The organism is Adhaeribacter terrigena (genome assembly GCF_016623615.1).
GTDB lineage: Bacteria > Bacteroidota > Bacteroidia > Cytophagales > Hymenobacteraceae > Adhaeribacter_A > Adhaeribacter_A terrigena.
Genome location: NZ_JAEHFX010000010.1, coordinates 1 through 57671 on the forward strand (window position 1 = coordinate 1; position 57671 = coordinate 57671).

Below are 57671 nucleotides of genomic sequence, written 5' to 3' on the forward strand. Positions count from 1 at the left end.
ATGATCTTTATAGTACAAACTTCCGAGTAAAAAAGCTGCAACCTCTAAAATCGGGTTGCAGCTTTTTTTTATACCGGTAAAACAATATTACCGGCATTGTGTTTAGAAACCGGTTACCGCTTTTTATGGCCAGTTCCCTACCGTTTTTATGAGTTACCACATTTTAGAACGCACGCAGTTATTACCGGTCACGCTGCCGGAAGCCTGGAAGTTTTTTTCAGCACCCGGTAACTTAAAGCATATTACTCCCGCTTACATGGGCTTCGAGGTCCTTTCCGATTCGGGTTCTGAAACCATGTACCCCGGCCAGATCATAAGTTATTATGTAAAACCCCTTTTTGGTTTTAAAATGTTCTGGATGACGGAGATTACGCACGTGAAAGAGCAGGAATATTTTATTGACGAGCAGCGCTTTGGTCCTTACCAGTTCTGGCACCACACCCACTTTTTCAGGGAAATTCCGGGCGGCGTGGAAATGCGGGATCTGGTACATTACCGCCTACCTTTCGGCCCCTTCGGAAAACTGGCGCATGCGTTACTTGTGAAAAACCAATTGCATGGAATATTCGATTTCAGGTACCAGGTTTTGGAAAAGCAATTTGGAAAGTTTCCGGAGCAGGTTTAGTGAAAAACTGGCGACCGAAAACATAAAATGAATAATACATTGGCCTTGTATGTTTACCACACCAACAGTATTTCTTTTAAATACATGATGGAAATTCAGCCATTAACTTTCTCTATAAAATCTACACCATTTTTTGTCTTTAAAGGTTATTTAGAGTTAAGAGCATGTTTAAATTTTAAACATGCTCTTAACTCTAATTCGTCAACAAAAAAGCCCTGAAATTTTCAGGGCTTTTTTTAAATCAAATTCTGGTCTGTTTAATTACCAAACCAGTAATTACAATACTCACCAATGATTCTTGCTTGGTGAAAAATACTTTATAATTTAACTTTTTCTCATCCTGAACGTTACCTTCGGTTCAGTCTTAATAAATACTTCAACTTGTCAAATAGAAATTGTCAAGTTGAAGTTTTTTTCATCTCTAAAATGGCACCTTAAATTCCAGATAGGTTAATTTTTACGAAACACCAAAAAAGTACTTGTCCGCAGAACACTGTGGCGGAAATTTCAATTAGGATAACTGTTTACATTCCTTTTAAGACTGTAAACCAAAGAAAACCTGCCAATCCTGCTCCTAGAATAACAAAAACCACGGTGAATTTCGATTTTATTTTATAGAGCACTAATAATGAAAGGGCAAAAACCAGGAAGGTAAACCAGTCGGTAATAGTAGTCCGGAAAAGTTGAATGGCCGTTACGGCTATTAAACCAATAACGCCGGCGGTAACTCCATCTAAAAAGCTATGCAATCCTTTATTGGAAATGGTCTTCTCCATAAAATTATGGCCCACCAGGGTAATGACAAATGCAGGGAGAAAAATCGCAAAAGTCATGATCACTGCCCCAGGCCAGCCCGCTCCAAAATAACCAACAAAGGTTGAAAAGATAATTAGCGGAGCCGGAAGTATGCCAGAAAGAGCTATACCATCCAAAAATTGCCGGTTGGTTAACCAGGCATTCTGCATTACCGCATCCTGCTGAATAAAAGGGATTACGGTATAAGCGCCGCCAAAGGTCAGCATGCCGGCTTTTAAACCCGTCCAGAATACAACTAAAGAAGATCGGTTCTGTGCCTGTGAAGTGGAGTTATCTATTGCTCCTCCATCCTGAAACTGCAGTACATTCAGATCGAATAAAATAAAGCAGGCTATCGCAAGTGCTACTCCGCAAAGGGCAGTTAGCAAGATATTACCTTTTACCCAGAAAGAATAAGCTATGCCGGCAAGCGGTAAAACGATAAAGAAACCTACGCCGCAAAAGTAAGCGATGAAAGCAGCAGCAGCAATTGTAAGCAGCCTAAGGTTAATAAGAGCGTGTTTTCCGATCCGGTGTACTGCTGCAAAGATAAGGGCGATCACGGCCGCCTGGAAGCCTATAAAAACAGCCTTCAGAACTGGTGATTCTATTCCAATGCTAACATAAAGCCAGGTGAGCAGCATCATAAAAATAAAGCCGGGTAACATAAAACCTAACCCGGCAAGAATTCCACCAAGCCTGCCGCCAGCCAACATGCCGAAATAAACGCATAGTTCATGCGCTTCAGGCCCTGGCAGCACCTGGTAAATGGCAAGCACCCGGTTGAATTTCTCCGGAGTTACCCATTTCTCTTCCTCCACCAACTCTTCCCTGATCATGGCAATTTGTGCCACCGGCCCACCCCAGGCCAGGAAGCCGAATTTTAAAAACCGAAGGAAAATCTGGAGTTGGGATTGCTTAATTGGTGTTGCAGGTAGCGTGGTTTCCATAGTTAGAATTCGTAGCTACGCACTACGGAATTCTAATATCTTAGATATCGTTAATTATAGAAGGGAAAACCTATTTAATAGTTGAAGATACTAATGCGGTAAAGCAGGTTGTTGGGGTTATATTTAACTTAGAAGGTGAATAGATGGATACATACGAACCATTACCTTGTTTAATAATTCCTGCAATAGTTTTAACCAGTCAATCATAGTTCAAGCAAATTTATTAGGCTGGTAATAGACCGGAACGATAATATTTAGAAATAAAGCTTCGTAAAAAAAGGCAAGCCTACTGCCACAAATAAAGGCTCCCCTATGCAGTATTCCCGTTACCAGGCGCCACCTGGTCCACCCTTACCAATTCGGCAAATGCTAACGATGGAATTAATGCGGATTCTTAAATTTTAATAGCAGGGTTAGTTTAAAACTATGGAAACCAGATATGGCTATTAAAAAATGTCAAAATCGCAATACCTGCCTTGTAGCGTAAATAGGCACCGTGCCTTCCCTAACCTCAGAAAATACCAAGAAAATGGGAATAAATTTCTCTAAGGTGCATAAAATACAATTTACGGTACATGAAAGCACGGTACATCAAAAATATAAACGCATAAAAAAACCCCTCTGAAAAATTCCAAAGGGGTTTTTTATGTGTTTTTAAAAAACACTGCGGTGATCCCGCTGGGATTCGAACCCAGGACCCATACATTAAAAGTGTATTGCTCTACCAGCTGAGCTACAGAATCGGTAAAAAAAAATTAAGAAATCTGGTAAAAAATCTTTCTGCTTTTATAGAAGCAGAAAGATTTGGTGGTGATCCCGCTGGGATTCGAACCCAGGACCCATACATTAAAAGTGTATTGCTCTACCAGCTGAGCTACAGAATCTTTTCTTAACTTTGAAATTCGAAAGGCGTCTCCCTGAATTGCGATGCAAAACTAATAGCTTAATCTTTAAATGCAAAACTATTTCTGCAATTTCTGCTTCTTTTTTTTCATAATTTTCTTCAGTTTGAGCCAACCTGTTTATTCTCAAAAATTTACACCGCAGCTACAAACCGCCGATTCGCTCTATAAAAAGAAGCATTACCTGCAATCGCTGAAGCTTTATCAGGAAATTCTGAAAAATGGCGAAGAATATTCGCCGCAGATGCTTTTGAAAATGGCATACATGGAGGAAGCTTTGCACCGCTATGAGCAATCTATGTATTACCTGAACCTGTATTATAACCGCCACCCCAGCCGCAGTATTTTGCGAAAGATGGAAGAAGTGGCGCAAACCAATGGCCTGATAGGTTACCAATACCGCGACATCGATTTTTTCCGGACCCAGTTCAGGAAATATTATATGAAACTGCTGGAGCTTATGCTGATCGTGGCGGTAGCAACGGTTACGATCATGTTGTTGAAGCGGCGGCAAGACTTTTTCCGAAAACCCGCTTTCCAGATCAGTTTTATAGTTTACCTGGCTTTTCTTTTTTACTACATCAATTTCCTAACCTTCCGCCGCGAAGGTATTACGCAAACGCGGCAGGCAGCCTTGATGGCCCAACCCTCGGCCGGAGGTAAATGGCTGGCTAATTTTGCCCCCGGCAACCGCCTGCACATTACCGGCGAAACCGATATCTGGTATAAAGTTAAATGGCAGGACCAAAGCGCCTTTATCCGAAAGAAGAATTTACTGGTCTTGCCCGATTAAGCTGCAGTTTTTGAGGTTAAAAGGATAGCGTTTTTTCTATTACAAAAAAACAGCAAGTGCATTTTTTTTAAATCTGAATCATTGACCGGGAAACCCTTTTCAGGCAGTTCATATAATAGTTAGCGAAAACTGCGTTTTGTTATTATTTTTACTTTTTCAAATGCCATGCCCAGCCGATGCCTAAAGTTTCCACCCTGTTGCTTAAACTTAGTTTCCTTGTTCTGACTTTTTCATTGCTAAACCATAGCGTTTTGGGGCAATGTCCGGTTCCTAACAGCTGCACGCCGGGTTCCGCCCCAGGTTCCTCCTTTCCGTTCGGCATGGGAATTTATAACGTAAGTGTTGGAAGTGGAGCAAATGGCTTTTCTAACCCTACCACGGGTGGCGCTTCGGCGGGTTATCAGGATTATTCCTGCACGCAAAAAGCTACGATACTGGAAGGAGTTTCTACCGCCATTTCTGTAACCACCAATCCAAATGCGAATGAAAACGTACGGGTCTGGCTGGACCTGGACAACAACGGGGTTTTCAACAATACTACAGAACTGATCTTTTCTTCGGTGAATGCGAAAGTGCATACCGGTTCGTTTATTATTCCGGCAAGTGCGGCGGTAGTAAAAAATACGGTGCTGCGTTTGCGGATTTCGGCCGATAATTTCTCTTCTGCGTTTCCTACGCCCTGTTCTACGCCAGCTTACAGCCAGGTAGAAGATTATGGCCTAACGATTGTTCCAAACACCAATAAACCGGCCGTTGCTTTTTCGGTGAACAATCAGGTTACCTGTTCGCCCACAGTGCAGTTTCAGAATCTAACCCAGAACGGCGCTACCTCTTACCTGTGGCATTTCGGCGATGGCACTACTTCTACGGCTGCCAACCCAAGCCATACCTATGTTGCAACTGGAACCTATACCGTGAAATTGAAAGCTTGTAATGCAAATGGCTGCGATTCTTTAACCCGAACTAATTATATTACTTATCACAATACTTCACCCACCATTACAAATTGCATTCCCGTAACTCAAAATTATTGCTGCGGGTATGGCATTACCAATATTAATTTTGGTAATGGATTAATGGTCAATAATTCTGCAGATGGATCGGTGGGATACGAAGATTTTACGTGTTCAAAAATTTTTACTGTATCATCGGGAAAAACATACCCGATAGCCTTTAACACTGGTAATATTCTGCAGGATGTCAAGTTATATATCGATTTAAATAATGACGGGGCATTTACCGGTCCGAACGAAACAATTCTACAACTTTTCGGCCAGGTTAATCCGGTTGCCAATATTAGTATTCCAACCACACCTTTTCTGAATGTTCCGTTACGAATGCGCATTATCTCCGACGTTCCGGGAAGTATGTTTAATAGTTGTAGCGGGATACAATTAGGCCAGGCCGAAGATTATACTATTAGAATTAGTGAACCTCCGTTTCCTGCATTTACTTTTAGTGCTCAAACACTTTGTGACGGGATTGTTTCATTTTCAGAAAGTTCTATAAGAAACCCAACCAGTAGGTTCTGGAATTTCGGCGATACAGCATCCGGCCCAGCAAATTATTCAACGCTTCAGCAACCAACGCATACTTTTAGCAATGCAGGAATTTATTATGTAACCTTAAAAAGCTGCAATAGCCAGGGCTGTGATTCTATTTCTTTACCGGTGAACGTCGGGAAAAATCTGTCTATTAACCTACCGCCAGTTTGTATTCCTTTTATTAATTTTAACAGATCCAGATTTGCAATTTCTAAAGTGCAGCTGGGAAACATAAATAATAATACCAGCGACTCCAGTCACACTTATTTTAATTATGCTTGTAACAATTTTACCAATTTAGTTTATGGCGGTAATCACCAGATCAGCATTTTAACGCATCCATCAGAATGGATTTTAGTGCAGGTCTGGATAGATATGGATAATGATGGAGACTTTCATACATTGGAGAGAGTGTTCATGTCCTACTCAACTTACAACCATTATAGCTCTTTTACATTGCCAATTGGCGCAAATCCTATTCGGAATACCTATTTGAGAATGAGGGTTAGATCTTCAGATGCAAGGCTAGTTACACCTCCGTTACCTTGTGATAATATTAATGTAGGCGAAACTGAAGATTACGCTGTGATGATTTTAGACCCAACCGGAATACCGGAAAACAATTTATCTAATTCCATAAAAATTTTCCCAAACCCCAACAACGGCACTTTTTCCCTCGAAACCCCTACCGTTTTTAAAGAACATTTCCAGCTGGAACTACATAACCATATCGGGCAGAAAGTAGCGGAGCTGGAATTAAAAAATGCAGAACCTAAAACGCAGATCGATCTGAGTTTCTTACCGAAAGGCATTTATCTGGTCCGGGTTTTCAATAAAGCAGAATCGGCGGTTAAGAAAATAGTAATTCACTAAACGCTTATAACGAAAAGGTCCCTCAAAATTGAAGGACCTTTTCATTATAAGCACTTTTTCAGTCCGAAAGCCTACCGTTATCTAATTCAAAACGCTATGCTTTTCACCTCCGAAACTCGAAGTTTTATTTAAACGGCGAGTCTTTTTCTTTTTTCATGTGGTTGTAAACCAGCTTATCGGCCAGGCTTGGGAACCAGCGGTTCAGGAAGATGGTGAATTTTCCCTGGAATGTTAACACCAGGTCGCGTTGGCGATGAATGGTGGCGCGCAAAATATGGTCGGCTACTTCTTCGGCCGTCATCATTTTTCCTTCGTCGCGCGGCGATTCGCCCTGCACCTGTCCGTTGGCAGCCAAAGCCGTATTGCGGATATTGGAAGCCGTAAAGCCCGGACAAGCCACCAGCACGTGTACATTTTTCGGCAGCAATTCGGTGCGCAACGCTTCCAGAAAACCCTGCATGGCAAACTTGGAAGCCGAATAACCCGTGCGGCCCGGTAAACCACGATAACCGGCAATGGAAGAAACGCCGATAATAGAGCCTTTGGCGGCAGTAAGATAAGGTAGCGCGTATTTGGTGGCGTAAACCGTTCCCCAGAAATTGATATCCATCACCTTCCGGATCACATCCAGCTCCAGGTCTTCGAATAAAGCCCGCATGGAAATACCGGCATTGTTTATCAGAATATCGAGGCGCTGAAACCGGGAAATGGTTTCGGAGATCATGCGTTGCACGTCCGTTTCGTTGCTTACATCGCCGGCTACGGCCAGGCACTCAATATTGTGGGCGGCCAGATCAGCGGCTACTTCGTCCAGGCGTAGCTGGTCGCGGCCGGTGATCACAACTTTGCTGCCGGCCTTCCCAAAAGCAAATGCGCAGGCTTTACCAATGCCGGAACTGCCGCCGGTAATAAGCACAACTTTATTTTTCATATATATCTGAACACGAAGACTGCAAAGGTAAGCAGTAGCAACGTTTTTTAAACTGCCGGCCATCATCTTTTAAATTTCCGGCCTCCGGGCTAAGGGTTTTGTGCCCGGAAGTTGTATTACACACTATAATTCAAATAAAAAAATGATTTTAACCGGCCCGTTTGTGGAAAAATATTTTTTGTTACCCAGGCAACGGTTGGCAAACTAAACGCGTCTTGTTTTTAGCGAAAATCTTGTTTTTTTCCGTGAATAAATTTTACCCCTCATTTTCTCCCATTACTTTTATAGGGCTGGAGCTATGCCCCAAATGGTAGCAAAAAAGGAAAAAAAAAGCTTGCAATACATTATTGAAGCTTTAAAACCCGGGTTCCGCAGCTTTTTCAACTTGGATCCGCTTAAAAACATTTTAATCCGTGTCATGGAAATCCGGCAATTTTTAACAATTTGCGCCCGGATCTAGCATGAGATAAACTTATTTTTACTTCCGCCGGCTGAAAAGCTTTTTTAGAAATAAAACAAACAAAGTATTACTGCTATACAATATGAAAAAATCTTTACTAACAAGGTTTTCGGTTTTACTGATCGTAGCGTTAAGCTTGTTTCAGACAACTGCTTTTGCTCAATGCCCGGTAGCCAATACCTGCTCGCCGGCCCCCGGCGCGGCCCCGACTTCCAACTGGATCTTCGGGATGGGTATTTTTAACGTGAACGTAAACAATGGTGCCATTAATAATACCACCCAGGGCGCAGCCCAGGGTTATCAGGATTATTCCTGCACCATTGGGGCTTCCCTTTTCACGAGCATGAGCTACCCGATCAATATTCAAACCAACCCCAATGTAAACGAGAACGTGAAGGTTTGGATAGATTACAATAACGACGGCAGTTTCCATGCAGTTAACGAACTGGCTTTCAGTTCGCTTAACGCTAAACAACATACCGGCACCTTTACCATTCCGGCCACGGCGGTTACCAATTCGGCGTTACGCATGCGAGTTTCCGCCGATAACTTTTCTTCGGCGATGCCTACCCCCTGCTCTACGCCGCAATATTCGCAGGTGGAAGACTACCGGATAACGGTATCGGCAAATACCAGTGCTCCGATTGCCGACTTTTCTACTTCCGCCACTACCATTTGCTCCCCTACAGCTTGCTTTACCGACCTTTCCCAAAATGGACCAACCTTCTGGCTGTGGAATTTCGGCGACCCGGCTTCCGGGGTAAATAATACATCTACTTTGCAGAACCCTTGCCATACTTTCTCGGCGCCGGGCACTTATACCATTTCTTTAACGGCCATCAATTCAGTAGGCGCCGATACCGAGATAAAAACCAATTACGTTACCTTTCACAACAACGTGCCGGTTGCAGCTGCCTGTACCCCAAACACCATTAATTATTGCTGTGGCTACGGTATTACCAACGTAAACTTCGGCAATGGTTTACTCACCAATACCTCCGCCAACGGCGCGGCCGGTTACCAGGATTTTACCTGTTCAAAATCGGTTTCGGTAATTGCCGGCAATATTTATCCGTTTGCCCTTACCAGTGGTTCTAACCCGCAGGATACCCGCATTTACATAGATCTGAACAACAATGGCAGCTTCGCAGATGCCAACGAAATGGTCGTGCAGGTGCTGAACCAGGTTAACCCAGCAGGCAACATAACCATTCCCGGTACTACTTTTATTAACACGCCTTTGCGCATGCGCATTGTTTCTGATGAAATAGGCAGCTCGTTTAACAGCTGCAGCGGAATTCAGAGCGGTCAGGCAGAAGATTACACCATCATCATTGCGCCAAATCCGAATCCGCCGGTAGCCCAGTTCACCTCTAATTATGCTACCGCCTGCGATACCATAGTGCAGTTTACCGATCTTTCCAGCAATGCGCCTACTTCATGGTTATGGAACTTCGGCGACCCGGCTTCCGGCGCCAACAATACTTCTACGCTCAAAAATCCGGTACATATTTACCACAACGCCGGAACTTATAACGTTACGTTAACGGCCACCAATTCCGTTGCCGGCAACAGTATTACCAAAACCAGTTACATTTCAGTAATTAAGCCATGCCTTATTTATTGTCCATCAGGCGGACACAACAACAATAACGTTTTTATTTCCAACGTATCGTTGAGCAACCTGAATAATGCTTCGGGTCAGGCAGCAGGAGGATATTCCAATTTCACCTCAATGGCGGCTACGCTTTTGCAGGGCAGCCCGGCTACCTTAAGCGTTACCCGCGGCGGCCAGGTATTAAGTTCAGCAGTAAGCGCCTGGATCGATTATAACCGGAACGGCACTTTTGAAGCGAGCGAGCAGGTTATGGCTGTTCCGAGAATGACCGGAGTGGCCACTGCCAGCGTTCTGGTACCGGCCACGGCGCCACTGGGTTCAACCCGCATGCGCGTGATGACTTCTACTGCCATAGCAACTCCTACCAACCCCTGTGCCAGCAACCAGTTCGGTATGGAAGTAGAAGATTATACCGTCATCATCCAGACAAACCAGCAACCGCCGATCCCTGATTTTACCGTAGCAAGCCAGATATCCTGCAGCGGAATCGTTGCTTTCAGCGACAATACCATTAACATTCCTTCTTCCTGGTCCTGGAATTTTGGCGACCCGACCTCCGGAGCAAATAACACTTCCACGTTGCAGAACCCTAGCCACACGTATGCCAGCACCGGCCAATACACGGTTACTTTAATTACCTGCAACAGCTTTGGCTGCGATACCATTGTTAAAACCAATTATATTAATTACGACCCTACCAATGCATTCTGTACCACGGTGGTGATGCCGGCAAACGGCACAGCCCCGAACGCCACCTTATGTGCCGGTACCGTTTACGATCCGGGCGGGCAGTTTGGCATGTATCCGAATATGGCCGACAGCAAGCTGACCATTGCCCCGGCCAACGCCGCTACGGTTTCACTCACGTTCTCTACCTTCGACCTGGAAAATAACTGGGACTTCCTTAAAATCTACGATGGTCCTTCCATCAATTCGCCACTTATTGGTTCGTATACGGGCCTTACGCTGCCGAATGGAGGAACCATTACTTCTACCAGTTCTGCTTTAACCCTGCACTTTACCAGCGATAATGGCGGCGTCCGGAATGGTTTTGCGGCAACCTGGAGCTGTACTCCGGTAACTTCCAAGCCGGCGGCCAACTTCAGGCCAGACCTTACCAATATTTGTACCGGCAGTGTTACTTTCCAGGACCTGTCCACCAACAGCCCTACTTCCTGGCAGTGGAACTTCGGGAACGGTACTACTTCCACCCAACAAAACCCTACCGCCACTTATGCAACAACTACTCCGGGTAACTACAATGTAACCCTGATCGCCTGCAACAGTTTCGGCTGCGATACCATTGTAAAAACCAATATGATAAATATTGCGGTACCATGCGTAACCTACTGTGCTTCCAACGGCCACAACAACAATACCCAGTGGATCAAAACCGTAAATACCGGCGGCATTAATAATACCACCGGCCCAGACGCAAACGGTTATGGTAACTATACTTATTTAACCGGAAACATGATGCTGGCCAGCAGTAATCCAATTACGGTAAGCGTAGGGAACGGAACTGGTTTAGTACCCTATATTGCGATCTGGATCGATTTTAACAAAGACGGGGTTTTTCAGACCACGGAAAGGGTTTACAATGCCCGTACGATAAACAATGGTCTGGGCAACGTTTCTACGACCGGTACCATTACAATTCCGGGCAGTGCCCAAACCGGTTTAACCCGCATGCGCGTGATCATGACCGGCGGCTCCAACCTCACCAACCCTTGCATCACGAACCTGAATCAGACCGATACGGAAGATTACATGATCAACATTACGCCGAACACGCTGCCAACAATTGCGGATTTTTCGGCTGACCTGAATAACATTTGTACCGGAACGGTTCAATTCAATGATATTTCCCTGAACGGAGCTACTTCGTGGCAATGGAATTTTGGAAATGGCAATACTTCTACGCTGCAAAACCCTTCAACAACGTATTCTACCACAACGCCAGGCAGTTATAACGTAACGCTTATTGCTTGTAAAAACGGCGTTTGCGATACGATAACCAAAGCCAATCTGGTAAATATTACAGTGCCTTGCTTAACGTACTGCGTATCTAACGGCCATTTCAATACCAACCAGTGGATCAGCAATGTTACCGTAGGCACAATCAATAATACCTCCGGAGCAGACCAACTGGGTTATGGGAATTATACTTACATGAACACAAGTATGATGGTAGGCAGCACGAATAATCCTTTTTCTGTTACGCTGGGTAGCATAAACGCCTTAAACCGTTATGTTACAGTCTGGATAGACACTAATAAAGATGGTAATTTCCAGAGCTCCGAAAGGGTGTATAATGCTTTTACAACCAATCTTTCCGGGGTAGTTTCTACTACCGGCAATATTACGGTGCCAGGCACGGCCCAAACGGGCTTTACCCGGATGCGCGTTGTAATGGGCCAGTTAGCGAATCTTCAAAATGCCTGCTTATTGAATCAGAATAATATGGAAGTTGAAGATTATACCATCAACATTACTCCGAATACGTTGCCAGTGGTTGCTGATTTCACCGCTGACCTGAATAACCTCTGTAACGGAACAGTTCAATTCAATGATATTTCCCTGAACGGGGCTACTTCCTGGCTGTGGAATTTTGGGAACGGAAATACTTCTACGCTGCAGAACCCGACCGCTACCTATTCTACCACTACCCCGGGCAGTTATACAGTAACCCTTACCGTCTGCAAGAATGGGGTTTGCAATACCGTTACCAAAACCAACCTGGTGAATATTACGGTGCCTTGCTTGAACTATTGCGCTTCCAACGGCCACAACAATACAAACCAGTGGATCGGGAACGTAACTTTCGGCTCGATCATTAATCCTTCCGGTCCGGATGCAAATGCATATGGAAATTATACCTACCTGTCTAACAACGTGATAAGCGGCACCTCTTCTAACTTAATTGCAATTACGTTAGGCAATAATACCGGGCCGTTTGGAAACGCCGATATCTGGATAGACTTTAACAAGGACGGTATTTTCCAGAGTACCGAAAAAGTACTGAGTACGCAGTTTAACGGCGTACCGCGGATTGCCACTGGTATAATCAATATTCCATCTAATACAAGCCTGGGAATTACCCGCATGCGCGTGATCTACAGCCAGACATTCAACCTCTTCGACCCTTGTGCCTCGAATATGTGGATCGGTGAAACGGAAGATTATGCGGTTAACATTCAGCCAAATACCATCCCACCGGTTTCGGATTTCAGTGCTGACCAAACCATTACCTGCAACGGCGTAGTTAATTTCACCGATCTTTCCCAGAACAACCCAACTTCGTGGCTCTGGAATTTTGGCGATGGCAATACTTCTACGTTGCAGAACCCAATCCACACCTATGCCACCCAGGGAACTTACAATGTAACCCTGACCACAAACAACGCCTATGGTATGCACCCGCATACCAAAACAGGATATATTACCTACAGTACAACTAATCCTTACTGTTTCAGTGTGAGCATGCCTACCAACGGCACTACGGTAACACGCACCACCTGCACCGGTACGATTTACGACGACGGCGGACCATCAAATGTATACTCCAATAATGCCAGCGGCACGGTGGTGATAGCCCCAACGGGCGCAACTACTGTCTCGCTCACGTTTTCATCGTTCCAGCTGGAATCCTGCTGCGATTATGTAACGGTTTATGACGGGCCAAATACCACCTCCCCGATTATCGGGATGTATAACGGTACGTTCTTGCCGAATAACGGTGCCCCTATCGTATCTACCGGGAATGCTTTAACGGTTCGGTTTACTACTGACAACAGTGTAACGTTCGACGGCTTCCAGGCTTCCTGGAACTGTGTGATCAATAACCAGCCACCTACCCCGGATTTCACTGTTGCGCCGCCGGTAACCTGCGATGGCCAGGTAAGCTTTACCGACATTTCCTCCAATAACCCAACTACGTGGTCATGGAATTTCGGTGATGGCAATACTTCTACGTTGCAGAACCCGACCCACACCTATGCGAACCCGGGCACTTACTCGGTGTCGTTAACTGCAGGCAATAACAACGGCTCGAATCTTATTACCAAAAACGGCTATATCCTATTCGATCCGAACCACATTGTTTGCCGCACCATAAACATGCCAACGAATTCTACCACCATTACTACCAGGTCATGCACCGGTGACTTGTTTGACGATGGCGGCCCGAATAATTCTTATTCAAATATGGCTGACGGCACCGTGGTTATTGCCCCAACCGGCGCTACGAGTGTTTCGCTTACCTTTACAGGCTTCCACCTCGAATCCTGCTGCGATTACGTGATGATCTACGACGGACCAAGTACAGCTTCGCCGTTGCTGGGCATGTACAATGGCACCATGCTACCGAATAATGGTTTACCGATTACTTCTTCCGGCGGCGCCCTTACCGTTAGGTTCATAACCGATGGCAGCGGCACGTTTCCGGGCTTTGCAGCCAACTGGACCTGCCGTAACAATGTTGGTATTCCGAATGAAGGATTTGCCCCGGCGGCTTTCGAAGTATACCCGAACCCCTCGGCCGGAATGGTTAACCTGCGCCTGAACAACAATACCCCGGAAGACTTTAACCTGGAAGTTACCAATGTGCTGGGTCAGGTTTTGATGCGCAAAGAAATGTCGCTTTCTGAAGACCAGGCGAAACCGCTCGATCTGCGCAGCCTGGCCAAAGGCGTTTACTTCATCAAAATCCAGAACAGTAAAACTTCCGGCGTAAGAAGAATAGTACTGGAATAATTCCTTCGATCAGCAGGCTGGCTCTGAACCGGTCTGCTGATCTTTTAAACTATAATAGCAAACCAAAACACATACTTTTTAGTCCGGAAACCCTAGCGTTTTCCGCGTGCATCTTATTAAAAAACGGTAGGGTTTGGAGATGAAAAACTCATGACGCATTTAGTAAAAGGAAGCTTTCAGAACAGATCCGGGCATTTGCAAAAAAAGCTTACCGGCTCAGGCAACTGAAAGCAGGTTGAATTGCGTCCTGTCATAAACAAATCCTGCAAGGCAGTAGGTAATGATTGCTGCCTGCCAATATTCATTTAAACTGCATTAAACAAACTCGTTAATACCTTCCTATGCGTATTAAAAATTTACTCAAAGCCTTTTTTCTTTTGCTCATGCTTTTCCAGATGCGGGAGCAGGTACAGGCGTCGCATTTGTACGGCGGCGAATTTACATATGAATACCTGGGGCCCTTAGGCTCGCAGGCCAACCCCTTCCGTTACCGTATTACCCTGAAGCATTATGTGGGTTCCAACGGTGCCAATATTACAAACCCCATGACGTTTAACTATTATAACTCGAATGGGAATAATACCGGTACCCACCTATTCAATTCCCCCTCAATTCAGGCAAATCCTAATCCGGCAGTACTCCCGAATCTGCCGTTACCAATTCCAGCTAACTGCCCGATTCCGTTTCCGCTAATTAAATTGCTAACCTTTGTACATATTGTTGATCTACCCTTGTCTTTTAACGGGTATTACGTAACGGCAGTAGCCAATGCCCGCAACAGCGACATCACCAATATCCAGGGAGGGAATATGTCGTTATACATGCAGATCCCGCCTCCGTTTTTAGAAAACCCGGGTTCCTCTCCGGTTTTCACTGATACGGCCGTGGTCGTTATTTTTGCCGGCGATACCACCTCCATTATTAACAGCGCTTTTGATGCGGATGGGGACCGGCTGATCTATTCTTTTAACCAGCCTTATGCTTTTAACGCAAACGGATTAACGTTTTCAACTCCTCCTCAAACGGTAACCTACATGCCTGGCTATAGCTTTGCGCAACCATTTGGCGTGGGCGGGTACGCTTCCATAAATGCCAGCACTGGTCTTGCGAAATATTACGTACCGCCCATTCCGGGAAATACCCAGGACCGAAAATATGTAGTCTCTTTTCAGGTGAAGGAATACCGGAACATTCCGGGCGTGGGCGACATTCAGATCGGTTCGAGTATTCGCGATATTCAGTTGGTAGTAAAAGATATACCACCTAATAGTAACCTTAAACCCAATTTTACTTATACCGGCCCGAAAATTATAACTATTACGGAAGGTGCGGCTATACCGCCTATTAATTTTACGTTTACCGATCCGAACGCAGGCCAGACCATGAAAATTACGGCAACCAGCCCTCTGCTTGACGGACCGGGAAATAAAAATGCAAGCTTCAATAACTTTACCAGCAACGCAACCATAAACAACGCAGCGAGCGGCACGACGGCTACCTTTAACTTTACTTCCGTTTGCGGCGATGCCAATATTTACCCGCTCAACATTACTGTTCAGGACCAAAACATATGTCCGCCGCTCAGTAAAGTAGAAACCTTCCAAATAGAGGTGTTGCCTTACGAAGGTCCGCAGAAAATATTCGGCGATACCATTGTTTGCACCAGCAGTACCAAAACCTATAATGTTACGGGCAAAGCTTCGGCCAATTACAACTGGCGTTTAGCCGGCGGCGGGACCATTCTCGGCAATAAAAACAACGACTCGATCCGGGTGCAGTGGACCACTACCGGGCGGTTTAAATTAACGGCCATCGAAACCAGTACCGGCAGCTGCTCCGATTCCATAAGCTTTTTCGTGAACGTAACTCCAGGCATCGCTTTAACACTTAATGCTTCGGCAACGGCCATTTGTGCCGGCACCCCGGTAACGTTAACGGCCGCCGGCGGTACCAGCTATACCTGGTCCGACGGCACCAATACTTTTGCCGGTTCTACGCTTACCGTAACGCCTGCTGCCACTACCACTTATTCTGTTTCCGGAACGGGAATTACGGGTTGTAACGGCGCGAATTCCATAACCATCACCGTTAATCCGCCGCCGACGGTAGATGCCGGCACCAACCGCAGCATTTGCCAGGGAAGTCCGGTTACCTTAACAGCAACGGGGGCCTCTGCTTACAGCTGGACGGATGGGATAAGCACGTTCACCGGAAACAACATAAACGTAACGCCTGCTACCACCACTACTTACACCGTAACCGGCACCAATTCTGTGAGCGGCTGTTTCAATACCGACCAGGTTACTATTACTGTAGTGCCAGGCCCGGTTGTGGATGCGGGGGTAAACCAGGCAGTTTGCGCCGGTACACCGGTTACGTTAAATGCTACCGGTGCCGCTACCTATTCATGGACCGACGGAACCAATACTTTTACCGGCTCCAGCCTTACCGTTTCGCCTGCCGGAACCACTACCTATACCGTAACCGGCACCACCAATTCCTGTACTTCAACTGACCAGGTAACAGTAACAGTAAGCCCACTGCCCGTGCTTACGGTTGCTAACCGCGTTATTTGCGCCGGGCAGGCAACTACTTTAACGGCAAGTTCCCTGGGGATCAGCAGCTTTACCTTTACGGATGGCACCAATACTTTTACCGGTAATAACATTAGCGTTTCTCCGGCAGCCACTACCACCTATTCTGTAACCGGAACTACTGCCTCCAATTGCAGCGCTACTACGCAATTAACGGTAATGGTAAATCCGCTGCCGGTCGTAAATGCCGGGGCTGACCGGGCAATTTGCTTAGGAACGTCTACCACCTTAACGGCCACCGCCAACGCAACTGCTACCTACAGCTGGACCGATGGAACGAATACTTTTACGGGTAATAATCTTAGCGTTTCGCCTTTGGCTACTACAACGTATACCGTTACAGCTACCAACACCGCAACCGGTTGCATCAGCACCGATCAGGTAACCATTACCGTAAATCCGAATCCGATTGCCAATGCTGGCCTCAACCAAACCGTATGTTCCAACGAGCCAGCTACTATTGGTGCTCCTGCAGTAGCCGGCTTTACGTACTCCTGGACCGGAACCGGTTTATCGGCTAACAACATCGCAAATCCGGTAGTTACTTTGCCAAACACCACCACCGCTCCTATTACCCAAACCTATATTGTAACTGCTACAAATAGTTTCGGGTGTATTGCGAAAGACACGGTACTGGTAACCATTAAGCCATTGCCGGTTGCCAATGCCGGTGCAGACAAAACGCTCTGCTCCGCCACCAGCACTACGTTAGGCTCAGCTGCTACCACGGGTTATACTTATTCCTGGGCACCGGCAACCGGTTTATCAAGTGCCAGCGTTGCCAACCCAGCAATTTCCTTAACGAATAATACAACTGCCCCAATTTCCCAGATCTACACCGTAACCACCACTTTAAACGGCTGCGTAACTTCCGACCAGGTAACGGTTACGGTTAATCCGGCTATAACCGTAGATGCGGGAGCAAATCAGGTGATCTGCTCCGGAAATACAGCTACCGTAGGAACGGCGGCGTTACCGGGTTATACATATAGCTGGACGCCTCATGCAGGTTTATCGAGCTTAACTACGGCAATGCCGGTGTTTACCGGAACCAACACCTCCGCAAACCCGATCACGGTGCGGCTTTATGTAACGGCCACGGCCAATAATTGCTCTAAAGCAGATTCGGTGCTGGTAACGGTAAATCCAACGCCGCTGGCCGATGCAATTGCGGGGCCTACTTCTATCTGTCCGGGCTTGTCTGGCGTGAAATACCGCATTATCAATCCACGGCAAAGCAATTACCAGTGGGCACTTTCCAGCGGCCATGGCACGATTGTTTCCGGCCAGGGTACTTCTGAAATTATTGTGAACTGGAATGGTGCAGCCGCTGCTTCCGTTTCGGCGCAGGCAGTTAACGCCCAGGGTTGTACCGGTCCGGCTTTCAACTTACCGGTAACCATCAACCCGGTCCTGACCACGCCACAACCGGTTGGCCCGACTTCTATCTGTAAAAGCCAAGCCAATACCGTAAGGTACGTAATGCCAAATCCAACCATCGGTTCTTCCTTTACCTGGACTGTAACCGGCGGAGCAGTTGCCAGCAGCAACGTTAAAGGCGATACGGTTTACATTAACTGGACTACGGTAGGTGCCAACAATATTGTGGTTCAGGAATCGAGCACCGGATCGGCAAATTGTTTTGGTAGTTCACCGGCATTTGTTGTAACCGTTCTGCCTTCCCCTGACCCGACTTTAACCATTTCCGGGCCAACGGCGATCTGTCAGAACACGGCCACGAACTTTACCCTGGCGGGAGCTGCAAATTCAACTTACGCCTGGACGGTGACGCATAACGGCACTACTTCTCCGCTAAATAGCACTACCGGCACGGTTTCTTTCCAGTCAGCTGATCCGGGTTTGCATACTCTAACGGTACTTGAATTGAATGCCAACGGTTGTGCAGGAACCCCGATCACGAAAAATGTAACCGTAGAACCTACGCCGGTGGTAACCCAGATCTTCGGCAGTGCCAATGTTTGTCCGGAAGACCTGAATAACCAGTTATTCTACGTGCAGGGACCGGCGGGCTATACCTATAACTGGCAGATTTCCGGTGGCACCATGGTTAATGCCGGCTCTACCAACGACAGTATTTATGTAAATTTCGATAACACCGATACTAAACAGATTAAGGTAACGCCAGTGTCTGCTCTGGGATGCGTGGGTGCACCCGTGACGCTGAATGTTATTCTGGATGCTTCGATTGTTAAATTGAATAACATTTCTGCCGGTCCGCAAAACGATAAAGTTGTGGAAATGGATTTGCAAATGCTCAGAAACACCACTGGCAATAACCGTTCCATTGAAATTTACCGCCGCGAAGCCGGGACCACCACTTTCAGCAAAATTCAGACGCTGCCTAATACAGCATTAAGCTTTACTGACAACGGTGTGCAAACCAACAGCAAGGTTTATGAATACCGCCTGGAAAGCCTGAACGAATGCGGAACCGTATTGAACAGCACGATGCACAGAACCATAATGCTGGAAGTAAAAGCTAACGAAGCGGCGAAAACGGTAAGGCTCAACTGGAATGGTTACCAAGGCTGGAACGTTAGCGGCTACGAAATTTACGCCCAGGCTGACAATGGTACCTTCGAACTGCTACAAACTAAACCGCTGACTGCTAACGATACGATTCTTACGTTGACCAATATTTCTTCGCGCGGCTTTAACCAGTGCTTCCGCATTAAAGCAAAAAGCGCCGATGCCCGCGTTTCTTGGTCGAATATAGCCTGCGTAGATTTTGTGAACGAGCTTAAATTCTACAACATCATCACGCCGAACAACGATGGATACAACGATAAATTTGTGATCGAGAACATTAATCTTTACCCGGACAACGAACTCAGCATTTTCAACCGCTGGGGAAGTGAAGTGTACCGGAAAAAAGCTTATGACAACTCCTGGACCGGTAAGGATCAGGCTCCCGGCACTTACTATTTCCTGCTGAAACTGAAAGACGGCCGGAGTTTTAAAAACTGGGTAGAGATCGCCAAATAATTGCTCTGCACTATTCCATAACTTCCGAATTAATGAAAAAAAGCCGCCTGTTTTACAGGTGGCTTTTTTGTTTCCGGATCATTGCAAAAGAAGAATTCAGGTAAACCCTTTGGCAGCTATCTGATGGTGATTAGCTGACTTTTAGGGATCAAAATCATACCGTTTTACTGGCGGCCTGAATTAAAATATTTTGAAAAATTGGATAACTCAAGAATGAACCCAAACCTTTAACAGCTTAATCGTTTCTCAATTAAGGCTTCACGTATTCCTTTTTCATTGCCTTTTGCTTAGCTGCCGGCCAGGAAGCAATTTCTGTAATGGTTTTAGCTTAACCTTTGTACTTCTCTTAAAGAAGGCTTTGGACTGGAGCCAAGGAGTTTTATCGTGTTTTTCCACCGTGAATGTATTGAACCAACCCCAACTGTCCAGGAGAGAAGCTTTGCTTACTACTGCATATTGACTTTTGAAAGACAAAACCCTACCGTTTTTAAAGATTGTTGCTGCAATCTTTAAAAACGGTAGGGTTTTGGGGTAAAAAACTCGAATAATTATGACTTAGCGCACAATAGTAACGTAACCTTTATAGGTTTTTTTCTGGAATTTAACGCGGTAATAATACACGCCGTCGCTTACGTCTTTTCCGTTCCAGGCAAAATTGCGGTCTTTGGAATCGTATACCAGGTGGCCCCAGCGGCTGAAGATCCGGATATGCTGGAAAACGTCGTTACATTTATCTTTGGGCAGTGTAGGCATTACAAAACTATCGTTAAAACCATCGTTGTTCGGGGTGAAAATATTGGATGGCAGATACTCGGTCAGATCCGGATTTTCGGCAACCCGGACTTTTACCAGAACGGTATCGATATGATCGGTAAAACAGCTGTTATCTTTTACTTTAAAGCGCAGGTCGTATTCGGTTTTATCCAGGAATTGCTCGCAGGCCGGCGTCCAGGAAAAAATGGAACGTACTTCGCCTTTTCCGGTTAGCGGCGTTAAGGACATGCCCAAAGCAGCGGCATTAAAGCCGATGCCCTCCATGGTTACAGCAAGTTCGTCCTGGTCGGCATCGGTGCTCAGCAAATTAAAATTCAGGGTACTGCCCACGCCTGCCACGCCTACGTTATTCACCAGGTTTTGTGCTACAATTACGGGCCGGGCATTCGGTTTTGGCACTACCAGGTAGGTAAGCTGCAGGGTATCTATGCCAACGTTGCCGCAGGCGTTATCGCGGGCAATAAGGTTTACTTTATAAAGCGTATTGGGGGAATTTACGTTGCAATCGGCCCAGCAGATCTGCCCGTTTATTACCTGACCGGCCTGCGCAATGGTTCCGGAAACAGGCGTAATAATCGGTTTCTGCGCAAAATTTACCGGCACAACTTCCAGGCTTATGGTCTGGCCCGGGTTTGCATCGGAAAAAGAAAATGGGTAGCAATAATCGGTAGCATCAGTTACAATGAGCGTATCGCCCTCTTTATAATCCTGCGTGGCACCGGGTTCCCGCAAACTAAGCGTTGGTTTCTGGTTGCTCTGGCATGGTGTTACTTTCACCTGAATATCGCGGCGAACCTCTCCTATTTTCACATTATTACGGAATTCTGAAACGGTAATGGCAAAAACGTATAAACCCGCATTTTGCGGTCTCACCGAAAGCAAACCTGTTGAAGCATTTATATTCAGCGCCGGCGTGCCGGGAATCATATTCGTTAAACTGTAACCTGGTTGCCAGATAACCGGACGGTATGGAGCAGAGTTAGGTACCGTCAGGATGGGTGCTTGCTGGTCAGAAGTGCCATACATAGGTTCGGAAAGTTCATATACCAATCGGTCTCCGTCTGCATCAGTTGCCTGTAAAGAATATTGGTATAGCTCCCGCACGCATAAAATATCGGGAGGCATGGGAGGTAAAACCGGGCTGCTGTTTACAAAGGCCGCAGCATTCTGAGCTACCGGCGGAAATTCTGCATAAAACACGAAACCTGCCTGATTCGGATTTGAAATATTGGCAATTCCACCATTCCGGCAGCAACGATCCCAGGAAATATAATAGCCGTTCGGATCGTTGTATAAAGCCGGTGACAGGTACTTATCTATCTGGTACTGCAATACTTTGGTTTGGATAGAAGCATTCTTGCATTGCAGATTTACATAAGGAACAAAAAATGTAGCACTAATGGGCAACCTGAAAGCTTCCACCAATAGGTTTGTTTGTTTATTAAACGTAGCCACATCCACAAACTGATCTTCATTACCCTGCGGGCCGCTCAGGCCGGCGGCATCGCCATACACATTCAGCTGTATGCGGTAAGTAAAATTACTTTGATAGCTGATCTGGAATTCTCCGCCCACCAGGTGATTGGCAAATGCTGCCCGGCCTAAAAACGCCAGGCTAAAAAGCAATAAAAGTCTAATGTGCTTCATAATTATAAATTTACCTATTTTTCAATACAACCGGTATATTCCGAACCTTTATATTAATTTTGCGGCATCGTGAAAAAGAAAAAATTTGAGCTGATCCCGCAGGTCCGTATAGAAGAAATGGTTGCGGAAGGAAAATGTTTGGTACGCTACCAAAATTTAGTGGTTTTTGTGAAAGATGTGGCCCCCGGCGACGTGGTGGACCTACAGGTAACAAAGAAACGCAAAAGTTACCTGGAAGCCAAAGCCGTTAAATTCCATGAATATTCGGATGTGCGCGTGCAGCCTTTCTGCGAGCATTTCGGGGTGTGCGGCGGTTGTAAATGGCAGCACATTGGTTACGAAACGCAGTTGTTCTATAAGCAGAAACAAGTAAAAGACAACCTCGAACGCATCGGCAAAGTGGCCACCGCCGATATGCTGCCCATTCTGCCTTCCGACCAGTTAAGCTATTACCGCAACAAACTGGAATTTACGTTCTCCAATAACCGCTGGCTGACCTACGAACAGATCAAGTCCGGCGCGGAATTCGACCGCAACGCTTTAGGTTTTCACATTGCACAGCGCTTCGATAAAATTATTGACGTACAGCATTGCTACCTGCAACCAAGTCCTTCGAACGAAATCCGGTTGGCGGTTTCAGAATATGCCCGTGTAAATAACCTGGTTTTCTTCGATCTGATAAGAATGGAAGGCTTTTTACGCAACCTCATCATCCGCACGGCCAACACCGGCGAACTGATGGTAATTGTGCAACTGGGCCGTGAAGAGGAAGAAAACCGCATTGCCTTGCTGAACTTTTTGCTGGAAAAATTCCCGCAAATAACCTCGCTGCATTACGTGATCAATACCAAAGGCAACGAAACGTTTCACGATCTGGATGTGGTTTGCTACCACGGCGCGCCCTATATTCACGAAAGCATGGAAGGTTTGCGTTTCCGCGTAGGTCCGAAATCGTTTTACCAGACCAATTCCACACAAGCTTACGAACTTTACAAACTGACCCGGGAATTTGCGGATCTGACCGGCAAGGAAAACGTGTACGACCTGTATACCGGCGCCGGCACCATTGCTAATTTCGTAGCGCGCCAGGCCAAGCAGGTTATCGGGGTGGAATACGTGCCCAGCGCTATAGAAGACGCTAAAATAAACTCCGAGATAAACGCCATTACGAACACGCACTTTTACGCAGGCGACATGAAAGACGTGCTCAACGACGAATTATTTGCCAAACACGGCCGTCCGGATGTGATCATAACTGACCCGCCGCGCGCCGGCATGCACCCCGACGTAATTAAAATGCTCCTCGAGGTACACGCGCCCAAAATTGTGTACGTAAGCTGCAACCCGGCCACGCAGGCCCGCGACGTAGAGATGCTTTCGGAGAAATACACGGTTACCAAAATACAGCCGGTAGATATGTTCCCGCAAACGCACCACGTAGAAAATATTGTTCAACTAATTGCCAAGTAATTTATGCAGAACGACCCGGAACTGAACGGTAAATACCTCGGCACGATCACCAAAGATTTCGCCATTGTTGCCGATACGTTAAAAGAAGCTTCTTACCAGATCCGCAAACGCGACATCTCTAAATTCCCGATCTTCATTTTCAGTAAGCAGGCGATCCCGGTTGGCTCCCTCCTGCTTAGTGCCGATGAAGCCGCTTTAGATTGGCACGTTTTCGTTTCATACCTTTCTAATTTTGTAGAGAAAAACATTATTCTGGAAGAAAAAGTAGCCGATTTTCAGGCCGCTTACAAAGACCCTGATGAATTCTGCTGCCTGTTTGTGGTGGACCACGAATTCACCAATTTCGTATTCGTGCCCTACCCGGAAGATTGATTCATTTCGGGAAAGCAAACTCTATTAAACATAATTTTCAAACCAAAGCATTAAAACGCTATGGTTTGAAGCTGAAAAAGTAAAAGCCGGAACTTCAAAAATTCCGGCTTTTACTTTTAATGAACTTTTCTTTTCTCGTAGCCTGATCGGACTCTTCCTGCCGGCAGTTACACTGCGCTAAACTTGCGGGATGCATGAAATCGAATTTGACTTTTTTATGCTAAAACCATAGCGTTTTTATTGCTGAAAATGATCCCAGCCCTGCGCTTTTAATGGGTAAGCATTGCCGCTTGGCGTTACCAGATTCAGGCCTTCTTCTTTCGGCACGATCTTGCCCAGAATAGTAATATCCGGGTGATTTTTAATTTTATCGAAATCGGTAAGTTTAACGGTAAAAAGTAATTCGTAGTCTTCGCCGCCGTTCAGGATGCAGGTTAAAGGGTCCATACGGAACTCTTCTGCGGTGTTCAGCACCTGTTCATCAGCCGGCAGTTTATCCTGGTAAATGGCTGCACCCACACCCGATTGCCCGCAGATATGGAACAATTCAGAAGCCAGCCCGTCAGAAATATCGATCATGCTGGTTGGCTTCACGCCGAGCTCGCGCAGTTCATGGATCACATCCATGCGCGCCTCCGGCCGTAACTGGCGTTGCACCAGGTATTCTTTTTGTTCGAGCTCGGGCTGCATTTCGGGGTTTGCCAAAAAAGCCTGTTTCTCACGTTCCAGTATCTGTAAACCTAGAAATGCGGCCCCCAGATCGCCGGTTACGCAAACCAGGTCATTCACCTGCGCCGTGTTCCGGTAAACAATATCCTCCGGATTTGCTTCGCCAACGGCCGTTACATTAATAATAAGCCCGGAATTGGAAGAAGTCGTGTCGCCGCCAACCAGATCTACTTTATAATTTTCGCAGGCTATCCGGATCCCATCGTAAAGTTCTTTAATGGCTTCTACCGAAAAACGGCCTCCCACGGCCAGGCTTACCAGAATTTGCGTAGGCGTTGCGTTCATGGCCGCAATATCCGAAACGTTTACCGCCACCGCTTTGTAACCCAAATGACGCAGCGGACAGAATGTAAGATCGAAATGCACGCCTTCCACCAGCATATCGGTAGATATGACCACCTGCTTTTTGCCCGGCTCGATCACCGCAGCATCGTCGCCGATGCCGTATTGCGTAGAAGCATTCTGCCGGGTAGCCGACTGTTTCAGTTCATTAATAAGTCCAAATTCGCCGATTTCCTGTAACGAAGTAAGTTTCATAGTAAACAATTGATTTTCAGAAGTTAAAAAACAGCTTATGTACTTTTTAAGCCGTTAAAAGAATATAAATTTATTACTCAACCCTAATTCTACCTGCTATGAAAACAAGATTACTGGCACTGGTGCTGGCAACAGCCCTATTGGCCGCTTCATGCGCCGCGCCCAATTCACGGGCTTTTCACAACCGTACTAACCGCATGATGTCGCTGGATAGAACCCGTTAATATTTATTATTCCTTTAAAAAGCCGCAAGTTAAGGCAAAAAAAAGAGAGTAAGTTTCCTTACTCTCTTTTTTATTATACTAGTAGTTTAGAATTACTGTACCACTACAGTTTTGTAAATGGTAGTTTTGAATTCGTTCGCACCTACAAATTTCACAAAGTACATGCCTGGCTTTAAAGAAGAAACATCCACTTTAATTTCGGCAGAAGCCGCGTTTGCCGGAATTACTTTAATGTTCTGACCAACACCGTTCAGAATGGTGATTTCTGAAACTTTAGTATTCTTAATGCTGATGTTCAGGTTTTTGTTGGTAGCCGGGTTCGGATAAATGCTGATCGCGCGGTCGAAATCTTCCAGTACGCCGGTTGGGCTGTAAGCACCTAAACGACCGGTATATGTGTGGCTGGCAAGGTTAGAATAATCCTGTGCAAAATAATCTGCTGGCGTAGTTCCAGAATTCCAGGCTGAATAAACTTCCCACTCATCGCCGATCTGGTAAGTAGCAGCTGTGGTAGAAGTTACACCAGTTTCAATATTTGATTTTCTGCTCAATGACATATTGCGGGTCGACACAGTTACTGGATAAGCCGGTGGGTTGGAAAACCAAGCAGTACCAGTTGGTGCAGTTGCTGTTGGATTTGGCATATCACCAATTACACCAACAATATCAACAATTATAGGGGTACCCTGACCTGCAGTAGCACCGGTCCAGCGGCGCAAAACCATCGCATCGTTACCATCAAAAGTAACAGGACCACCTTCTTTAATGACCGAAGGATCAGAAGCGGTATAATCTGCTGAACGTTGGTCCCAATTATTAGTGATATCCAGTATGGTTGCTTTAAAGGAACCAACTACAAATACATCACTGGAAGGTAATTGATAATTGCTAACTGCGGAAGGCTGATTCTTTACAAGTCTTTCTTCCTGAAAAGGAGTAGTGCCACCATTTGAATAGCGGGCAATTGAATAGCGCTCTACTGGTACCGCTGAAGTAGTTGGGTTAAAGATCTGCATGGCTCTTTCACTACCTTGTGAAGCAGTGGTTCCGCCCGGAGGAATACTTCCATTTGGGTGAGCACCTTCGTTATAAGCTGAGAAGAATAATTCATGCCCTTGGGCAAAAGCGCCGGTTGCCATAAATAACGCACCAGCTAATACGTAAAGTTTTTTCATAAGAAATAGTCCTTTTAATGATACAAAGTTACAGAGACTATTACTTTATTCCTATCCGGAAAGTTATTTTTATGTAAACATGCATAATAAATTGGCCAATAGCTTTTTAAGCTAACTATAAAACGCTAGCTCTTCCAACTTAAAATCTGTTCATTAACCAATTTTTCTGGGCACCCGCTCTTGCTAACGAACGTTAGGTTGTTTATATTTGTCTTTATAAATATGAGCACTACCACCCTTTCGCGCAAAGACCAGATCGAACAATCCGCCACGGCCCTTTTTAAAAGCCGCGGCTATGCTGCCACGTCCATGCGCGACCTGGCTACCGAACTGGGCCTTGAAGCGGCCAGCTTATATTCGCATATTAAAAGCAAGGAAGAAATTCTGCAGCGCATCTGTTTTAGAATGGCCAACGAATTCTTTGAAGGACTGGAACAAGCCGAAAAAACGCTAGGGAATTCAAAGGAAAAACTCGAAGCTGCCATTAAAAGCCACTTAACGGTTTTAACTAAGCAGCCCGCCGCTTCCGCCGTTTTTCAGAACGAATGGAAACACTTAAGCGAACCTTTCCTTTCTGATTTCCTGAAACTGCGCAACGATTACGAAAACCATTTCCGCCAGATAATTAAAGCAGGAAATGCCAGCGGCGAATTCACCATTTCAGATGAAAAAATGGCCACGTTAATGCTGCTTTCCAGCCTGAACTTTGTGCATACCTGGTACAAACCCGAAGGCAACTTAACCCCGGAACAGATCAGCGAAACGTTATGCAACATGCTCTTAAACGGTATCGTTTCGGGGCAAAAAAGTCAGAAAACAATTCCGCAGGAAGACTTAAAACAAAGCATTCATCAAAACTAAAAGCATAATTATTAATTGTTATTTATTAATTCTTAATTAAAAAGAGACTATGTACGGAGGAGGAAATATTTTTGAAGCAACCAAGTTCGACGACCTGACGACCGAAGATCCGGTAAAGCTGGCCGAATTTGAAGCCCGCATTGCCCGCGGCGAAAAGATCGAACCAAACGACTGGATGCCGGAATTATACCGCAAGCAGCTTATCCGGATGATCGAGCAGCACGCCCATTCCGAAATTATCGGTGCGTTGCCGGAAGGAACCTGGATCACCCGTGCGCCGGGTTTCCGTCGTAAAATGGCGCAAATGGCCAAAGTACAGGACGAAGTTGGCCACGCACAGTTATTATATTCAGCTGCCGAAACCTTAGGCAAATCCCGCGAAGCCATGCTAACCGACCTGATCAACGGCAAATCGAAATATTCCAACGTATTCAACTACCCGGCTTTAACCTGGGCCGATTCCAACACCATTTCCTGGCTAATCGATGCCGGCGCGATCGTAAACCAGATGGCAAACGCCAAAGGTTCTTACGGCCCTTACTGCCGCGCCTTAGACCGGATCTGCGCCGAAGAGGCTTTCCACTTAAAATATGGTCACGATGCGGTAGTACATTTAGCAACCGGCACGCCGAAACAACGCGAAATGATCCAGGCAGCTCTTAACCGCTGGTGGCCACCAATTATGACTTTCTTCGGACCTTCCGATAAAATGAGCACGCACACCGAAACACTGGTGCGCTGGAAAGTTAAAATGGCAACTAACGACGAATGCCGCCAGCAGTTCCTGGATATGTACGTTCCTAAGATCTGGGAATTAGGCTTAACCGTTCCCGATCCGAAACTGCACAAAAACGCAGACGGCGTGTGGGAATATACCGAACCGGATTGGGTTGAATTCAAAGAAGTGATCAACGGCAACGGACCTTGCAACAAAGAGCGCTTGGCCGTTCGCCGTTCCGCCGAAGAAAACGGTGCCTGGGTTCGCAGAGCTTTACTTAGCCCGAAAGCGAAATACGTAAAACCACTTGCGTAATTAATTACGAATTAGGAATTAATAATTAAGAATAGAATTAAAGATTAAGAATTAAGATTTGAAGTTCCCAAAGAGCCTCATTCTTAATTCTTAATTTTTAATTCCTAATTAAAAAAGAATGAGTTTACAATCTTTAGACCCGCGCGTAAACCGGTTGCATTTACCTGAAAACCCGTCGGAACCCGTTGCTAAAACCGAGCTCGATCAGCTTGAAACCTACGAAGTTTTTCACCAGAAAAAAGAGAACGCGGCTTATACGTACGTTGGTCCGGTTCACGCTCCAAACGAAGAAGTAGCCTTCCTCTTCGGGAAAGAACAATATAGCCGTCGTTTTGCCTGCACCGGTATGTGGGTTGCCGAAACGCGCCACGTAATGGTTACACCTTATACCGACGAAGCGGTTTCGGTTTATGATGTGATCCGGATTAACCAGGAAAACGCTATGGAAAACGGCGAAAAAACTGCTGAAGCTTACGAGATTTTCCACCTGAAAAAGCGCGGTAAAGCACACGCACACGTTGGAACCGTTACTGCAACTTCTTACGAAGGCGCGCTAGCTGAAGCGAAAAAACAGTTTGGTGAAATGAAGCCGGTAGTGAACGTTTGGGTTATTAAAGCTGCTGACGTTTTCCGTTCTGAAGCCGATGATAAAGACATCTGGAACACCACCAAAGACAAAATGTACCGCGAAGCCACGGCTTACCGCGTAATGGATAAGATCACGAAATTTAAAGAAGAACAAGCTGCCAAATGAATACCGAAGCCTTAAAAGACCTCCTTTATAAGATCGCCGACGACCAGTTAATTCTTGGTCACCGCAACTCCGAATGGACCGGTTTCGGCCCGATCCTGGAAGAAGACATCGCTTTTTCTTCCATGGCGCAGGATAAACTTGGCCACAGCCTGGCATTCTACAGCTTACTCCACGAACTCGGCGAATCTGATCCGGATACCATCGCTTTCACCCGCAACGCAAACCAGTTCCACAATTCGCAACTGGTAGAATTACCAATAGGTGAATACGATTTCAGTCTGATTCGTCATTTCTTATTTGATAATGCCGAGATCCTGCGTTTCGATATGCTGACCCGCTCAAGCTATACTCCTATTACCACGGTAGCTACCAAACTGAAAGGTGAAGTAAAATACCACGTATTGCACGCCAACACCATGATCAAACAACTTGGTTCTTCAACCGAAGAAGCGATCGGGCGTTTACAGAATTCCCTGAACGAAGCCTTGCCTTATGCATTGGGAATTTTCGAACCTTCCAAGTATGAAGCTGAACTGATTGCCGACGGCATTTACGAAGGCGAAGAAAAACTAAAAGCTGCCTGGCTGGAGAACATCAAAAAAGTGCTTTCCCAAACCCAGCTGGAACTTCCTGATTTAACTACCATTACGCCAAAAAACGGTGGCCGCTATGGCGAACATACCGAGCATTTACAGCCACTTTTAGACGAAATGGCTGAAGTGTTCAAGATCGACCCAACGGCTGAATGGTAAACTAGATTGTTCGATATTCGACCGTTCGATTATTCGAAAATCTTAATTTCTGCTTTTTTGTTTTTTGCTGGCGCGAGCTTGTAGCTCCTGTCTTTTACCAATAAACAATTTAAGTACGAGCTACAAGCTCGCACTAGCAAATGGAAATCGAACAATCGAATATCGAACAATCCAAAAATCGAAACCAATGTTGACCAAAGAACAAATTCTGACCTGGCTGGAAGAAGTGAAAGACCCGGAAATTCCGGTGCTGTCGCTGATCGATCTGGGTGTAATCACGGATGTAACGGTATCGGAAAACGATGAAAAAGTGACGGTAGAAATGACGCCAACTTTTTCGGGTTGCCCGGCTATGGATTATATGAAGCGCAACGTGGAAGAAGTTCTGGCTAAAAACGGCGTGCAGAATTTTGAGGTACGGATGAGTTTCGACAAGCCCTGGGATAGCAATAAGATTTCCGAAAAAGGTAAGATTGCGCTGAAGAACTTTGGATTAGCGCCGCCGCCGGAATACAACTTAATTTTGGATCTGGATATTCTGGAGCACGTAAATTGTCCGTATTGCAATTCCGATAATACCGATCTGAAAACGCCTTTCGGACCAACACTTTGTCGCTCGATGCACTACTGCAACAATTGCCGGCAAATGTTCGAGCAGTTCAAACCCCTGTAAAATAACTCCCCTCCTTTGCAAAGAGAGGTTGATTGAAAAAACAAAACAAAAGCGCTTCGATTTTATTAAATTGAAGCGCTTTTTCGTTTCTACCTTTAAACCGAAATTTGTTCCATGAAAAGAATACCTTTTATACTTTTTGCGGCCTTTTGCCTAGCATTTTACAGCTGCAAAACCGACAAAACCAAAACCACCAAAACCACCACGGACCGCGTAATTGCCAAGAAAACCGATACCCAGGTAAAAGCAGACCTGGACAACTTGTTGCAGGAAATGGATGCTACCTGGAATGAAATGATCGCCTCCGACGACCAAAAGATCGATAACTTGCAAACCCTTTTAGCCCGCGTGGGTCGCGATAAAAATTACGACAAAAGCCAACTGACCACACTTTTAGCGGAACGCGAAAACCTGAAAACGAAACGCTACGACCGGCAACAAATTAAAGATGTAACGGCCGTAGATGCTTACGATTCCGCTCAGATCAAACTTATGGATGCTACCTACCAACTCATTGAAGCCAACAACCTGGCGGCCCGCGATACCATAGCCGGACAACTCGCGAGCAAAATTCAGGAAGATGATTCCCGCGTACCGATCCTGCGGGCGTATTACGATAAAGCAGCTAAAAATTTCAACCAATACCTGAAAGATTACCAGCCGCAGATTCAGAAATTAGGCCCGCCTTACAGTGAAATGAAACCGGCGCCTTTGTTTGTAGAACAGCCCTTACTATAAAATAAAAGCCTGAAGAAATCTTCAGGCTTTTTTTATGCGAAAAATATAGCGTTTTAAAGCTTGGCCATTTCTGCTTTCACAAAATCGGCCAAACTCTTAATGTAGTCAGTAGAAAAATCGAAACGGATACCGGCTGCTTCATAAATCTCGCTGATCGATTTGGTATACCCTAAGGCCAACGCATTTTTATAGCCTTGTAAACCGGCTTTCGGATCTTCTTTGAACTTCTTCCACACGGCCACGGCTCCTAATTGCGCCATGGCGTATTCTATGTAATAAAAAGGTACTTCGTAGAGGTGCAGCTGCTTTTGCCAGGCGTAGGTTTTGAACTGTTCCAGGCCAGACCAGCTTACTTCTTTCTGGTTGAATTCATCGAATAAGGCCACCCATTTTGCGTGGCGTTCCTCTAAAGTATGCATCGGATTTTCGTAAACCCAGTGCTGGAATTTATCGATGGTGGCCACCCAGGGGAACGTTTCGAGTACGCCTTCCAGGTGCGTTTTAATGGCACGTTTGCGTTCGTCGGCATCCGGGAAGAAAATATCCCAGTAGTCCAGAGTTAGTAGTTCCATGCTCATGGAAGCCAATTCGGCTACTTCGGAAGGCGGATGTTTAAAAGCGCCCAAGGCAAGGTTTCTGGTCAGGAAAGAATGCACGGCGTGACCGCCTTCGTGTAGCATGGTTACAACGTCGCGGAGGGAAGAAGTAGCGTTCATGAAAATGAAAGGCACGCCTACTTCATCTAAAGGATAGTTATAGCCGCCGGGTGCTTTGCCTTTACGGCTTTCCAGATCCAGGTGGCCCATATTTTTCATCGTGATCAGGCAATCGCCTAAAAACGGATCGAGGCGATAGAAGCATTCAATACTTTTTTCGAGCAATTCGCTACCGTTTTTGAAAGGCGTAAGCGGCGGTTTATTGCTCGGGTCTACGTCCAGATCCCAGGGCCGCAGTTCGGCTAAACCCAGTTCCGTTTTGCGTTCGCGGTCAAATTCGCTTATGATAGGCGTAACCACTTTGGCAATAGAATCCTGAAAGTCGAAAGTATCCTGCGGGGTGTAATCGAAACGACCTAAGGCTGCAAACATGTAATCGCGGAAGTTGGCAAAACCGGCATTGGTGGCAACTTTATGGCGCAGCGTGATCAGTTCGGTATACAAATTATCGAGCTTTTCCCAATCCTGAGAGCGGCGTTCCTGAATGGTTTTCCAGGCGTTTTCGCGCACGGCGCGGTCCGGATTTTTAAGGCGGTCAGCAGCCCGTTGCAGGGTTATTTCTTCACCATCTAAAGTTACCGTCATTTGCCCGGAAATGGCCGCAAATTGCTGCTGTTTGGTGCTGATCTCGGTGTTGAGCGGAATGTTTTCTTCCCGGAAAATTTCCAGGGCTTTTTTAACCGATCGTAAATAAATGCGGTATTTTTCCTGGTCTAGTTCATTTAAATAAGGCGAGGCGATCAGCTTTTTATTCAGTTCATGGTCGTAAGGCGCCATTTTCGGATCGATCTCTTCTACAAAAAACTGGAAAGCCGCGGTAGCATCTTCGTTCGTAGTATCGCAGGTCATTTTAATGTAGCGCCAGCCCATATCTTCCTGCAGCACACTTTCCAGCTCGCTACGGTCCTGCAGCCATTTTTCAAGTTCAGAAGCAGAATTTACAGTGCGGTCGCGCAATTCAATAAAATAAGGTTCAATGGTTGCCCAGTCAGTTACGGTAAACGATTCAGGTAAATAAGTACGCGGGGTTTTCTTGATTTCCGGTACAGTTCTTTCGAGGGTATTCATAGATTTTATTATTCGGAGTTTGAAAAGTAGCAGTGGCGTTTACACGCAGAACACAACATTAGCGTTCCGGCTTAGCGGAGCTTTACGGGTTGTAATATAGGATTTTTATAACTATTGCTAAACAATTCCATTAAAAAAAAGCGATATTAAAACCCAAAACGGTAGGCTTCAGGCAAAAAAAAAGTGCCGGGTATTGCTACCCGGCACCAAAAATAAAATCAGCAATCCGTTACTACCCGATCTCGATCACCACGTCGCTGGTAAGCGGGTGGCCCACGCAATTGAGCACATAACCTTCCTGCATTTCTTTATCCGATAAGCCTTCGCGTTCGTCCATGTGCACTTTCCCGCTCAGGCATTTGCCGCGGCAAGCCGTGCATAAACCGGCCTGGCAGGAATAAGGAAGATCGATATCCTGGTCTAAACCGGCTTCTAAAATGGTTTGGTTTGGTTCTACGGTTACTTTGTATTCCTTGCCTTCATAAAGAATGGTAACGGTCTGCGTTTTAATAGTGCCATCGGTTGCTTCGCCGGCGTTTAAGCCTTCGGTGTCTACAGGTTGCGGTGTGCTGGCTGTAAAACTTTCCTTGTGCACTTTATCGCCCGGCACTTTCAGTTCGGTCAGGGCTTCTTTGGCGCCATCCATCATGATCTCCGGACCACAGATATAATATTCCGTATCCAGGAAATTGGTTACGCCTTGCGCCTGCAATAAAGAAATGATCTTCGCTTTATCGAGGTTGCCGGTTTGCGTAGCCGGATAACCGGCCGATTTTGGCTGATTTAAAACGTGCACTACTTTCAGGCGGCCGTTCGCTTCCGCTTCCATTTTATCGAAAGCCGCTTTAAAGATCGTAGCATCCTCGTCGCGGTTGCCGTAAAGCAGAATTACTTTCGAGTTTTTTTCGTTTTTCAGAACCGTTTTGGCAATGCTCATTAAGGGCGTAATGCCGCTGCCGCCGCCTAATAAAACCACGGTGCGCGTGGCCTCGGCTTTTGGTTCCAGGCAGAAATTCCCGATCGGGGCCATTACTTCCATGGTGTCCCCAACCTTTACGTTATCCGGTAAGAAATTCGACATCAAACCGCCCTGCACCCGTTTTACGGTTACTGAAAGGCATTGGCCTTCGTGCGGTGCACTGCAAAGCGAATACGCACGGCGCACGCTTTTGCCGTTAATATTGGTGATCAGGGTCAAAAACTGGCCCGATTTGTAGGGAATAGTTTGTTTTTCCGGATGCTCGAAATGCAGGGTGATCGCATCGGCGGTTTCCTGGGTAATATCTACAACTTTTAAGTTCAGGTAAGGGCTGCTCATATTTTCAAACGGGTTTTCCGGGCATCGGAAGGCCTGGATTTCAGGGCACGAAGTTACAAGTTTATGCCTGTTTTGGGAAGTTTTCCTTTACATTTTACTTTTTTATCCCTAAACCATACAGTTTTTCAATTCCGAACGCTAAATTCAACCAGAATTTTTATTCACACTGAGAAAAATGGCTCCAGGTTCCGAAATAAATAAGGCCTCAAAGTTGAAAACGCTGCTTTTAAAATACCGGGCAGAAATTGGAAAAGTGGTGGCGCTTGATCTGAATGCGGCTAACGTAATTAAACTCGATTTCTCCCAAGCCAACGCGCTACTCACGACCGAAGCGCTGCAACAAACCGAAACGTTTGACAAGTTGGTAAACCAGATGTTGCAGGAAAAAGAGGCTGTTGCGGGCATTGGCGGATATCTTGAAAACCGCATCATTTACCGCCGGAGCAACCTTTTCGAAGAAACCGAACCCCGCAGTATGCATTTGGGCATCGATATCTGGACGGCGGGCGGCACTTCGGTTTTTGCCCCGCTGCCCGGCCTGGTGCACAGTTTTCAGAATAACGCCAGTTTCGGCGACTACGGCCCTACCATTATTTTGCAGCACCAACTGGAAGACCTGATCTTTTACACGCTTTACGGGCATTTGAATGTAGCTTGTCTGGAAGATCTCAAGGAAGGACAAACAATTGAAAAAGGACAAAGAATCGCTGCCTTCGGGCCATTTCCGGAAAACGGTGACTGGCCGCCGCACCTGCATTTTCAACTTATAACCGACCTGAAAGGGATGCGCGGTGATTTTCCGGGCGTTTGCAAACCATCCGAAAAAGAAAGCTTCGCGACCAGCTGCCCGGATCCGAACCTGATTTTGCAAAGCCGCCATTTGTAAATTAAAACTTCAAAAAACGCTATATCTTTTGGCTTAAAAAGTAAGTATAGGCACCAGATTATTTTGCATTTTCCATGATAGACCTTAGCCGGTACACCCGCACCATTACCAATTACGCCGTGCTCTACGGCATGAAGATCGTGATCGCTTTACTGATCTTGTTTGTAGGCCTCTGGCTGATCAGGCGCCTTACCCATCTGCTGCACCGCTTAATGGAAAAACGCGGCGTAGATCCTTCGCTGGTTCCGTTTCTGAGCAACATTGTCAATATCCTGCTCAAGATCATGCTCATCATCATCGTGATCTCGCAGATCGGCATTGAGGCCACTTCGTTTTTAGCTATTCTGGGTTCGGCAGGTATTGCCATTGGTTTAGCCCTGCAAGGAAGTTTAAGCAATTTTGCGGGCGGCGTTTTACTGCTCACTTTGCGCCCTTTCCGGGTTGGCGATTATATTGATGCGCAAGGCCAGAGCGGCCGGGTACACCTCATTAACATTTTCAACACCGTAATAAAAACCGGCGACAACAAAACTATTTTTATCCCGAACGGCCCCCTGGCCAGCGGCACCATTGTAAATTACGACCTGGAAGAAAAGCGGCGGGTAGATCTGAAATTTGCGGTTCCGGGAGGACACGATATAAACAAAACCCGCGACATTATTTACAACCTGGTTGCCCAGGATCTGCGCGTGTTTAAAGATCCAGCCCCGAAAGTTGTAGTTTCAGAAACTACCGGCACCGATGTAACGCTTTTAGTGCGCGTATGGGCCAGCCACGAAGATTACTGGGATGTTTATTATGCGCTTCAGGAAAACATTAAAGACACTTTCCATAAAGAAGGCATCGTTTAAAAACTGTTTCTTCAACAAAAAAACGCTATACTTTTTGGGCCGAAAAGGATAGCGTTTTTTATTAATGTAATCCTGCATTGATTTGGCTTGGTTTTCCTTTGAATCCAACTTTTTGCTTTACAAAAGAAAATTAATTACCAAATTTAAGTACCTTCGTTGTTTGGAGATTTATTTCAAACTACGCAATCAACATGGCTTTTTCTTTATCGCATCATAAAACCAGGCAAATTCCACTCGGCGATCTGACCCGGGAGCAATTTCTGGTTTTAGCAATAGAAGCTGCTCAACAAGCCGACTGGAGCATTGGGCACACCACCGCCAACGGTTTTACCGCTTTTACCGGCTTTTCCTTAAGTTCTTTCAGCGAAGAGATCAGCATTGAAATTCAGGATGAAACTGCCTTGATCAAAAGCGAATGCCTGGATACCCAACTTTACGACTGGGGAAAAAACAAGCGCAACCTAAAGGAATTCCAGGGCAATTTCATGGAGGTACAAAGCTATTTAACCCCCGAAACGATAGCATCCCGGTACTACTATCTGCAACAGGAAAATGGATTCGCCGAAACTCTTGGAACGCAGAATGAAAAAAAAGCTACCCCTACCTTTTTCTCGCTTTTCATTCCGAAAGGTGGTTATTTCATTACTCCCATCTTACTGAACCTGAATCTGTTGGTTTTTATTACAATGGCTGTCAGCGGAGTAAATGTTTTGAATCCTGATGGTTATTCGCTTTTAACCTGGGGGGCTAATTTTCAGCCTAAAACCCTGGATGGCGAGATCTGGCGCCTGCTAACGGCCTGCTTTCTGCATATCGGCATATATCACTTGCTCATGAATATGTACGCGCTGATCTATATCGGGTCTTTGCTGGAGCCGATTATTGGCAGGTACCGGTTTTTAATGGCTTACCTGGCAACCGGAGTTTTAGCAAGCCTTGCCAGTGTGTGGTGGCATCCTGCCACCATTGCGGCGGGAGCTTCGGGCGCTATCTTTGGTATGTATGGTATTTTCCTGGCTTTGCTCACGTCCAATTATATAGAAGAATCGGCCCGGAAAGCTTTTTTTATGAGCATTGGCATATTTGTGGCTCTGAATTTACTCAATGGCTTAAATTCCGGCGGAATTGATAACGCTGCGCATTTTGGCGGCCTGATCTCCGGAATTGTACTGGCTTTTACTTTTCTGCCTGCCCTCAAAAAGCAACCCGGACCGAAAACTTTTAAAGTAATTGATTGGCTTTCAGCAGGTATAGCGTTACTTATCGTTATGGGTGCATACAGCGTTCTTCCCAATAACGTAAAACTTTTCGATAAGAAATTTAACCAATTTCAGGTTAATGAAGCCAGGGCCATTGAGCTGTATAACTTCGATCCTGACTTTTTTAAAACCGCGGAATCAAATAAAATTATTCAGAACGGCTTAAAAACCTGGAACGAAAATCTAAAAATTACCGAAGAAATTACCCTTCTGGACCTGACCGAGCCATACGACCGGAAAAACAAAATGATGCAGGCATATTGCCAGCGCCGGATCCAAACGTATGAGCTCATGCAAAAGATCGCGAAGGCTGAAAACCCTGAACTTTACCGGAATCTTTTCCTGCGCTTTAACGCCAATTTGCGTTGGTTTATGCGGGAGTTGGAGTAACCGGAACCGGTATACTGAAACAAAAAACGCTATACTTTTCAGGCAGAAAAGTATAGCGTTTTTTGTTTCAGTGAGCTGCAATTATCAGTCGAACCGAATTGCCTTCACCGGCTTGATGCGGGAAACCAGTGCCGTTGGCAACAGCACCGAAAGCAAGGTAAGCAGGAAGATAGCCGCGTTCAAAATCATAATCACGCCGAAATTCCAGTGGATCGGCACGGTATCCATGTAATAATTTTCGGGGTCTAAGGGAATAAGCTGGAAATAATATTGAATGGCGCAAAACCCTAAACCTACCACATTTCCCCAGAGCAGCCCTTTAAAAGTCAGCTTGGCGCCGTTGTAGAAAAATATTTTTCGGATCTGGTAATTCGTGGCGCCTACAGCTTTCAAAACACCTATCATGTGCGTCCGTTCCATGATCATGATGAAAACCGTGGAAACCATGTTGAACGTGGCCACAAAAACGATGAGCACCAGGAAAATGATAACGTTGCGTTTCAGCAGTTTCAGCCAGTCGAAAAGCTGGGCGTATTCGTCGGTAATTTTCTGCAACTGCAGATCGTAGTTCATTTTATCGAACACGTTATGGGCTGTCTGGTCAATGGTGCGGAAGTCTTTCAGAATTATTTCGTAGCCGCCTACCAGCGTGTCGTTCCAGTTATTCAGGTCGCGGATATGTTCCAGGTCGGAGAAAACGTACACGTTATCGAACTCATCGAGGCCGGTTTTGTAAATGCCTACAATTTTAAATTTCCGCACGCGCGGCGGGTTCTGCACAAAATAAAACAACGCTTCTTCGCCAATTTCCAGCCGCAGCTGGTCGGCAATTTTCTTGCTCACCATCACCTCATCCGAAGCCACCGAATCGACAATTTGCAACACCCGGCCGGCCACCAGGTTCCGTTCCATCGCGGAAAGATCATACGTTTGGTCTATGCCTTTCAGCACCACGCCCAGCACTTCGCCTTCGGTTTTCACAATGGCCGTTTTGCGGGCAAAAGGTTGCATATGCGCAATTCCCGGCACATTATTTTTATGCGGACTCAGGCCTGTATTGGTGCTGATCGGTAAACCTTCCAGGGAATTATTGGTATCGTATTTGGTAATTTGCAGGTGCGCGCCAAAGCTAAAGATCTTATCCTGGATCTGGTTGCGGAAACCTTCCAGAATGGCAAATGAAACAATCATGATGGCAAGGCCGATGGCTATGCTGATAATTGCTATTTTTGTAACCGAAGAAGTAAACGACTCCGAAGCGGAGGCGGTTATTTTTTTAGATATGTACCGGGAAACGTTCACGCGCCAAAATTTCCTGCAAGATAACCATCAATTTCGATTTCTCTGTTCCAAGCCATGTTTCAACCGCTAATAGTTTTTCTTTCGTTTTTCCTGGCAAGCCTGCCTTCGTGCCAGCGCACTGGCACCCAACAACCCGGAACGGCAGTAGTTTCTACGCAAAAATCTGCTGAAAACGGTATGCTTTCCGGCCCTAAAATTGCTCAAAACGCTACGCAAAACAACTTAAAAACCGGTGCCGAACAAACCGAAAAATACCTGCCTTTATTGCGTGGCAAAAAAGTAGCGTTGGTGGTTAATCAAACTTCGCTCATCAAAAATACGCACCTGGTAGATTCGTTGCTGGCCCATAAAATTCAGATCGTAAAAATATTTGCGCCCGAACACGGTTTCCGGGGCGAAGCCGATGCCGGCGCGCACATTAAAAACGAAACCGATTCTAAAACCGGTCTGCCCTTGGTTTCGCTTTATGGCAAAAATAAAAAGCCTACCAAAGAGCAAATCGCGGATATCGACGTAATTCTCTTCGACATTCAGGACGTGGGCGTGCGGTTTTACACTTACATCAGCACGCTGCATTATATTATGGAAGCTGCCGCCGAGAACAATAAAAAAGTACTGGTGCTAGACCGTCCCAACCCGAATGGAGATTACGTAGATGGCCCGGTTTTAGAAAAAGCCAATGTTTCCTTCGTAGGCATGCACGAAATCCCGTTGGTACACGGTTTAACCGTTGGCGAACTGGCTAAAATGCTGAATGGCGAAAAATGGCTGGTAGGCGGAAAGCAATGCAGCCTGGAAATTATTCCGGTAAAGAATTACACCCACAAAACGCTATACAATTTGCCCGTAAAACCTTCGCCGAATCTTCCAAACCAACAATCCATCCGCCTTTATCCGTCGCTTGGTTTATTCGAAGGCACGAACGTAAGCGTAGGCCGCGGCACCGAAAAACCGTTCCAGATCCTGGGCAGTCCGTTTTATAAAGACACCACCTTTTCCTTCGTTCCGAAGTCCGTGCCCGGTGCCACCAATCCGCCTCATTTAAATGCGCGCTGCTACGGCAAAGACCTTAGCCAGATCAAAGCCCCTAATTTCACAATCAGCTACCTGATCGATTTTTATAAAAATTCGCGCCAGCAAGATAAATTCTTCAACAGTTTCTTAACCAAGCTCGCCGGCACCGACCAGCTTCGCAAACAAATTGAAGCCGGAATGAGTGAAGCGGAGATCCGAGAAACCTGGGTACCAGCCTTAAAACGCTATAAAGAAACCCGCAAAAAGTACCTCCTTTATCCTGATTTTGAATAATAATTAGTAGTTGGTATCTGGTATTTAGAATTTGGACAATATCCAAAATACAATACCAGATACAAGATACCAACTACCAGATACCTTAAAAACTATGAACAAACCGCTCCGCATCATATTTATGGGAACGCCCGATTTCGCGGTCCCGACTTTACAGACTTTGGTTGAGAATGGCCAGCATGTAGTAGCCGTCATCACGGCGCCTGACAAACCCGCCGGCCGCGGCCTGAAACTGAATGAATCACCGGTGAAGCAATATGCGGTTTCGCAAGATATTCCGGTTTTGCAGCCCACTAATTTAAAATCCGAAACGTTTCTGGAAGAACTCAAAAGTTACCAGGCCGATTTACAGATAATTATCGCTTTTAGGATGCTTCCGGAAGCAGTCTGGAATATGCCGCCGCTAGGTTCGTTCAACATTCACGCCTCGTTGTTGCCGCAATACCGCGGCGCGGCGCCTATAAACTGGGCCATCATGAACGGCGAAACCGAAACCGGCGTAACCTCCTTTTTCCTGAAACATCAGATCGATACCGGCGACATCATTTTCCAGGACAAAACCCCAATTCTACCGGAAGACGATTTCGGCACGCTCTACGAGAAACTGAAACACGCCGGTGCTGCCTTAGCCCTAAAAACCGTACAAGCCATCGAAGCCGGAAACGTACCTTCGCAGCCGCAAAGTTCTTCTTCAGACTTAAAAGAAGCGCCCAAAATCTTCAAGGAAACCTGCCAGATAAACTGGAACCAGCCGGCCGAAAAGATCCATAATTTCGTGCGCGGCCTTTCACCCTACCCTACCGCCTGGACCATTTTCTACGACAAAACTTTTAAGATCTTTAAAACCGAAACGGTATCTGAAAACCCTGAAAAAGTCGAGCCTGGCCAAATCATTACCGACGGCAAAACCTTTATTCACGTGCAAACCGCCGACGGCATTTTAAACCTTCTGGACCTGCAAATGGAAGGCAAAAAACGCATGAGCGTGCCCGAATTGCTGCGCGGTTACACCTTTAAAAACGCAAAAAACGCATGATAGCCTTAGTAGTAGCCATGGCCGAAAACAACGTGATCGGCAAAAACAACCAACTCATCTGGCACCTCCCCGCTGACCTGAAACACTTTAAAAACCTGACCACCGGCCACCCGATCATCATGGGCCGCAAAACCTACGAATCCATCGGCAAACCGCTTCCCAACCGCACCAACATCGTCATTACCCGGCAGGAAGATTTCAAACCGGAAGGTTGTCTTGTTGCGCATTCCTTACCCGAAGCTTTGATGCTGGCGCAACAATTGGACGCCAATATTTTCGTGATCGGCGGGGCAGAAATCTACAAACAAGCCATGTTCCTGGCCGATACCATTTACCTCACCGAAGTGCACCACGAATTTGAAGGCGATACGTTTTTCCCTGAAATCGATACCCTTTTGTGGGTGGAAACCGACCGCGAAGAACACAAAGCCGACGATAAAAATCCGTACGATTACGCTTTTGTAACCCTTACGGCCGTGGAATAAAATTTAGTTCGACTGCGTAATTTTGCAAAAAAAAATACCCAGTACCGTTGACTGAAGGCAACGGAAACAAAAAAGGGAAGCCGAATTATTCAGCTTCCCTTTTACTTTTTCAGGCCGGAACCATAGCGTTTTTAGCGCAGGATATACAGCTTGCCGTATTCTTTCTTAAATGCTTTATCGCCGGCCGTTTTGCGGTGTTTCATTTCCTCGAGCGGCGATTTTTCCATTACCACGCGGTACAGGTAAGCGCCGTTCGCCAGTTTATCGCCGTATTCATCGGTACCATCCCAAGGCAGACTCATGTTGTTGCCCACGTGGATCGGCCCCAGTTCTTCCTTCTGAATTTCACGCACCACCTTACCCGTTACAGTCATGATCTGGATCTTCAGGTTACGCGGCATATTCTCCGGGTTACCGGTAAGCGTAAATACAAAACGCGTATGGCTCGAGAACGGATTCGGATACGGATAAAAATGCGTGATCGAAGATTCGTTCACCACCCGGAATGTAATGCTGTAAGGCTCAAACCCGGCTTCGTTATCCGAATTATCTCTGCCTTGCACACGAAGGCTGTAGACGCCGTCGGCCAAGCCTTTCGGATTAAACATGATGTTGAAATCGCGTTTATCTTTCACCTTGTCCATATCCGGCAAGGTAATCAGACTAGCATCCGACATATCAATGCGTTCGTAATTTGTCAGGTCATCCGGCTTCGAGAGGAAAACTTCCAGCTTATTCGGGTCCTGCACATAATCGTAACGGTCTTCATCTTTTAGGTTAATGGCAATTTTAGGGCTCGGCGAAACCAGATCACCATCCATAATATGCACCCCGTCGAACACCACGTCAACCACCGGATGCAGGTCGGCATTTGGCATGGTAAACGGAATTTCGAGGAAGTTATTGAAATAATATTGTTCCGGAAGTATATACGGGTTCACATCTACCCGAACCGTATTATTCCCCTTCATGCCTGCAGTAGAAAATTCATAATCGAAGAAAATGCTGTCCCCCGCCATCAGGCGTTTCACTTTGATCGTATCCTGCAACGCAATTTTAGATCCGCTTACACTCCGCACCACCGATAGAGAATCGCTAAAAGGCAATCCGGAAATATTGCTGAAAGCAAACCGCATCTTCACTTTGCCTTTCTCGGCCTGTTTCGAAATATTTTCATACTTATCAAGGCCCACCAAATCCGGACGCATCATGCCTTCCGGCACCGGCTGATAAACTACCAGCCACTGCTCGAGTTGCGGCGCCGAACGATCAGCAGTATCTGCCTTTGCAATTTCCAGCTGCAGATATGGGTACTGCTGCGCGCTTACGCCTGCCAGGCTATACGATTTGCTTTGAATATCTGCCTGTACCAGCGTCCGGTTTCCCTTCAGATCAAAGCCGTAAAGGTCAAGTGTATATTCATCTTTCGCGGTGGTTTTAACAGTATGATGCAAAGTAGTCCATTGCGCAGCAGGGCCAATTTTAGTAGACGTGATTTTGCCTTCATTCTGATTTCCCTGAATGGCCTGCGAAAAGTTTATATTCTGATCCTGGGCCGGTTGTGGCGAGGTACTGTCGTAGGATTGTTCTTTCAGCAAGCGTGCTTTTACGGCTGTTGCTCCTTTTTGCCCGACAATACCAAATGGATAACCAGTCTGTAAATTATCGATCAACTTAGAACCGATCAATTTAAAAGCGTCTTTCTGCGTTTGGGTAAATGTAGAAAACGGCACATTCGTTTGTGTCATTAACGCCACATAATATCCATCAGGAATACTTTGTATAAAATTCACCAAACCATTAATTCCGGCCTGATTATTCATTTCAAAAACATAAAAAGTCTGCGGCCATCCGCATTTATTGGTTGGGTATCCCATGTAAGGTTTCAGATCGCGGTTATTGAACACGGCAGCCATTATTACCGGCGTGGTCCCATCTCCGCAGAAATAAAACGAAGCATTATTATTCACAAAAAGGCCGTGCGGAGGAAACACAAAAGGCAGATTTCCACCACCGGTTCTGAACAATAATTCTTTATAAAGCGGTGCAAATTCCCAATCATGGGTCAGGCTATCCCTTTCTATTGACTCTTTATTGTCTTTTATAAACTGCGCATAATGGCTTTGCGACCAACCTGCCGGGCTATTATTAATATACCGGAAAGAACTTTCTGCCCAGATCGTATCTTCATCGGCCCCGAATTCATTAAAACGGAAACGCCAGTAAAATACCAGGCTGTCTTTTGGAGTAGTGCCTGCAAATAAATTCACCTTCCAGGAAGGCATTACATTGGCATTCGTTACTAAAGAAGATCTTTTAAAAGGACTGTTGAAAGTATTTACTGTATCTATCTCAAAATAATAATTCCGGGCCGGGCTCAATAAATTCGCCGGCTGCCCCACCAATTTAACGGTAGTATTCGAAACGATACCAAATTCTGCTGGCAATAATGCAATAACCCCGTTAACAGATAAATAACTTTCCAAAACGGCCTCATTGTTCGTTTCATTCAGTTCATCTACCGAATTTCCGGCATCCAGAGTAACTTCAAATTTATTATTGCCAAAACCATTCAATCCTTTTGAACTGATCTCATACAAATAAGTAGCTTTATTATATACCGGTGGATATTTTACCGGTTTGTACTGGGTAACACTTCCATTTGGCAACGTTCTTTTAACCGCTATTACCAAAGAATCGTCTATAGCTTTTCCAAGGTTTTTAACATCTATTACCAGGTCGAATTTATCCATGCTCGCCGTTACTGCCGAACCGGTAGGGTTAGACTGCAAGCGAAGCCCATTGGCCTGGAAGGTATAATCTGGTTTTTCAGGAGCAAATAATCTTACTGCCGGGTCGCCTTGTAAAACCATTTGGGTTGCTACGGCAAAATTTTCCCAGTTATTCGGCGAAATCTCTAAAGTTTTCTTTGCCGCTTCTGCATTAATCTCCCCAACCGTTTTCCCATAAAAGGCAGAATCTGTAAATGCCAGATTATAGAAACTGCTTGAAAAATTATTTAACGCGTACGGTACAGCATAAAAAACATCTGCTAAAAATAAGATAGCGCCTTTTTTAGGAGTAAGCAGCCAGTTTTCTCCAAAAGAAAACTTCTGAAGGTTTGTATTCTTGAACAAAAATGCATTTCCGGATCCGCAACCATTCATGAGGATCATCGGGAATTTACCGGGATTATTGTAACCGTTTACCGCATCCGATACATACCCAATATCCAGATCGGATACGGATGAGGAGCTGTGCCCGAAAAAGGTCATCAAGGTTAACCCGGTATTAACTTCATCTTTAACATTAACAGATGAAATTGCGGCTCCATTGTTACTCCGTAAAATAGATTTCACATTTGCGCCAAGCAGCGGCCCTTCAACTTTATTCTCATAATTACTTAAATACCGGGCAAGCTGAGCAGCTTCAGCTTGAGAAGATCCGCCGCCCAGGTGCAGAATATTTTTCCGCCATTCTTCAACACCTAAAACCTCGTGCATTTGCACCTTTTCTAAGTAGTCGATGATCGACTCTGAAGTTGTAGCCGGGATCCGGCCGGTAGCAACCTGAGGGGAAAATGAGTTATTTTTGTAATCTGCCGTAAAAAGCACATCAGATGCCGGAAAGCCGAAGGTTGGCACCAAGTCGTCGCCCAGGCCCTGAGCTACGTAAAAATTTGGACGCTTTCTGAAATCTCCACTGCCCAGGTTCATTTCCAGCCCTTTACCCATAAGCAACATAAACTTCGGATCGCCATTAGCCATCATCCACTGCATAAAATTGCGGATAGCCATTGAGGATTTCTCCCCATAATGGAATTGTTCGTAAAGCTGGTCGATGTTTACAACAACCGGTTTGTAATTACCGCCCGCGGTGCTTGCACGGTAAGCAGCATAATCAGCGGGCGGATCGGTATATGCAGTTCCGGTAACAGGCGTGCGCAATGACGGGTGCGTAATAATTACATAATCGAATTGCGAAGGATTGGTAACCGGGCTAAACTGTATAGCTTTAATGCCGGCGGGCGAAAGAGTAGTCTGGGTGTTGGTAATTAGAATGCGGCGCTTAAAAGTTGCCGGATCGAAGACAAAACCCACCTGACCTCCGGAAGTTATGCCGGTAGTTCTGATGATATTGTTCGGATTGGTAATTTCGTAAGCTACAGCATTGGCCGGCGCGTTGGAAAACTGAAAATAAGATGGCGTGGTTTTAACAGAATCGGTTAAAATTACCCGGTTACTATTTCCCAGATCGTTGGTACGCGCATAGGTAAGTTTATAATATGAAATCCGGGTTTGCCGAACCAGAGCAGTATTGGCCGAATCGGCATTGGCCGTACGGATATAAACCACTCCGTTCGGGTGGATATCGGAATTCTGAATCTCGAATTTTGCCCGCCGGATATTATAGGCCGGAAATGCTAAAATACCCGAAGTGCCCGTGGCCGCGTTTGTAAGAACTCTTTCCGGACCGCCCGGCGGCTTGATCATTATTTTTAATTGAGCGGAAGTTGCATTGGCACTTTGTACCCCAACTTCAAGCCATGGATTTCTACCGGTATTTTCTACGTTGTTCAAACTGTTCAAAGTATCTTTCCGGGAACGGGAAAACGTAGTACTGGTAAAGCCTTCTCCCATTTCCCCTAATGCGCCTTCGGTAGAGCCAACCTTATAACCTGAAAAATACTGATCGTTCAGCATCCGGAATTTTTCGGCATAATGACGTGGTTCCGGACTCAGGGCATTCGGTTGCGAGGTACGTTCAACCATCCGCTTGCCATTGGCAGCACCCCAAGTAAGGTAATAAGCAGCAGTATCGGTAAACAAACTGTAAGCATCGCTTAACTGATAAGATGTATTCCGATATAAGGCATTATCAAGCTTTCCATCATTCTTCTGGCCGTAAAAATCAATGTAATCGCCGCTGTTCAGCGTGCCGTCCGATTGGCCGTTTACGTAAATGGCAACTTCCTGGCCGCGACGGAAAATCTGGAATTTCTGAGGGTTTACGTTAGAAATTCCAGCTGCCACCAGATCGTTATACGTCAGGCGGTGCATGCCCGTGCTTACTACCTTGATCTTATAATAAGGCTGCGAATAATTAATCCATTCGTTGCCGTAAACCGGCGTCTGTGCTTTTAAAACGGTAGGAAAACCGATCAGAAAAGTAAAGACCGAAAGAAAAAATACGCTGCGAAAGAGATAAAAAAACCGCATACTATATTTAAAAATTATTTATCGAATTTATAACCAAGCGACACAATTACCGACGACACATTGCTGTTATCGGCTACCTTGCTGAGGGCAAGATCCAGGTTCAGGCCGCCCATGGCCGCACCTACCCCAAAATTCGGCTGTACTTTCCAGCTTTTACCGCCTTCCAGCTTTTCGAACTGCTGAATGTTATTGATGCCGCCGCGTAAGAAAACAATACCGCCGTAACCAATTTCGGCACCTACGTGCGGATCTACCGAAACCAGCCCGCTCCTTAGCAACACGTTACGCTTGCCGTCGAAGGTAAAGTCAAGGTCGGTAGCCACCAAAGCAGTAAATTTCTCCCCCATTTTAAAATCGCGCGCAACTCCGGCAATTAACCGGGGCATAGTAATTTCCACGCTATTTTTGGGCAGATCGTTGTTCGTTGCCAGGTATACTTCGCGGAGTTCATCGGTGTTAATAGACCACGCATTAAAAGTGGTGGTGATATCTTTGGCTACCAAACCGAATTTCCAGCGGCGGCGCTCCAGTTGGGCACCCGCATCGAAACCAAAGCCCCAGCAGGTAGCAAAACTACCCACGTGGCGGTAAATGATCTTGGTATTAGCACCCAGTTTTAAACCCGGCAGCAAATTGCTTTTGCGGGCATAAGAAACCAACAAGGCATAATCGGCTACGGAAAAGAACTGAATGCTATCGTACTGAATCTGGCCGCTGGCACTATACAGGCGGCGGGTATCTACAATATCGTCTACGCCTACCCGGATTAAAGAAACGGCCAGCGCGCTCGAAGTATCTAATGGCGTGGCAAAACTGAGGTAATCGTTCTTTACACTTCCGGCAAAAAGCTCGGAGTGCATGCCCACAATATTATATTTATGTTTCAGATCGGTAAGGCCGGCGGGGTTCCAGAAACCAGCTGTAGCATCCGAAACAATAGCAGACTGCACGTTACCCATACCCAAAGCGCGGCCGCCTACCCCAATATTTAAAAATTCGTTGCTGTATTTCGGCGCGGAAACCTGCGCGTTGGCAACGGTACTAACCAGCGCAAATGCCCCTGCAGCTAGTGTAACAAATTTTTTAAGCATACATGAATCAATTTAAAACTTTAGCTTCCAACGGTTCGGGCTGTACATAAGTACGTAATTGGTAAAATTTGTTTCTGAAATAGCTGTTTACCAGTGCAAATCAGACGAAGCGCAGCATTATCTTCTTTAACCAGCGCACACGTTGTTTCGTTCCTGAATTCCCTTTTAGCCAACCAATTCACAACCCTTGTTCTCACCCCGCAATTTAGGAAGCTTTGAGCATACTCTATATATAATTGTGTAAATGTTTAAACCAGGGGGTATTTTCCTTCAAAAATCCCGGGTTCTGGTATAGCCATTAAATGCGGATTTACATGTGGTCTTTAAAGATCTGCAATGCTATGTAGCGCAGGAAATTGGCAAAAGAAGTAAATTCCAATTCAAATTAACCGGCAAAACGCTATGCTTTTGATCATAAAAAGTCAGGCGGCAGAATCCGGATAATATTTTGCCGGAATGCAGGAATGCTAACAAGCAAAAACGCTATCCTTTTGACCTGAAAAACTATCCTCGGTCTACTGCCTTTCCGTTTCTACGACAATCTTTCCGACAATTTAAAAATTCATCAAAAATTATTTTCGCCGTTCAACCCTTTAATTCAGCACTTTAACCTCCATTTTATGAATTTAAACAACCTACTGGGCATAACCGCGTAATTATTTTTACACAGTACCTTGCTTTGCATAGTACCTGCTTATATATTTGCATCATCAATTCAATAAACCGCTTAACGCAACATGGCTTATGAAAGTAGAAAACACCCAGGTTCAGATGCGGAAAGGAATTCTTGAATTCTGCATCCTGGAAATAATTGCCCGCGGCGAAGCTTACGCCTCGGATATGCTGGAAGAACTGACTTCCGCTAAAATGATTGTGGTGGAAGGTACGCTCTACCCGCTGCTCACGCGCCTCAAGAACGCCGGCCTTCTGGATTATGCCTGGGTTGAAAGTTCTGCCGGGCCGCCCCGCAAATATTATAAACTCACTGAAAGCGGCCAGTCTTTTTTAGAATTACTCCGCCAGACTTGGACCGAACTGGTCGCTTCCACCGAATTCATTATCAACAAGAAAAAAGCCTAATCCTTATGAAAAAGAATATCAGCATAAACCTGCAGGGCATGATCTTCCACATTGAGGAAGACGGTTACGAAGTGCTCAGAACTTATCTCGACAGCATTAAAATATACTTTTCCGGTTACGCCGGTCACCAGGAAATTATTGCCGACATTGAAAGCCGCATGGCCGAAATTTTCTACGCCAACCTTACGCCAACCAAACAGGTAATTACCCTGGAAGACGTGCAGGCACTCATTAAGAAAATGGGCAGCGTGAATGATTTCGCGCAGCACGATAAAGATGAAGACGAAGTTGAAGTTGAAGCCCCAAAAATGATCGGCTCAACCACTTCCGGCTCTTATTCTTCCGGTTCCGGTTCAGCAGCTACCGGATCGGCCGCTTACACCGGCACTAAAAGATTATATCGCGACGGCAACCGCAAGGTAATTTCGGGCGTGGCCGCCGGTATTGCCGCTTATTTAAACACAGAACCGCTCTGGGTACGCCTAACCCTGCTTTTTTTAGTGATCGTGATAGCCCCCATTACCGCCGGACTTTCGGCCGGGTTTATTATTCTGCTTTACATTTTGTGCTGGATTGCCCTGCCCATAAATTATGATACGCCCGTTGGAAACCACGCTTATTCAGCGACCGAAACCACTTCCAGAAAGCTTTTCCGCAATCCTGACGATAAAAAATTAGGGGGTGTTTGCAGCGGTTTGGCCCTTTACCTGGGAATCGATCCGGCCATGATGCGCCTCATTTTCCTGATTGGTTTGTTTGCCGGTGGCGCGAGTTTACTTATTTATGTGCTGCTCTGGATCGTTCTGCCCGAAGCCAAAACCATAACCGAAAAAGCGCAGATGCAGGGAAAGCCTTTAACCCTGTCTGGTATTGAAAACTCGCTGAAAAACAGCCTGCAGCCAGACGGGGCCAATCAGGAAGAAAGTCCGCTGGTGCGTTTAATGCTGTTGCCGGTACGCTTGCTTTCTCAGATTCTGGTGGTGCTTTCACGCATTCTGGGTCCGGTTATTAATGCTTTATTAGTGGTGGTCCGCATATTTGCCGGGGTTATGCTGATCATTATGGGCATTTCCGGAATAATAGCGCTGGTTTCGTTGCTGCTGGTAAGCACGGGCGTAATTCAGGATGCGAGTTTTATTGAACTCAACAACGTGCCAAACAACTTCTTCTTTACCGATTTCCCGCTGTTTGGTAAAATTGCCGGCTTCCTGGCAGGCCTGATCCCGGCGCTTTTCCTGATCATTCTGGGCCTGGGCCTGTTAACAAAGCGGTTTTATATGCGCGCTACCGTTGGTTGGACCATGTTTGCCGTAATGCTGATTTCTGGTTTCATTTTCCTGGCAAGCATTATCAGCTACTCCAAAAATTTTGAAGAAAACGGTACTTATGTAACTGAAAAAACCTTCCCAGCAGCCAATTACCAAACCATTTCGTTAGATGCCAACAAAATTGAGCGGGTATTTGACGACTACATTGATGTAACCGTGGAAAGCTATGCAGGCAACGATATCCGGTTGATTCAGCAGTTCAGCGCCGAGGGACGGACCGAAGAAGATGCCATTAAAAATGCCCAGATGATGAACTACCGCGCCGTGCTGAAAGATTCGATGCTGGTGCTGGACAACGGATTTACCTTTAAGCAGAACGCCATTTTCCGGGAACAGGAATTAGCTCTGAAACTTCGTTTGCCGGAAGGAAAAACCTACCGCATTTCTTACGACATGGCCCGTTTGCTGCCGGAATCGAACTTCGATCTGAACTATTCAAACGAACAGATCTCGAAACACGGCTGGAAGATCAAAAACAATGTTTTCACCTGCGTAACCTGTACCGCCGCCGATTCAGCCGAAGTAACGGATCGCACCGATGCCGGATTTGACCCAGATTTCGATAACAGCGGCGAGAAAAGCTTCCTGAAAACCGCCGATGATTTCGGACCTTCTGTTCGGCAGCTCGATGCGGCGAATTTTAAAAAAATATCGGTTGTAGGCCCGTTTTACGTGAAGATCATTCCCGGTCAGGCTTTTAACGTGAAAGCCCGCGGCGATGCCGATGACCTGCGTGAAATGCGTTTCGAAGTGGAGAACGGCGAACTTTCGATCTTCCCGCGCAAATCAGGTTTCAGCCTGGGCCGCAATAACCCGGACCCGATCTACATCACCGTCCAGATGCCGGACCTGATGGAGTTATCGCTGGTGGGTGCATCTACGGCCGAAGTAGTAGGTTTCAAACAAAACAAATTAAAGGTTAACCAAACCGGTGCCACCCAGGCCTTTATCCGCACCGATGTACAGACCCTGGAAATAAACCTGACCGGTGCTTCGGAGGCCGTGCTCGAAGGTACAGCCCGCGACCTGGAAGCCGATGTGGTGGGGGGTTGCGAACTGAATGCCCTGAAACTAATTGCAGAAAACGCGAACCTGGACGTAACCGGTGGTTCCGAAGCCCACGTGAACGTACAGCGCATTCTGCGTGGCGACGTAACCGGCGGCAGTGAATTAACTTACACCGGCGACCCGGAAAACATAAAGGTAGACGAGGGCGGCGGCTCGGATGTCAACCGCCGCGAGATCTAAAACGCTATGCTTTTGAATTAAAAAAGTGCGGCTGAATGATTATTTCAGCTGCACTTAAATACCGCACTCCTGGTTTTCCCTGCCCCATTTTCAACAATTAATTCCGGAGAAATAAAACGGTAGGCAAATGAGAAGAAAAACTCTTTCCCGGCATATTTTATCGGTCTGCAAATCATTCTCTCCAACACTCCAAACTCAAATTAAAACCATGAAAAAGCAACTAATATATACGGGTCTGTTGGTTTTTCCAGCCTTTATCATTTTAGGAAACCAAAATTTCCAGGGAAACCGGACCGAAAAAATAGCGAATAAAGCATCTTTTAAACCTGATTCGAACTGGAATGAAAGAAATGAAATCAACTGGAACCGGGATGGAGAAAATAAAACCGGCCGGCCGATAATTTATTTCTGGGAAGAACAAGTCTGAACCCGATAGTAACATTAATTAACACCGGAATTAGGATTATTTACCCAACAGCGGTAAAAGTCTACCAAATGATCTGATTAAATCGCTTATTCCACTGCATACTATTGAACTAACCGGTTTAACAAATGGTATAGCAAAGAAATTAAGAAGAGCAGGCAACCAAAAGGTTACAACCTGCATCTTTTTAAACAGAAACCCCTAATCTGATAATATAGTTTGTTTGTTTTAGTTGGGTTGAACAGTTTGTCAGTAGCGCAGGTCTGAACAGCCTGCGCTATTTTTTTGTGGTTATTTTGGTTTATGAATATGGCGGCGCGAGCTTGCTGCTCCTTCTTTTTAGCTGAACGGAATGAGCAGGTAGGAGCAGATAAGGAGTTATTATTTTGATCATGCGGAAAATCTGTCGCCGCTTCTAAGCTAAACGCTTACCATATTCGGGTGTCAAATAACCTAAACCTCCTTCGGAACTGCCTTCAATTCTTCCGCTTCTTCTTTATTTAAAACTACAATCGGCTCCAGGTTCAGCTTCTTCCCTTCTTTCAATAAAAACGGATAAGCCGCCTCAAATTCATTCCGAATGTATCCTTCTAAAATTGCTTCCGTTAAGGCTTCCTTCAAAATTCCAACTTCTTTAGAAGGCTTCAGGTCGAAAGTTTTCATAATGATCTCGCCGGAAATTACCGGCTGGAAATTGCGGAGTTTGTCGCTTTCTTCTACCTGCTTCAGCTTTTCCTCTACCAGCCTGAAATTCTGCATGTAGCGCTTCACCTTCGCATCGTTTTTCGAAGTAATATCCGCGCCACAAAGCTTCATCAGGTCATCAATATCATCGCCGGCTTCGAATAAAAGCCTTCTTACAGCCGAATCAGTTACGGTTTCTTTAACCAGTGCAATGGGCCGTAAATGGAGGCGAACCAGCTTCTGTACGTAACGCATCTGTTCGTTCTGCGGTAGTTTCAGGTCGGCGAAAAGTTTGGGAACCATACGGGCGCCGCGGTCTTCGTGGCCGTGAAAGGTCCAGCCTACTTTATCGTTGAAGCGTTTGGTATCGGGCTTGGCAATGTCGTGCATAATGGCGGCCCAGCGGAGCCAAAGGTTGTCGGTAACTTCGGCCACGTTGTCTAAAACCTGCAGCGTGTGGTAGAAATTATCTTTGTGCGATTTGCCGTTTTTGGTTTCCACGCCGTAAAGCTCCACCATTTTCGGGAAGATCAGTTTAAGCAAACCGGTATTGAAAAGCAGCTTGAAACCGTAGCTTGGCTTTTTTGCCAGGATAATTTTGTTCAGTTCGTCGGTAATCCGCTCTTTGGAAATTATATTGATGCGTTCTTTATGATCTACAATGGCATCGTAGGTATCCGCATCGATGTCGAAATTCAGTTGGGTAGCAAACCGGATGGCGCGCATCATGCGCAGCGGATCGTCGGAAAACGTAATGCCCGGCTCCAGCGGCGTTTTGATCATTTTCCGTTTGATATCGCCAAGCCCATCAAATTGATCAATTAATTGTCCGTAAGAATTTTTATTCAGGCTGATTCCCAAGGCATTAATGGTAAAATCGCGGCGTTTCAGGTCGTCTTCAAGCGTGCCGGCTTCCACTTCCGGCTTCCGCGAATCAGACCGGTATGATTCTTTTCTGGCGCCCACAAACTCCACTTCCCAATCTTCCGCCCGCAGCATCGCCGTTCCGAAATTCTTGAACACGTTTACTTTGGGTTTGTGCGGTAATTTCTCCGCTACTTTTTCGGCCAATTCGATACCGTTTCCTACACAAACTACGTCAATATCTTTGGAAGGACGCTTCAAAATCAGATCCCGCACAAAACCACCGATCACGTAGGTTTCTACTTTCAATTCGGCGGCGGCTTCGGCTACAGTTCCAAAAATTTTATGATCGGGCAGTTCAACGGTTTGCATCAAAAAAAACGGTAGGGTTTTAAACGAAAAAAGTCAGAAGTTAGAAGGCATCATCTTATCAAATTTTCCGGTCATCCTGAGCCTGTCGAAGGAACTAACTGGTACTCCTATGGAATTTGAGCGAAGCAATAAATTCCTTACTCAATATTCAAGTTAGTTTTCGTGCGGGTTCGGTACGCGTTAGTTCCCTCGGCTTCGCTCGGGATGACCAGATAAATTAAAAAAGAAAAACTTTCTTTATTCTGACTGCAAAACTACTCAAAAAACGGTAGCGAAATCGGGCAAAAAACTATTCCCGGATCACTTTTAGACTGCCGTCTGGGTGCAATTGCACGATTCTTGAAGGCTGGGCGGTAATTTCCTCTTCCTGGCGCCAGGTTACCACGTAGTCTACTTTCTGTTTAATGCTCTCCGGAATGCCCGAAAAACTGCCGCTGGTTTGTTCGCCGCTCATATTAGCCGAAGTAGAAACAATGGCCCGTTCAAATTGCCGCGTCAGCCGGTGACAAAATTCATCGTTTGGAATTCTTATGGCTACGCTGCCATCGTTGGCCAGCACTTCCGGAGGCAAATTCTGGGTTTCAGAAAAAATGAAGGTGGTAGGCCGTTCCTGGTTTTCCAGATGGCGTTCAAAGTTTTCGGGCAGGTTTTTCACGTAGCGCTTCAGCATTTCCACGTCCGCTACCAGCAGAATAAACGGTTTATCTTCCGGGCGTTCTTTTACCTGGAAAACCTTTTTTACCGCCGCCGCATTTTCCGCATCGCAGCCAATGCCCCAAACCGTATCGGTCGGGTACAAGATCACGTTGCCGACCAAAAGCTCGTCTACTACCCGCTGAATTTCTTTTATTTCTTTGCTCATCGTTTTAGCTCGTTTTGGGTTTGGATACGGAAGAATTTGGTGGTGGTTGAAGGGAATTTGGCGGAAAGGTAAGATTGAGATTTTGACGTCATTCCGAGCGAAGTTGAGGAAACCTATAGGGAAGGAAAACACTCTAATTTACAGTGAAAGTTTCAGTTAGATAATGATTCCATTCACGACCAGAATAATCAACAACTTTTATTTTCCCCTCAATGGAAAACTTTTCCAACTGATTTGGTACAGTCCGTATAATAAAAATTGGCCCTGATTTTATAATAGCACGAGGTATTCTTTCCTTTGAGATTGTATGTTTAACAACTAAGCTATCAAAATTAAATTCTAAAGTATTTATTTTATCGTTTGACACTTGAAAAGTAGCATATACAGCGTCGCCAACTTTAAAATTTTCACCATTTAGAAATAACTCTATTTTCTTTCCTACCCATAAAGGCATAAAATAATCGGTTGTACTTCCGACTTTTGTAGCCAATTCAGTTTGAATTGCTTCTTCAGCCTTTAAAGTCCAGAAAAATAGATCAAGGTGATTTAATGTATCAGATGAATTTAAAACTAATTGCTTATTTCTTATTAGTTGTTTCGAAATTTGACCTCCTTCATCAAAAATTTGATTATAGGAATTAGAAACTGTATCTGAATACGCAAGTAAACTTTCTCTATTGTGCTCTTTAACAACACTATCTCTTAAACTTTCAAGTTTCTGTGAATATGCTAAAACTCTAAGATCTGAAGATCTATTACCTTCTTTCTTAACTGCCTTATAAATGTAAGAGGTTAGATTATTAAGTGTGTTTTGTGATTCTAAAACAACAAATTTGGTAATTGAATCACTATCTTCATTATTCTGACACGAAATTAGAGTTAAAAGGACCCCTGAAATTAAAAACAGCTTTTTCATCATATAAAGATAGCTCTAATTGGTTTTTAAATATTTTATAGAAATCTTATTAAGACTAAAAGCACCATAAGTTTCCTCGGCTTCGCTCGGAATGACGAAAAAGGAAAAGACACAAATAAAGCTATCCTTTTCAGCCTAAAAACCCGATCAACAATTTAACCATTAAGCAATTCAACAATTTACTTAATCTCCTGGCACAACTCCACCAAAACCCCGTTCGCCGTTTTCGGATGCACGAAGCAAACCAGTTTGTTATCGGCGCCGCGTTTGGGTTGTTCGTTCAGTAAGGTAAAGCCTTCGGCCCTTAACCGTTCCATTTCGGCGTAAATATCTTCAACCTCGAAAGCCAAGTGATGAATGCCTTCGCCTTTTTTCTCCAGGAACTTGGTAATGGCGCTGTCCGGGGTTAAGCCTTCCAGCAGCTCGATCTTCGCTTCGCCCATCCGGAAAAAGGATGTATTTACGCCTTCAGAAAGCACTTCTTCCATTTTATAAGGCTCCGCGTTCAGCAGTTTGGTGAATAAAGCGTTGGCGGCGGCAAAATCTTTTACGGCGATGCCAATGTGTTCGAGGTTTTTCATATTATTTATATTGAATCTATTTTAGTAATTTTGCGGCTACTAAACTAAAGAGCCGCCAATGTTGTTCTTTAGGCGGTAAAAATATAGATACGTAACCACATATTAGCAATTATGCTGAAATTCCCGATATACCTGGACAACAACGCTACCACGCCGATGGATCCGCGCGTGCTGGAAGCGATGCTCCCTTACTTTTCCGAAAAATTCGGTAACGCGGCTTCGCGCAACCACGCTTTTGGCTGGAACGCCGAAGAAGCCGTAGATTATGCCCGCGAGCAGATCGCCGCGTTGATCAACTGTAACCCGAAAGAGATCATCTTTACCTCGGGCGCTACCGAAGCCGATAACCTGGCTATTAAAGGCGTTTTCGAAATGTACGCCTCGAAAGGTAACCACATTATTACCGCCGTTACTGAGCACAAAGCCGTTCTGGATAGCTGTAAGCACATCGAAAAACTGGGTGGCAAGGTAACTTACCTGAAAGTTGACGAAAAAGGCCTGATCGATCTGAAAGAACTGGAAGCTGCCATTACGCCGCAAACCATCCTGATCTCGATCATGTTCGGTAACAACGAAGTAGGCGTGATCCAGCCGATCCGCGAAATTTCTGCCATTGCCCGCAAACACGGCGTACTGTTTATGTCCGATGCCACCCAAGCGGTTGGTAAAGTTCCGGTTGATGTGGAGGCTGACGGCATTGACCTGATGGCTTTCTCGGCGCATAAAATGTACGGCCCGAAAGGCGTTGGTGCTTTGTATGTTCGTCGGAAAAACCCACGGGTTAAAGTTACCGCCCAG

General features: G+C 45.7%; 37 protein-coding genes and 2 tRNA genes (1 of these 39 running past the window's edge). 23 read left to right on the plus strand and 16 right to left on the minus strand.

Annotated elements, in window-relative coordinates:
- Positions 1-148 precede the first annotated feature (148 nt).
- On the plus strand, positions 149-625 hold the full coding sequence (locus I5M27_RS16305) for an SRPBCC family protein (RefSeq protein WP_200507402.1): 477 nt from the start codon (positions 149-151) through the stop codon (positions 623-625).
- A 524-nt stretch (positions 626-1149) separates the two neighbouring features.
- On the opposite strand, the gene chrA is transcribed toward I5M27_RS16305, so the two are convergent.
- The 3 genes from chrA to I5M27_RS16320 form a co-directional block, all read right to left on the minus strand.
- Positions 1150-2370, minus strand: coding sequence for a chromate efflux transporter (chrA, locus tag I5M27_RS16310; protein WP_200507403.1), 1221 nt, complete (start codon positions 2368-2370; stop codon positions 1150-1152).
- Positions 2371-3040: 670 nt separating this feature from the next.
- Positions 3041-3113, minus strand: a tRNA-Lys gene (locus I5M27_RS16315).
- A 65-nt stretch (positions 3114-3178) separates the two neighbouring features.
- A tRNA-Lys gene (locus tag I5M27_RS16320) sits at positions 3179-3254 on the minus strand.
- A gap of 124 nt (positions 3255-3378) precedes the next feature.
- Between I5M27_RS16320 and I5M27_RS16325 the strand changes: the two genes are divergently transcribed.
- Together I5M27_RS16325 and I5M27_RS16330 are read left to right on the plus strand one after the other, a co-directional pair.
- Positions 3379-4065 carry a tetratricopeptide repeat protein gene (locus I5M27_RS16325; RefSeq protein ID WP_200507404.1) on the plus strand — a complete coding sequence of 229 codons (687 nt, stop codon included), beginning with the start codon at positions 3379-3381 and terminating at the stop codon, positions 4063-4065.
- 320 nt (positions 4066-4385) lie between these two features.
- Positions 4386-6482 (plus strand): GEVED domain-containing protein, encoded by a 2097-nt coding sequence (locus I5M27_RS16330; protein ID WP_234462564.1) that lies wholly within the window; start codon positions 4386-4388, stop codon positions 6480-6482.
- Between the two features lie 124 nt (positions 6483-6606).
- On the opposite strand, the gene I5M27_RS16335 is transcribed toward I5M27_RS16330, so the two are convergent.
- Positions 6607-7413 carry an SDR family oxidoreductase gene (locus tag I5M27_RS16335; protein ID WP_200507406.1) on the minus strand — a complete coding sequence of 269 codons (807 nt, stop codon included), beginning with the start codon at positions 7411-7413 and terminating at the stop codon, positions 6607-6609.
- A gap of 542 nt (positions 7414-7955) precedes the next feature.
- On the opposite strand from I5M27_RS16335, the gene I5M27_RS18830 reads away from it, so the two are divergent.
- Together I5M27_RS18830 and I5M27_RS16345 are read left to right on the plus strand one after the other, a co-directional pair.
- A complete protein-coding gene (locus tag I5M27_RS18830) occupies positions 7956-14246 on the plus strand; it encodes a PKD domain-containing protein (RefSeq protein WP_200507407.1) in 6291 nt (2096 codons plus the stop codon).
- 341 nt (positions 14247-14587) lie between these two features.
- Positions 14588-19846 carry an Ig-like domain-containing protein gene (locus tag I5M27_RS16345; RefSeq protein ID WP_200507408.1) on the plus strand — a complete coding sequence of 1753 codons (5259 nt, stop codon included), beginning with the start codon at positions 14588-14590 and terminating at the stop codon, positions 19844-19846.
- Positions 19847-20401: 555 nt separating this feature from the next.
- Here the strand turns inward: I5M27_RS16345 and I5M27_RS16350 are convergent.
- Positions 20402-22267 (minus strand): T9SS type B sorting domain-containing protein, encoded by a 1866-nt coding sequence (locus I5M27_RS16350; protein WP_200507409.1) that lies wholly within the window; start codon positions 22265-22267, stop codon positions 20402-20404.
- 66 nt (positions 22268-22333) lie between these two features.
- On the opposite strand from I5M27_RS16350, the gene rlmD reads away from it, so the two are divergent.
- A complete protein-coding gene (rlmD, locus tag I5M27_RS16355; protein WP_317193615.1) occupies positions 22334-23737 on the plus strand; it encodes a 23S rRNA (uracil(1939)-C(5))-methyltransferase RlmD in 1404 nt (467 codons plus the stop codon).
- 3 nt (positions 23738-23740) lie between these two features.
- Positions 23741-24109: a hypothetical protein gene (locus I5M27_RS16360; RefSeq protein WP_200507410.1), complete on the plus strand. Its 369-nt coding sequence runs from the start codon at positions 23741-23743 to the stop codon at positions 24107-24109.
- Between the two features lie 237 nt (positions 24110-24346).
- On the opposite strand, the gene thiL is transcribed toward I5M27_RS16360, so the two are convergent.
- Positions 24347-25375 (minus strand): thiamine-phosphate kinase, encoded by a 1029-nt coding sequence (thiL, locus tag I5M27_RS16365; RefSeq protein WP_200507411.1) that lies wholly within the window; start codon positions 25373-25375, stop codon positions 24347-24349.
- Between the two features lie 98 nt (positions 25376-25473).
- Between thiL and I5M27_RS18740 the strand changes: the two genes are divergently transcribed.
- Entirely contained in the window at positions 25474-25599 is a 126-nt protein-coding gene (locus I5M27_RS18740) for a hypothetical protein (protein WP_262896458.1), read from the plus strand.
- A gap of 92 nt (positions 25600-25691) precedes the next feature.
- On the opposite strand, the gene I5M27_RS16370 is transcribed toward I5M27_RS18740, so the two are convergent.
- The gene (locus I5M27_RS16370) at positions 25692-26774 is read right to left on the minus strand and encodes a T9SS type A sorting domain-containing protein (protein WP_200507412.1); all 1083 of its coding nucleotides are present in this window, start codon (positions 26772-26774) and stop codon (positions 25692-25694) included.
- 222 nt (positions 26775-26996) lie between these two features.
- Between I5M27_RS16370 and I5M27_RS16375 the strand changes: the two genes are divergently transcribed.
- From I5M27_RS16375 to I5M27_RS16400, 6 genes are all read left to right on the plus strand, one after another.
- A complete protein-coding gene (locus I5M27_RS16375; protein WP_200507413.1) occupies positions 26997-27635 on the plus strand; it encodes a TetR/AcrR family transcriptional regulator in 639 nt (212 codons plus the stop codon).
- 49 nt (positions 27636-27684) lie between these two features.
- Entirely contained in the window at positions 27685-28668 is a 984-nt protein-coding gene (gene paaA / locus I5M27_RS16380; RefSeq protein WP_200507414.1) for a 1,2-phenylacetyl-CoA epoxidase subunit PaaA, read from the plus strand.
- A gap of 118 nt (positions 28669-28786) precedes the next feature.
- The gene (locus tag I5M27_RS16385; protein WP_200507415.1) at positions 28787-29422 is read left to right on the plus strand and encodes a phenylacetic acid degradation b; all 636 of its coding nucleotides are present in this window, start codon (positions 28787-28789) and stop codon (positions 29420-29422) included.
- On the plus strand, positions 29419-30174 hold the full coding sequence (gene paaC, locus I5M27_RS16390; protein ID WP_200507416.1) for a 1,2-phenylacetyl-CoA epoxidase subunit PaaC: 756 nt from the start codon (positions 29419-29421) through the stop codon (positions 30172-30174). The genes I5M27_RS16385 and paaC overlap by 4 nt, the downstream gene beginning before the upstream one ends.
- 187 nt (positions 30175-30361) lie before the next feature.
- Positions 30362-30847, plus strand: coding sequence for a 1,2-phenylacetyl-CoA epoxidase subunit PaaD (gene paaD / locus I5M27_RS16395; RefSeq protein WP_200507417.1), 486 nt, complete (start codon positions 30362-30364; stop codon positions 30845-30847).
- Positions 30848-30961: 114 nt separating this feature from the next.
- The gene (locus tag I5M27_RS16400; RefSeq protein ID WP_200507418.1) at positions 30962-31585 is read left to right on the plus strand and encodes a hypothetical protein; all 624 of its coding nucleotides are present in this window, start codon (positions 30962-30964) and stop codon (positions 31583-31585) included.
- 53 nt (positions 31586-31638) lie between these two features.
- Here the strand turns inward: I5M27_RS16400 and I5M27_RS16405 are convergent, their stop codons facing one another.
- Both I5M27_RS16405 and I5M27_RS16410 read right to left on the minus strand, forming a co-directional pair.
- Positions 31639-33369, minus strand: a complete 1731-nt coding sequence (locus I5M27_RS16405) for a M3 family oligoendopeptidase (protein WP_200507419.1) — start codon at positions 33367-33369, stop codon at positions 31639-31641.
- 232 nt (positions 33370-33601) lie between these two features.
- Positions 33602-34687 carry a ferredoxin--NADP reductase gene (locus I5M27_RS16410; RefSeq protein WP_200507420.1) on the minus strand — a complete coding sequence of 362 codons (1086 nt, stop codon included), beginning with the start codon at positions 34685-34687 and terminating at the stop codon, positions 33602-33604.
- A gap of 211 nt (positions 34688-34898) precedes the next feature.
- On the opposite strand from I5M27_RS16410, the gene I5M27_RS16415 reads away from it, so the two are divergent.
- The 3 genes from I5M27_RS16415 (at position 34899) to I5M27_RS16425 (ending at position 38073) form a co-directional block, all read left to right on the plus strand.
- Positions 34899-35573, plus strand: coding sequence for a peptidoglycan DD-metalloendopeptidase family protein (locus I5M27_RS16415; protein ID WP_234462565.1), 675 nt, complete (start codon positions 34899-34901; stop codon positions 35571-35573).
- A gap of 74 nt (positions 35574-35647) precedes the next feature.
- Positions 35648-36424, plus strand: a complete 777-nt coding sequence (locus I5M27_RS16420) for a mechanosensitive ion channel family protein (protein ID WP_200507422.1) — start codon at positions 35648-35650, stop codon at positions 36422-36424.
- Between the two features lie 191 nt (positions 36425-36615).
- Positions 36616-38073: a rhomboid family intramembrane serine protease gene (locus I5M27_RS16425; protein ID WP_200507423.1), complete on the plus strand. Its 1458-nt coding sequence runs from the start codon at positions 36616-36618 to the stop codon at positions 38071-38073.
- An 84-nt stretch (positions 38074-38157) separates the two neighbouring features.
- Here I5M27_RS16425 and I5M27_RS18835 read toward each other — a convergent pair whose 3' ends face one another.
- Positions 38158-39375 carry an ABC transporter permease gene (locus tag I5M27_RS18835; RefSeq protein ID WP_200507424.1) on the minus strand — a complete coding sequence of 406 codons (1218 nt, stop codon included), beginning with the start codon at positions 39373-39375 and terminating at the stop codon, positions 38158-38160.
- A 54-nt stretch (positions 39376-39429) separates the two neighbouring features.
- On the opposite strand from I5M27_RS18835, the gene I5M27_RS16435 reads away from it, so the two are divergent.
- The 3 genes from I5M27_RS16435 (at position 39430) to I5M27_RS16445 (ending at position 42204) form a co-directional block, all read left to right on the plus strand.
- On the plus strand, positions 39430-40683 hold the full coding sequence (locus I5M27_RS16435) for an exo-beta-N-acetylmuramidase NamZ family protein (RefSeq protein ID WP_200507425.1): 1254 nt from the start codon (positions 39430-39432) through the stop codon (positions 40681-40683).
- 94 nt (positions 40684-40777) lie between these two features.
- Positions 40778-41719, plus strand: coding sequence for a methionyl-tRNA formyltransferase (gene fmt, locus I5M27_RS16440; protein WP_200507426.1), 942 nt, complete (start codon positions 40778-40780; stop codon positions 41717-41719).
- Complete coding sequence (locus I5M27_RS16445) at positions 41716-42204, plus strand: dihydrofolate reductase (protein ID WP_200507427.1); 489 nt, start codon at positions 41716-41718, stop codon at positions 42202-42204. The genes fmt and I5M27_RS16445 overlap by 4 nt, the downstream gene beginning before the upstream one ends.
- Positions 42205-42335: 131 nt before the next feature.
- Here I5M27_RS16445 and porU2 read toward each other — a convergent pair whose 3' ends face one another.
- Both porU2 and I5M27_RS16455 read right to left on the minus strand, forming a co-directional pair.
- Positions 42336-47423, minus strand: coding sequence for a putative type IX secretion system sortase PorU2 (porU2, locus tag I5M27_RS16450; protein ID WP_200507428.1), 5088 nt, complete (start codon positions 47421-47423; stop codon positions 42336-42338).
- A 14-nt stretch (positions 47424-47437) separates the two neighbouring features.
- On the minus strand, positions 47438-48514 hold the full coding sequence (locus I5M27_RS16455; protein WP_200507429.1) for a putative type IX sorting system protein PorV2: 1077 nt from the start codon (positions 48512-48514) through the stop codon (positions 47438-47440).
- Positions 48515-49258: 744 nt separating this feature from the next.
- Between I5M27_RS16455 and I5M27_RS16460 the strand changes: the two genes are divergently transcribed.
- Together I5M27_RS16460 and I5M27_RS16465 are read left to right on the plus strand one after the other, a co-directional pair.
- Positions 49259-49594 (plus strand): PadR family transcriptional regulator, encoded by a 336-nt coding sequence (locus I5M27_RS16460; protein WP_200507430.1) that lies wholly within the window; start codon positions 49259-49261, stop codon positions 49592-49594.
- Between the two features lie 5 nt (positions 49595-49599).
- Positions 49600-52170, plus strand: a complete 2571-nt coding sequence (locus tag I5M27_RS16465) for a GIN domain-containing protein (protein WP_200507431.1) — start codon at positions 49600-49602, stop codon at positions 52168-52170.
- An 877-nt stretch (positions 52171-53047) separates the two neighbouring features.
- On the opposite strand, the gene I5M27_RS16470 is transcribed toward I5M27_RS16465, so the two are convergent.
- The 4 genes from I5M27_RS16470 to mce all read right to left on the minus strand — a co-directional run bounded on the left by I5M27_RS16470 (position 53048) and on the right by mce (position 56873).
- On the minus strand, positions 53048-54514 hold the full coding sequence (locus I5M27_RS16470; protein ID WP_200507509.1) for a CCA tRNA nucleotidyltransferase: 1467 nt from the start codon (positions 54512-54514) through the stop codon (positions 53048-53050).
- A 289-nt stretch (positions 54515-54803) separates the two neighbouring features.
- Positions 54804-55376 carry an L-threonylcarbamoyladenylate synthase gene (locus tag I5M27_RS16475; protein WP_200507432.1) on the minus strand — a complete coding sequence of 191 codons (573 nt, stop codon included), beginning with the start codon at positions 55374-55376 and terminating at the stop codon, positions 54804-54806.
- Positions 55377-55509: 133 nt separating this feature from the next.
- The gene (locus I5M27_RS16480) at positions 55510-56292 is read right to left on the minus strand and encodes a hypothetical protein (protein WP_200507433.1); all 783 of its coding nucleotides are present in this window, start codon (positions 56290-56292) and stop codon (positions 55510-55512) included.
- Between the two features lie 179 nt (positions 56293-56471).
- Positions 56472-56873, minus strand: coding sequence for a methylmalonyl-CoA epimerase (gene mce / locus I5M27_RS16485; RefSeq protein WP_200507434.1), 402 nt, complete (start codon positions 56871-56873; stop codon positions 56472-56474).
- Between the two features lie 111 nt (positions 56874-56984).
- Between mce and I5M27_RS16490 the strand changes: the two genes are divergently transcribed.
- Positions 56985-57671 carry the 5' portion of an IscS subfamily cysteine desulfurase gene (locus I5M27_RS16490; protein WP_317193612.1) on the plus strand. The gene runs 528 nt beyond the window's last position, so only the first 687 of its 1215 coding nucleotides appear in the window; its start codon is at positions 56985-56987; its stop codon lies beyond the right edge, outside the window.

Coding starts and splice junctions, on each gene's coding strand:
- I5M27_RS16400 (WP_200507418.1), top strand. CDS start 30,962: ATGAAAAGAATACCTTTTATACTTTTTGCGGCCTTTTGCCTAGCATTT.
- I5M27_RS18740 (WP_262896458.1), top strand. CDS start 25,474: ATGAAAACAAGATTACTGGCACTGGTGCTGGCAACAGCCCTATTGGCC.
- I5M27_RS16405 (WP_200507419.1), bottom strand. CDS start 33,369: ATGAATACCCTCGAAAGAACTGTACCGGAAATCAAGAAAACCCCGCGT.
- I5M27_RS16455 (WP_200507429.1), bottom strand. CDS start 48,514: ATGCTTAAAAAATTTGTTACACTAGCTGCAGGGGCATTTGCGCTGGTT.
- I5M27_RS16475 (WP_200507432.1), bottom strand. CDS start 55,376: ATGAGCAAAGAAATAAAAGAAATTCAGCGGGTAGTAGACGAGCTTTTG.
- I5M27_RS16345 (WP_200507408.1), top strand. CDS start 14,588: ATGCGTATTAAAAATTTACTCAAAGCCTTTTTTCTTTTGCTCATGCTT.
- paaC (WP_200507416.1), top strand. CDS start 29,419: ATGAATACCGAAGCCTTAAAAGACCTCCTTTATAAGATCGCCGACGAC.
- I5M27_RS16335 (WP_200507406.1), bottom strand. CDS start 7,413: ATGAAAAATAAAGTTGTGCTTATTACCGGCGGCAGTTCCGGCATTGGT.
- I5M27_RS16435 (WP_200507425.1), top strand. CDS start 39,430: ATGTTTCAACCGCTAATAGTTTTTCTTTCGTTTTTCCTGGCAAGCCTG.
- I5M27_RS16410 (WP_200507420.1), bottom strand. CDS start 34,687: ATGAGCAGCCCTTACCTGAACTTAAAAGTTGTAGATATTACCCAGGAA.
- fmt (WP_200507426.1), top strand. CDS start 40,778: ATGAACAAACCGCTCCGCATCATATTTATGGGAACGCCCGATTTCGCG.
- I5M27_RS16425 (WP_200507423.1), top strand. CDS start 36,616: ATGGCTTTTTCTTTATCGCATCATAAAACCAGGCAAATTCCACTCGGC.
- thiL (WP_200507411.1), bottom strand. CDS start 25,375: ATGAAACTTACTTCGTTACAGGAAATCGGCGAATTTGGACTTATTAAT.
- I5M27_RS16360 (WP_200507410.1), top strand. CDS start 23,741: ATGCAGAACGACCCGGAACTGAACGGTAAATACCTCGGCACGATCACC.
- I5M27_RS16330 (WP_234462564.1), top strand. CDS start 4,386: ATGGGAATTTATAACGTAAGTGTTGGAAGTGGAGCAAATGGCTTTTCT.
- chrA (WP_200507403.1), bottom strand. CDS start 2,370: ATGGAAACCACGCTACCTGCAACACCAATTAAGCAATCCCAACTCCAG.
- I5M27_RS16375 (WP_200507413.1), top strand. CDS start 26,997: ATGAGCACTACCACCCTTTCGCGCAAAGACCAGATCGAACAATCCGCC.
- I5M27_RS16420 (WP_200507422.1), top strand. CDS start 35,648: ATGATAGACCTTAGCCGGTACACCCGCACCATTACCAATTACGCCGTG.
- I5M27_RS16480 (WP_200507433.1), bottom strand. CDS start 56,292: ATGAAAAAGCTGTTTTTAATTTCAGGGGTCCTTTTAACTCTAATTTCG.
- I5M27_RS16370 (WP_200507412.1), bottom strand. CDS start 26,774: ATGAAAAAACTTTACGTATTAGCTGGTGCGTTATTTATGGCAACCGGC.
- I5M27_RS16305 (WP_200507402.1), top strand. CDS start 149: ATGAGTTACCACATTTTAGAACGCACGCAGTTATTACCGGTCACGCTG.
- I5M27_RS18830 (WP_200507407.1), top strand. CDS start 7,956: ATGAAAAAATCTTTACTAACAAGGTTTTCGGTTTTACTGATCGTAGCG.
- I5M27_RS16385 (WP_200507415.1), top strand. CDS start 28,787: ATGAGTTTACAATCTTTAGACCCGCGCGTAAACCGGTTGCATTTACCT.
- I5M27_RS16350 (WP_200507409.1), bottom strand. CDS start 22,267: ATGAAGCACATTAGACTTTTATTGCTTTTTAGCCTGGCGTTTTTAGGC.
- I5M27_RS16445 (WP_200507427.1), top strand. CDS start 41,716: ATGATAGCCTTAGTAGTAGCCATGGCCGAAAACAACGTGATCGGCAAA.
- porU2 (WP_200507428.1), bottom strand. CDS start 47,423: ATGCGGTTTTTTTATCTCTTTCGCAGCGTATTTTTTCTTTCGGTCTTT.
- mce (WP_200507434.1), bottom strand. CDS start 56,873: ATGAAAAACCTCGAACACATTGGCATCGCCGTAAAAGATTTTGCCGCC.
- paaA (WP_200507414.1), top strand. CDS start 27,685: ATGTACGGAGGAGGAAATATTTTTGAAGCAACCAAGTTCGACGACCTG.
- I5M27_RS16470 (WP_200507509.1), bottom strand. CDS start 54,514: ATGCAAACCGTTGAACTGCCCGATCATAAAATTTTTGGAACTGTAGCC.
- I5M27_RS16465 (WP_200507431.1), top strand. CDS start 49,600: ATGAAAAAGAATATCAGCATAAACCTGCAGGGCATGATCTTCCACATT.
- I5M27_RS16460 (WP_200507430.1), top strand. CDS start 49,259: ATGAAAGTAGAAAACACCCAGGTTCAGATGCGGAAAGGAATTCTTGAA.
- paaD (WP_200507417.1), top strand. CDS start 30,362: ATGTTGACCAAAGAACAAATTCTGACCTGGCTGGAAGAAGTGAAAGAC.